A 56481-nucleotide genomic window follows, 5' to 3' on the forward strand; every position below is an offset into this window, starting at 1 on the left:
ATTCGGCGGACTCTCCGTGTTTAGTTTCAGCGGCCTCGGCCTGTTTGACCTGAGGGCGGAGGAGCGGGAAAAGGATGACGTCGCGGATGGACTTAGAGTCGGTGAGGAGCATAGTGAGGCGGTCGATGCCGATGCCTTCGCCCGCGGTGGGGGGCAGGCCGTAGCCGAGGGCGCGGACGTAGTCCTCGTCCATCTGGTGGGCTTCGTCATCGCCGCGAGCCTTTTCGGCCATCTGCTGTTCGAAGCGGGTGCGTTGGTCGTCCGGATCGTTGAGTTCGGAAAAGGCGTTTCCGACCTCAAAGCCGCCGATGTAGAACTCGAAGCGCTCGACCCAGTCGGGCTCGTCGGGCTTGATCTTCGAGAGGGGGCTGACGGCGAGGGGGAAGTCGTAGATGATGGTGGGCTGGATGAGAGGTTCTTCGATGCCCATTTCGCCGCCTCGCAGAGCCTCGGCTCTTAGCTCGAAGAGGTCGGAGATGGCTTTGCCGTACGGTGCGCCTTTGTCGAGGACGAACTCACGAACGAAGTGGCAGTCTGCGCCGAGGCGATTGAGGGCTCGATCGAAGGAGGACTTCTCTGGATCGGCAAACTTCTCGCCTTCGTTGATAAGCGCCCTGAACTTCTCCTCGGAAGAAAAGTCGTCTTCGGTCGGCTGAATTGGCGCGTTTGGCGGCCACCACTTCATGATGGCCTCGCGCATGGAGAGTCGGGTCCAATTGCTGAGGTCGATCTCGTGGCCGTTGAAGTGGGTGATGGTCGTGCCGTTGACCTCCTTGGCGACGCAGATGACGAGTTCTTCGCTGAGGGTCATCAGGTCGTGATAGTTTGCGTAGGCCTGGTAGAACTCGAGCATGGTGAACTCGGGGTTGTGGCGGGTGCTGATGCCTTCGTTGCGGAAGTTTCGATTGATCTCGTAGACGCGGTCCATGCCGCCTACAACGAGGCGCTTGAGATAGAGCTCGGGCGCGATGCGGAGGAAGAGGTCGAGGTCGAGCGCGTTGTGATGCGTGGTGAAGGGCTGGGCCGCTGCGCCTCCGGCTATCTGATGCATCATCGGGGTTTCGACTTCGAGGTAGCCGCGGCGATCGAAGAACTTGCGGATTGCGCGAAGGATGGCGGCGCGCTTGACGAAGACCTCGCGGACGTTGGGAGTTTCGGGCTCGGCAGGTTCGTTCGACGTTTCGCCTGAGGTGGCGGGTTTAGCGGCGCCGGTGTTCATGAAGAGGTCGACGTAGCGCTGACGGTAGCGAAGTTCGGTGTCTTCCAGGCCGTGGTACTTGTCGGGAAGGGCCAGCATGGCCTTGGTGAGGAAGGTCAGGGCGGGTAGATTGTCGAAGCTTCCGACGTGGACGGTGAGCTCACCGGTCCGGGTGCGGAAGAGATGGCCGCGGACGCCGATATGGTCGCCGAGGTCGAGAAGCTTGTAGAGGGCGAAGGTGTTTTCGCCGACGTCATCTTTACGGACGTAGATCTGGAAGCGCTGGCCGCCTTGTTGCAGCTGCGCGAAGCCGGCCTTGCCCTGGACGCGGATGGCCATGATGCGCCCTGCGATGCTGACGAGGATAGGGTCGGCGTCGAGCTGCTCGGCGGTGAGGAGGTCGTAGCCGGCACGGATCTCGGGGATTGTGTGGCTGGCGGCGTAGTGATTGGGGTAGGTCGCCTCGGCGTGGCTGAGGCCTTCGAGCTGGCCGAGGGCGGCGATCAGTTGGAGCTTCTCGCGGCGCTGTTGATAAAGATTCTTTTCGAACTCCGACTCGTACACAGGGATTCCTTTGGCTGGATGTTGCCGACACTCCAGTATAGCGAGGCGTGAGGATCTCGAAGGATACATAGAATGTGTCAGTCGGCGTTGTGCGTGGTGTAATAGTCCTGCTATGGCGGATGATGGAGCAGGGAACGGCGGTAACGGTGCGGGTGGCGGCGGGAAGGGTGCGCTCGGTGAGTTGGTAAAGGCCGAGTCGATGATCCAGCTGGCGATCGCGCTGCCGGCTGGGTGCGTGATCGGATGGCTGGTGGGGAGTTGGCTGGATCGGCACTTTCATCAGGGCTGGATCGCGATTGTGGGGATTTTGCTTGGGGCCGCGGCTGGCTTTGTCCAGATATTTCGAACCGCATCTCGGTATATCAAGCGTGGATAACGGCACAGGCGAGGACGATCTTGTGAAAACGTTGGAGAGTTTCAGCGATGCGGACTTCAAGCGGACTATTTTGAGCGCGTTGCGGTTGCTGGTGGTGATTACCGTGGTTGCGGCACCAGTGGTGTGGTGGAAGATGGGGTGGCAGTCCGCGGTTTTGCTGCTGGTGGGGGCACTGATCTCGGGATCGGGGCTGTTCGAGTGGCTTCGGCTGATGACAGCGGTGATGGTCAGGATGGATGGCGGAGGAAAGGCGAAGCCGATGGGGCTGATTTTGTTCGGTTTCTTCCTGCGGCTCGGGCTGACCGTCGTGCTGCTTTATGTTAGCCTTAAGATTCTGAATGGTTCGGTCTATGCGCTTGCCGCTGGCCTCGCTCTGGGTGTGTTTGCACTGACGGTCGAGGGTTTGAGGCTGATGAAGGCGTGGACGGTTTAGGCCGGACGTTCGCAGATTACGTTTCGCAGAAGCTTTATTTATATGCCTACACAAACAGCCATCACCCTATTTTTGAATCAGCACTTTGGTGCGTTCACGACCTCGTTTCTTGAGGCGCTGCATGTGCATCCGAAGTATCCGGCTTATCCGATCTCGGATTCCTTTGCGATGGAGCTGCTGGTGTTTTTCGTTCTGATTGCTTACTTCATGCTCGTACGGATGACGCTGAGCGTTGAGAAGCCTGCCGCAGCGCAGCATCTGGCAGAGATGACCCATGAGTTCGTCTCGGAGCAGGGCGAACAGATCATCGGACACGGTTCGGAGCGGTTTACCAGCTATCTGACGGCCCTGGGTTTGTTCATTCTGCTGGCCAACCTGATGGGTGTGGTTCCGGGACTGAAGTCGCCTACCGCGTATGCGGTGGTGCCTCTCGGCTTTGCGCTCTGTACCTTCATTTACTACCACTACCACGGCGTTCGGGAGAACGGCTGGGCATACATCAAGCAGTTCCTTGGGCCGGTATGGTGGTTGTATCCGTTGCTGTTGCCGATTGAGATCATCTCGCATTTTGCCCGTGTACTTTCGCTGACGGTTCGTCTCTACGCAAATATGTTTGCGGGAGATCTGGTGACAATCGCGTTCTTTTCATTGGTTCCGGTGGGAATTCCGTTGATCTTCCTCGGGCTGCACGTCGGTGTGGCTGTGGTGCAGGCCTATGTGTTCTTCCTGCTGGCTTCGATCTACTTGTCACTGGCCGTAGCGCACGATCACTAAAGACTTTGAGTTTCGCTGCGTTGGGGCCTCCTCTCGCAGTGTGCAACAACGCCGCATAGCGTGAGGGTGCCAGCACGGTGAGCATCAACCACCCACTGGCGGCGTATCCACGGAGGCAGGAGTAACACCATGAAGAAGCAGCAATATCTGTTTATGTCGTTGGCCGCGCTGCTGTTTGCAACGCCGGCTTTTGCGCAGGGCGCTGCCGCTGTAAGCCCCGGAGCCCAGTGGGTTCCTCTGGCTGCTGGTTTGGGCATGGCGCTGGCTGCTGGGCTTTGCGGTCTGGGTCAGGGCAAGGCGACCGCGTCGGCAACCGAGGCGCTGGCACGCAACCCGGGTGCTCGTCCTGGAATCTTTATCTTCCTGATTCTTGGGCTGGCGTTTATTGAGTCGCTCGCGCTGTTCACGTTCGTCATCATCTTCCTGAAGGTCCAGTAAAGCTTCGGCCTTTGGAGTTTGTGAGCATGAAAAGCCTCCGGAGTTCGCGGAGGCTTTTCTGTTGTCCTGCCGACGGGCCCACTGCGCGTGGGGCGGTCACTTCGTGACGGGTCTACCTTGTTTGAGTAAGAGATCTCTGGTGGTCCTCCCGTTGGTCGGAAGGATGCTCTTGCCGACCAACGGGAGGAGTTAGATCTATCTGTTTGCAAGACCGGTATACGCGCCACGAAGTGGCCGCCCCACGCGCAGTGGGCCCGTCCGGCAGGACGCAATTACTTCTCGTCGAACTGGAGCTGGAGGTGGCAGCTATCAGGAGAGGCAGCACACTCCTGCCGGCCTTGTTCGATCAAGGTGGAGTGGCTGGCGTACTCCGCAAACGAGACCGCACCGCTAGGCAGAATACCGAGTGCGCCTGTTGCTACAGCGGCAAGAGCGATACCGATCGCCGCAGGAACACTGATGCGGCGAAGCTGGTTGAGGCGAGTGCTTTCGCTGCCAGGGCGCGTGTAGATCGCAGCCAGCAGACGGAGGTAATAGAAACAGGCGACGCCGCTGTTGAGAAGACCGATGACGGCGAGCCAGACGTTGCCGCCATGGATCGCTGCGGAGAAGACGTAGAACTTGCCGAAGAAGCCGCCGGTGAAGGGAATTCCAATGAGCGAAAGCAGGAAGAAACTGAGCAGGGCGGCGAGGTAGGGGCGCTTCTGGCCGAGGCCGGTGTAGTCGTCGATGCTGCGGGCGCGCTCGTCGTAGCCGGCGATCTGGGTGACTACAGCGAAGGCTCCGACGTTCATCGCGGCGTAGGTTGCGGTGTAAAAGCAGGCCGCGGCGATACCGTCGAAAGGGAAGGCGGTGAAAGCGACCAGCAGGTAACCCGCGTGGGCGATGCTGGAGTAGGCCAGCATGCGTTTGACGTCGCGCTGGAGCAGGGCGCCAAGGTTGCCAACCGTCATCGATAGTGCGGCGAGAACCCACATCATGATGGCCCAGCGATGTTGATAGGTTGGGAAGCCGGTGAAGGTGATGCGGAGCAGGACGGCGAAGGCGGCTGCTTTCGGTGCAGTCGACATGAGGCCGACGACCGGAGCCGGTGCGCCCTGATAGACATCTGGGGTCCAGACGTGGAATGGGGCGGCGGAGACTTTGAAGCCGAGACCGATCAGGATGAGGGCGAGAGCCGTGAAGGCTAAAGCAGGGGTTGCTGTGGTCTCGAGGCCGTGGGCGATGGCGTAGATGTTGGTCGAACCGGTGGCTCCGAACGCGAGGGCTACGCCGTACAGGAAGAAGGCGGTGGCGAAGGAGCCGAGCAGGAAGTACTTGATGGAGGACTCAGTGCCGGTCGCCTGACCCTTGCGGAAGCCGCACATGATGTAGGTGGAGATCGAAGAGATCTCCAGACCGACGAAGACCATGAGGAGTTCGACCGAGCAGGTCATCAGCATCATGCCGACTGCGCCGAAGAGCGTGAGGGCAAAGTACTCGCCGGCGTGACTGGCGTTGCCCTCGAAGTAATCCAACGATCCCAGGAGCGTGACTAGGACGACCGAGCCAATGACGAAGTGGAAGAGGACCGAGAAAGCGTCGATCTGAATTGTGCCGGAGAAGGCGTGGACGGTCCCAAACTGGATCTGATACCAGCTTGCGGCGAGAGCGGCGACGGTGCCGGCGATTGCTAGCCAGCCGAGAGGTTTGCGGCTGGAGCCTGGCTTCAGGCACGGCTCTGCGAGCATGACCAGAACACCGACAAGGGTGAGGATGAGCTCGGGAAGGAGGGCCAGGACGTTAGGGGACATTACTTCGTGGCCTCCTGCTCGGCGGATATCTGTGTCTGTGGGACGATGGTGCTGACGGAGGCTGCGGGCTCGATAGTCTGAGGTTCCTGCGCGAGATAGGTGCCTGCGGTGTCGATGGCGCGCAACCAATAGGGCGAAGCAATGCCCATGAACAGCATGACGGCGATCAGGGGCCAGAGTGCAAGGTGCTCGCGGGCGGTGACGTCAGGGACTGGCACGTCGGCTGTGTTCTCGTTCAGGTCGCCGTAGAAGACGCGCTGGATCATCCAGAGCATGTAGGAGGCGGTGAGGATGACGCCGGTGGTGGCGAGCACCGTCCAGCGAGTGTGGTGGGTGACTGCGGACTGCATGCCGCCGGTGAGGACGAGGAACTCGCCCACGAAGCCGTTGAGCATTGGCAGACCGATCACCGACAGGGTTGTGATGACGAAGAGGGTCACCATCCAGGGGAGCTTGGCCGCAAGACCGCCGTAGTCGCGCATGTCGTAGGTGCCGTAGCGCTCGTAGAGGATGCCAAGAAGGATGAAGAAGGCGCCAGCGCCGATGCCTTCGTTGAGGGTGGCGTAGATGCCTCCGTCGATGCCGGTGATGGTGAAGGTGAAGATGCCGAGGATGACGACGCTGACGTGTCCGAGTGCGCCGTATGCTGCAAGTTGCTTGAGATCTTTCTGGACGAGAGCTATGAGCGCGCCGTAGACGATGCCGATCGCTCCGAGGGCGATCATAAGCGGGGCGATCTGGCGGGACTGCTCGGGGAAGATGCTGAAGGAGAAACGCAGGATGGAGTAGAGGCCGAGTTTGCCGACCAGAACCATCACGGCAGCGGTGGGTGCTTCGGCGATTGCGTCTGAGAGCCAGCCGTGAAGCGGAAAGACTGGTACCTTGACTGCAAAAGCTACGAGGAAAGCGAGCGAGGCCAGCCAGAGCGCTGCGCTGTTGCTGGAGATATTGTGGGCGGCGGCAAGCTGGGCGAGCTCGGGCAGCTGGAAGGTGCCGGTGCGGGCGTAGACCCAGAGCATGCCGACCAGCAGGATCGCTGACGGAATGAAGGTGTAGAGGAAGTATTTGATGGCGGCGCGGCGGCGGTTGGCGCTGCGGCCGAAGGTGGCGATGAGCAGCGTCATGGGAACGAGTGAGAGCTCCCAGAAGGCGTAGTAGAGGAAGAGGTCGAGCGAGACGAAGATGCCGATCATCGCAACCTGTTGCAGGAGGAAGAGGGTGTAGAAGAGCTTCTTGCGGTCGCCGATGGTGTTCCAAGAGACGAGGACGCCGAGCGGGGCGAGGAAGCCAGTGAGAACGACGAGCCACATGGACAGGCCATCGACGCCGAGGTGATAGCGGATGGCGGGGGAGTTGATCCACTCGTGATTCTGTTCAAACTGGAAGCTGCCAGCGATAGCCGAGTAGTCGTAGCGTGCGGGCAGGTGCAGGGTGCAGATAAAGGTGATGAGGGTGACGGCGAGAGCACCCCATTGCATCAGCCTGCCCTTGTCGGGCAGCAAGGCCAGCAGGACCGCACCCGCGAGCGGGACGAAGATGAGTACGGTCAGGATGGTGTGGTCGATATTCATCGTTTCCTTTGGGTGTTGCTAAAGCAAGATACTGGTAAACGAGCTTCTTTAGTGCATCCAGATGGAGCGGCCGAAGATCATGACGAGCAGAACGGCGGCGGCCCCGAGTGCGAGCCAGCCGGCGTAGGAGCGAATGTTTCCAGACTGAACGCGCCGAACGAGAGAGCTGAGGCCCCGGGTGGTTGCGCCAGCGGCTGCGCCTGCGCCGTTGACGATGCCGCCGTCGATGATGCCGCCGAGGAAGAGACGGCTGAACATGAGCAGGGGGGAGACGATGACCGCCCCGTAGATCTCGTCGATGTAGAACTTGTGGTCAACGAGGTTGTAGAGGGCTGGCATCTTTGCTGCGAGCGCTGCGGCGGTGCCGGGCTTCTTGTAATAGAAGAGGTAGGCAATGCCAAGACCTGCGAGTGCGACGAGGACGGAGACTACGGCAAGGCCCAGCTCGGGGCCGCGGCTGATGGTTGCTGCTTCGACCGCTGCGCCTGAGCTGAAGACGGGATCGAGGAAGTGTTCGATCTCGTTGTGGCCCCCCATAGCGGCGGGAACGCCTACCCACCCGCCAATAATCGACAATAGAGCGAGGATGGCTAGTGGAACGGTCATAATCGCGGGGGACTCGTGGACGCCGTGCGCGTGATTGTCTTCCGGGTCGACGACCATAACTGCGTGGCTGCCGGAGTGAGTGTGGACGGCTGCTCCGTGGGCGTGAAGGTCGGTGCGCTCTTCAAAATGCTCTGGGCCAAAGAAGGTCTTGAACCAGAGGCGGAACATATAGAAGGAGGTCATGCCGGCTGTGATGAGACCGACGAGCCAGAGGAGTTTGCCGAGGGGATTGGTTGAGACAAAGGCCTGGTAGAGGATCTCGTCCTTGGAGAAGAAGCCGGCAAGCGGCGGAATACCTGAGATGGCGAAGACGCCCATCGTCATGGTCCAGAAGGTGACGGGAATGCGCTTGCGGAGTCCACCCATCTTGCGCATGTCCTGTTCGCCGGAGAGTGCGTGGATGACCGAGCCGGCAGAGAGGAAGAGAAGAGCTTTGAAGAAGGCGTGGGTGAGCAGGTGGAAGATGCCTGCGGTGTAGGCTCCAACTCCGCAGGCCAGGAACATGTAGCCGAGCTGGGAGACGGTGGAATAGGCGAGGACGCGCTTGATGTCGTGTTGCACCATACCGATGCAAGCCGCGAAGATGGCCGTAGCCGCGCCGATGATCGCAACGACGCCCAGAGCATAAGGGCTACGGTCGAAGAGCACATGGCAGCGGGCCACCATGTAGATGCCGGCCGTGACCATCGTTGCCGCGTGGATCAGCGCAGAGACAGGCGTGGGGCCTTCCATTGCGTCGGGGAGCCAGACGTAGAGCGGAATCTGGGCGGATTTTCCAACTGCGCCGAGGACAAGCAGAAGGGCGATCACGGTGAGGATGCCGCCATTCCAGCCGGGATTGACGCTGATGGCCTGGAAGATGTGGGTGAAGTCGAGGGAGCCGAACTCGCGGACGAGGAGGAACATCGCAAGGAGAAACCCGAAGTCGCCGATGCGGTTGACGATGAAGGCTTTTTTCCCCGCGTTGGCGGCGGAATCCTTCTGAAAGTAGAAGCCGATCAGCAGATAAGAGGCCAGACCCACACCCTCCCAGCCGACGAAGAGCAGGAGGAAGCTCTCGGCAAGGACGAGGACGAGCATGAAGAACATGAAGAGGTTCAGGTAGGCGAAGAAGCGCCAGTATCCCTCTTCGTGCGCCATATAGCCGACGGAATAAACGTGAATGAGGAAGCCGACGCCGGTGACGACGCCAAGCATGATGAGAGTAAGGTGATCGACGGTGAGGGCGAAGTCGATCTGGAGGCCGGTGATTGCGATCCACGGCTGGCTGACGACCCGGAGGACTTCGGGCGCGCCTTCGGCCTTCATGACGATCCAGAGCCATGCGACGATGGCGGCTGGAATGACGGTGCAGATCAGCGCGACGGCTGACACGAGTGCGCGGGGCAACTTGCGGCCTACGGTTCCGTTGACGAGAAAGCCGGCGAAGGGAAGCAGCGGGATCAGCCAGAGGTAGTCGGAGATCATGGAGGCAGAGGGCATAGAGTTCACGATTTCATCAGGTCGATCTGGTCGACGTTCAGCGTTTCACGCGTGCGGAAGATGGCGATGATGATGGCAAGGCCGACGGCGGCCTCGGCTGCTGCGACGACCATCACGAAGAAGACGAAGATCTGACCGGAGAGCTGATGCCACATGTGCGCGAAGGCGACGAAGGTGAGGTTGACGGCGTTGAGCATAAGCTCAATCGACATGAAGATAGTGATGAGGTTGCGTTTGATGAGGAAGGCCGCGACGCCGACCGAGAAGAGTATGGCAGCGAGGATGAGATAAGCGGCGATGGGCACCTGTGGGAGCATCTCTACTGCTCCTTTCGCGCGAGCACGACGGCTCCGAGGATGGCTACCAGGATGAGGATGGAGGTGACTTCGAAGGGAAGCAGCAGCTTGGTGAAGAGAATGGTGCTGATCTCGGAGATATTGCTGGTGACGTGGTTGAGATAGCCGCCGATGTTGGTGTAGCCGAGAGCCTTGCGCTCCGACAGGAAGACGAAGCTGAGCAGGCAGAAGATGGCTGCGGCGCCGGGAAAGCCGACGAGGTAGGCGGCGCGGCTGCCTGTAGTTCGCTCCTCTTCGCCGGCGTTCAAAAGCATGATGACGAAGACGAAGAAGACCATGATGGCGCCGGAGTAGACGATGACCTGGGATGCGGCGAGGAACTCGGCTCCGAGCGACCAGTAAAGGACGGCCAGCGACATCATGACGACGACCAGCGACAGTGCGCTGTTGATGGGATGGCGCTGCAGGAGGAGGTTGAGCGCTCCCGCTACGGCCAGCCCGCCAAAGATGAGAAAGAGTGCCAGTTGCATGATGTTCCGTCAGGTCCTTTGTGAGTCGCTTGAGACGCTTGAAACAGGGCAGAGGCCGATTTCGAAGAACTGGGCTATCTGCTGATTGTAAAACACCTTGTTGCGTATTCCGTGGAGCTAACTCCGTAAAGCAATGACAAGACTCGTGACGATGATGTTGGCCATGGCGAGCGGCAGGAGAAACTTCCAGCCGAAGCTCATGAGCTGGTCATAACGGAAGCGGGGCAGTGTGCCGCGGACCCAGATAAAGAGAAGCAGGAAGGCCAGAACTTTGACTACGAACCAAAGAATGGGGAAGATGGCCGAAAGGATTGGGCCGCCGAAGTCCGCTGGGAGGAGATGGCCGAGGGGGCTGGAGGCTCCGCCGAAGAAGAGCAGCGAAGCAACGCAGCTTACGGTGATCATGTTGGCGTACTCGGCCATGAAGAACATGGCGAACTTCATGGAGCTGTACTCGGTATGGTAGCCGGCGACAAGTTCGGATTCCGCTTCGGGAAGGTCGAAGGGCGCGCGGTTGGTCTCGGCGTAAGCGGCCATGATGTAGATGAAGAAGGCGACGAGCTGGCCCCCACCAAGGATGTTCCAACTCCAGGCGCCGTGTGCGCCCTGGCTGTTCACGATCTCGCGGAGACTGAGAGATTGTGCGCGGAGAACAACTCCGACGAGCGAGAGGCCAAGGGCGAGCTCGTAGCTAATCATCTGCGAGGTGGCGCGGAGACTGCCAAGCAGGGCGAACTTGTTGTTCGACGACCAGCCGGAGAGCGCGATGCCGTAGACCCCGATTGAGGTGATGCCGAGAATGACGAGGAGGCCGATGTTGAGGTCGGCGATGTTGAACATCTCGACGCCCTTGACGGTCTGCATTCCGCCGAATGGGACGACCGCGATAGAGATAAGCGCACAGGCCAGCGCGATGATAGGTGCAAGGATGAAGAGAGGGCGTTCGGCGGCGATAGGCAGGAGGTCTTCCTTGAGGAAGAGTTTGATTCCGTCGGCGAGCGGCTGCATCAGTCCGAAGGGTCCGACGCGAGAAGGTCCCCAACGGTTCTGGATGCGACCCAGAACCTTGCGCTCGAGTAGCACCGTGTAGGCGACCGACATCAGCGTGATGACGAGGACGACCACGACCTTAAGGATGCTGAGCAGCAGGAACGTCTGAAATGGGCTGAGGTGGCTCACGGCGGTGGGTTGGGCTCCTGTAGTTGTTTCGAGTCTGCTGTTGAGTCTACTTAGTCGGCTGCGGGCTGGATCTGCGTGAGGCCGGTTGGAGGACGTAGGCTCTCGTTGTGCTGCAGATCGGAGAGCATGGCGGAGTAGCGACCCAGGGTGCCCGAGGTAAACAGTGTATCGTTCGCCGGCAGGACGAGGTCGCGGCGGTTGCCGATTTGAACGAGGTCGTGGGTAGCTACGGCAGGCTGCAGATGCTGATCATTGCCGCTGAGCAGCTGAAGTCGCAGCAGGTTGTAGCCGGGGACTAGGCGCTGGATCTCATCGAGAATGGCGAACGGATCGAAGGGGCTGAGTTTCGGCTCCATGTTGTTTGCGGCAAGCCATACGGCATGACGGTCGGCCTCGCCGGACTGTGCGCCGCGGGACTGGCCCATGTCGGCGCGAGTGCCTTTGCCGAAGGGAATGAGGGCTTGCATATTTGCGCCCATCTTGTCGGCGATACGAACGATCATCTCGAAGTCGGTGCGGACTCCGGCACGGTCACCAGCCTTGTTGACGAGCTGGAGGTCGCCATAGCTGTTGGTGACGGAGCCGGATTTTTCGTAGAGATTCGCGGCCGGGAGGATCACGTCCGCGAGGGCTGCCGTCTCGGTGAGGAACATGTCCTGCACGACTACGAATGTGTCTTTGAGAGATAAGGGATCGATTCCGTAACGGGAGACGGGGTTGGAACCGACGACATACAGAGCGGAGAGTTCGCCGCGTTCTGCTGCTTCGAAGATCTCAAGCATGTCGAGACCCGGGGTGGTTGGAGTGTTGTATTCGGCGAAGGTAGTGTTCCCTGCGAGCGGAGTGTAGCCGGGTAGCAGGTCGGGCAGCAGGCCCATGTCGGCGGCTCCGCGAGAGTTGACGTAGTCGGAGATCAGCGCGAACTTGCGGTTGGGCAGAGTCTTGCCGAATGCGAGCAGGCGCTGCAGATCGCCGCCGCGGAACTCCGACCCGATAAGGACTAGGAGACTCTCCTCCGAACGAACGGCCTTACGGAAGTCATGGAAAGAGGACGTGTCTGCGCCGGAGTGGGTGAGGGAATCGACGGCGCTGTCATCTCCGGCCATGAAGCTTGCCAGTGCGCTGTAGCTGAACGGCGCGATGTGCGCGAAGGCTTTTGCCTGGCGGCGAAGCTTGATCTCGGCGGAGTTCGCGATGTAGAGGCGGGCGCGGTTGTTGCGGACGTTTGTGCGGATGTTCCAAGCTGTCGCGGGTGCCTGAATCGTTGGGTCGCCGCCGAGGATCATGATGGCCGGCGCGGTCAGCGTATCGTTCAGACTGGCTGTGCGGTTGGTTCCGGCCAACGCCCGGGCAAAGGCAACATAATCGGCGGTGCGATGGTGATCGATGTTGTTGGTGCCGAGGACAGTGCGAGCAAACTTCTGCAGCAGGTAGGCTTCTTCGTTCGTGGTGCGATTGGAGCCGATGACTCCAATGCTCTTACCGCCACGGGTATCGCGAAGTTCGCGGAACTTCTTGCCGACGTAGTCGAGTGCGACCTCCCAGCTGACTTGCTTCATCTCGCCGCTGGGCTGGCGGACGAGCGGCTGGGTGATGCGGTCTTCATTGTTTGCAAAGTCGAAGGCGTAGCGGCCTTTGTTGCAGAGGAAGTCGACGTTGATGCCGGACTTGTCGCGGTTATCGCCCCGGACGATCTCGGAGCCATCCGTGGTGCTGCGAACGCCGAGGGTGGTCTTGCATCCATCGCCGCAGTGCGTGCAGATGGTCGATACGTGATTCATCTCCCAGGGGCGGGTCTTGTAGCGATACGTGCCGGAGGTCAACGCGCCGACCGGGCAGGCGTCGATGCACATGCCGCACTGCTCGCAGTCTACGTGGGCAAGGTCGTCGGGAGACATCTGCGCGGGGACGTTAGGGGCGATGACCGAGGAGCTGCCCCGGTTTTGAATGCCGAGAGCGAAGACGTCCATGCCTTCGCCGCACATACGAATGCAGCGATAACAGAGGATGCAACGTGGGCGATCAAAATAAACGACGGGGGACCACTTCTGCTCTTCGCGGTGGTTCTTGGGCTCAGCGTAGAAGCTGTCGGCGGCGCCGTACTTGAACGTCATATCCTGCAACTCACACTCGCCCCCGGCGTCGCAGACGGGGCAGTCGAGAGGATGGTTGCCGAGAAGAAGTTGCAGCGTCGCCTTGCGCGCCTGAGCGATCTCCGGAGACTCGCTTGTGACGACCATCCCCTCTGTAACCGGTGTGGTGCAGGCCGTTTGGAGCTTGGGCATCTTTTCAATACGCACGACGCACATGCGGCAGGCTGCCTGCAGAGAGAGGCCGGGATAGTAGCAGAAGGCGGGAATCTCGATACCGGCGGACTTGCAGGCTTCCAGAAGAAGAGTGCCTGCGGGTGCGGTAAGTTTCTTGCCGTCTACGGTAAAGGTTACGTCTGCCATGGCTTAGTGCGCTCCGACCAGCTGTTCAACGGTGATGATGGGGGTTCCGGCTTTGTTGCCTTCGATATAGTCTTCGAACTCTTTGCGAAACTTCTTGACGAAGGCGATGGTGGGCATCGCTGCTGCGTCGCCTAGAGGGCAGAAGGTACGGCCCAGCATGTTCTCGGCGAGATATTGAACGTTGTCGACATCTTTCTTATTGCCGCCGCCGTTATAGACGCGGGTGAGAGTCTTCTTGATCCAGTCGGTGCCCTCGCGGCAGGGAATGCACCAGCCGCAGGATTCATGCTGGTAGAACGCGATGGTGCGAAGCGCAAATTCGACGATCGAGACCGTCTCATCGAGCACGACGATTCCGCCCGAGCCTAGCATGGTGCCGGCCCTCCCCATCTGGTCGAAGTCCAGGCCTACGTCGATCTCGTCAGCAGTCATGACGGGACAGCTTGAGCCACCGGGGACGACAGCTTTGAGTTTCTTGCCGTCCTTAATACCGCCTGCTACCTCATAGATAGCCCGCTTGAGGTTGTAGCCCATCGGAAGTTCGTAGACGCCGGGGCGTTCGACGTGGCCGCTGATGCCAAACAGGCGCGTGCCGCCGTTGCGCTCGCTGCCTAGCTTGGCATAGGCCTCGCCACCCATCAGCAGGATGTGCGGTGCGTTGGCGATCGTCTCAGCATTGTTGATAACCGTAGGACCACCGTAAAGCCCGACGACAGCAGGGAAGGGAGGCTTGATGCGAGGCACTCCGCGTTTGCCCTCGAGCGACTCCATCAGGGCAGACTCTTCGCCGACCTCGTACGCCCCAGCTCCCGTCTGCGTGATGATGTCGAAGTCCACGCCGGTGCCGAAGATGTTTTTCCCTAGGAAGCCCTTCGCGTAAGCGTCCGCGACCGCCTTCTCGACGATCTTGAGCAGGTAGCGGTACTCGCCGCGGAGATAGATGAAGCCCAGCTTGGAGCCGATGGCGAGGCCGGCGATCATAGTGCCTTCGATGACGGCGTGGGGATCGTGCAGGAAGAGGACGTGATCCTTACAGGTGCCGGGCTCGGATTCGTCGCCGTTGACCAGCACGTACTTCGGCTTTTCGGACTGTTTCGGGACGAAAGACCACTTCATGCCGGTCGGGAAGCCAGCGCCGCCACGGCCACGCAGACCGCTGGCCTTCATCTCGCTGATGATCCACTCAGGACCCTTGGCGATGGCCTGCTGAACGGCTTTATAGCCATCGAGTTCGACATACTTGTCGATGTCGGTCGCGCCCAGACCGAAGCGGCGGGAAACAACTTTTACCTCATCGGGGTGCGAGACGAGTGATGGCATCTACTTCACGTCCTTTCCCTGGCCGTCGCGATAAATCTGGAAGAGAACGTCGACTTTCTCTGTGGTGAGGTCGTCGTGGAAATCATAGTTGATCTGAATGGCTGGAGCCCAGCAGCAGGCGCCGATGCACTCGACCTCTTCCAGTGAGAAGACGCCGTCCGGGGTCGTGCCTTTGTGGCCGATGCCTAGCTTGTGCTTGCAGTGGTCGAGGATCTCGTAGCCGCCGCGAAGCATGCAGGAGATATTCGTGCAGACCTGCACGTTGTACTTTCCGGCCGGCTTGGTGCGCAGCATGGAGTAATACGAAAGCACGTTGCGTACGTCCAACTCCAGAAGGTCGATGCGCTCCGCGATCTCGGCGATGACAGCATCAGAGATATAACCGATCTCATCCTGTGCGTAGAGCAGCATGGGCACAAGCGCCGACCGCTTGAGCGGGTAGATGGTGACGAGATGGTCGAAGCGTGCGGCCGTCTCTGGCGAAAAGATCGTATTGGCTATTTCACTCACTCTGCATCATCTCCCGCGCCAGCCTCTCGGCGGCAAGGTCCATCTCTTCGGCGATACCGTTCAGTTTAACCGTTCCATCTTCCTGCATCTTGAAGGTAGAGCGGCTTCCGTCACTTGATTCCAACGCCTCGTGCGTGAAGCGAATCCAACGGCTGGCCACACGAAGTGTAATCTCTTCTGCCCCGACTTCAACTACCGCATGATGCCTGCTGTTCATTCCGTGGGCGGCGGCGTAGGAGCGAAGCAGCGACGCCCACGAGGTCCAAAGTTCAGCTCTGAGGCGCGCTTCGAGCATCAGAGGTTAGCGGTCGATCTCGCCCAGAACGATATCGATCGATCCGATGACGGCGACGACATCGGCGAGGAGACGGCCTTTGCACATGGTTTCGAGTGCCTGCAGTGTTGCGAAACCCGGGTTGCGCATGTGAACACGGTAGGGCTTTGCGGTGCCGTCGGAGACGACGTAGTAGTTCATCATGCCGTGCGGTGCTTCAACGGAGCTGGTCGCCTCACCGGCTGGAACACCAAAGCCTTCGGTCACAATCTTGAAGTGATGGATGAGGGACTCCATCTGGGTCTTCATCTGCTCGCGATTCGGGAGGATAATCTTCGGTGCATCCGCGACGATGTGGCCTTCGGGAAGGCCATCGAGAGCCTGTAGGCAGATCTTGACCGACTCGCGGAACTCCTGCATGCGAACGATGTAGCGCGCCCATACATCGCCGACATCCGAGACCGGCACATTGAACTGAAACTTCTCGTAGCCGGAGTAGGGCATGTCGCGGCGGACGTCAAAATCGACTCCAGAGGCGCGTAGCGGAGGCCCGGTGACGCCCAGCGCAATCGCATCTTCTGCTGAAAGATAACCAACGCCTTTCAGGCGGTTCATCCAGATGGGGTTGGTCTGCAGCAGGCCTTCGTACTCCTCAACGTGTGCAGGGAAGTTTTTGAGGAAGGTGCGGATCTTGTCGTAGATATCCCGCGGCGGTTCGAGGCTCAGGCCGCCGACGCGGACGTAGCTGGTCATCATGCGCTGGCCGGCGACTGCTTCAAAGATACGCAGCAGGTCTTCACGCTCGCGGAAGCAGTAGAGGAAGACGGTCAGCGCGCCGATGTCCATGGCGTGGGTGCCGAGCCAGACCAGGTGCGATTGGATGCGGGTGAGCTCGTTGAAGAGGACACGGAGATACTGCGCGCGCTCGGGAATCTCAAGGCCCAGCAACTTCTCTACCGCAAGGCAGTAGGCGAGGTTGTTGGTCATGGGACAGAGATAGTCGATGCGGTCGGTCATGGGAACGACCTGCTGGTAGAACTTGGCCTCGCAGGTCTTCTCGATACCGGTGTGAAGATAGCCGATATCCGGAGCCAGCCCTACGATGGTTTCACCGTCGACCTCGATGACCAGCCGAAGCACGCCGTGGGTCGAGGGATGCTGCGGACCCATGTTGATGATCATGGTCTGGTCGCCGGACGGAGGGTTCTGTCGATTTCGTGCTGAGTTGGCGATTAAATCATCTATGCCCGGATTGATAGCCGCCACTCCGGTAAGTTCTTCAACAGGGGGAGTCATTAGCGGTAGCCCTCCACGGGGTAGTCCTTGCGTAATGGATGCCCGTTCCAGTCTTCCGGCATCATGATTCGGCGAAGGTTGGGATGGCCGCCGAAGTGGACGCCGAAGAGGTCGAAGACTTCGCGTTCGTAGAAGTTGGCGGAGGGCCAGACCGAAGTAATGCTGTCGAGCGCGGCATCGTCTCCGTCGAGACGAACCGCGAGGCGCAGACGCTCCTTCAACTTGAGCGAGAGGATGTGATAGGTGATCTGGAAGCGTGGCTCAGACGGGTACCAATCCACTGCAGTGACATCTTCAAGGAAGTTGTATCCGGCCTGCTGAGCGGCTTTGGCTGCTGTGATGATGTTCTCTCGAGCCACCGTGATGGTCAGCTCAGCGCGGTCATATTTGGCATCTGTCGCGAGGTCGGCCAAGGCCTTGACCGCGGCGTTTTCAGGATGCGCCTCGAAGACGGCCTGTTTGCCTTTAATCGCAGAGGCTGGATCGTACATTAGAGGTCCCCTTTATCGTTCGCCCAGTTCAGGATGCCCTTTTTCCACACATAAAAGAGGCCGACGGCGACGAAGCCGAGATAGACGAGCATCTCGTAGAATCCGAACATGCGCGAGCCGGTGATGGCTGGGAGACGGCGGAAGATCACGGCCCAGGGAAGCATGAAGACGGCTTCGACATCGAACAGGATAAAGAGCATCGCGACCATGTAGAAACGCACGGTAAAGCGGCCTCGAGCGTCGCCCACCGGGTCCATGCCGCACTCGTACGCTCCAGCCTTGGTGCGTGAGTTTTTGTGCTTTCCGATGAGAAACGAGGCACCGACCATGCCCACAGCAAGCCCGAGCGCGACCAAAATCTGAAGCACGAGTGGAAGGTAGTTCCAAATGTAGGGGTAACTGTGCATGGCCATCTTCGACTCTAAGATTGCGGCTGGCAAGTGTCAAGCGATTGTCGGGCCGGTGTGCGGCTATCGAAGCAACGCTATGTACATATTGATCAGGTAATTACCGAAGAGCGCGCTTACCAGTCCGCCGATTGAAAGAAAGCTGCCGAAGGCAAGTCTGGAGGTCGCTCCTGCCTTGCCACGCGCGAGAAGTGCCGCACCATAGACCGCAGCGGCCAGGGTTCCGAGAAAGAGAGAGAGGATCGCCGGCCAGAAACCAAGAAAGGCCGCGATCATGGCAAGCAGCTTCACGTCACCGAGGCCCATGCCGTCGCGGTGGCGAACTGCCTTGTAGAGCCAGCGGATGAGGAGCAGAAGAAGTGCTGCTCCACAGACCGCCGCGATGCGTCCGAAGATCAGGCTCTCCGGACCGGTAAAGAAGAGATTGCCGCGATCGACCACACCGCCGGGACTGGTGAGCTGGATGTGGTGCTTGGTCAGGACAACTTCATCTTCGTTCGGGCCGAGGAAAAGGGCTTGGGTGCAGACGAGGAAGAGAGCAATGGCAATGCCGCCGAGCGTGAAGGAGTCAGGCAGGATCATCGTCTGCCAGTCCATCACCATGAGGCCGATGAGGAGAAAGCCGACGATTGCTAGACCTATGCCGGTCAGTATATGAACTGCCCACCATTCCGAGGAAAGCTGAACGTATTGGCCGATAGACGAAGAGGACGTCACTTCAAGTGTGACAACTGCGAACCATAAACCGGTGGCAAGTTCTACAAGAAAATAGCGCCAAGAGATAGGTTGACCGCAGTCGCGGCAGCGGCCACGAAGAATAACCCAGCTCAGCAGCGGAATATTGTCGTACCAGCGAATCGGCACTCCACACTGCAGGCACCGTGAGCGCGGATGGACGACCGACTCATGCTGCGGAAGTCGTGAGATACAGACATTGAGGAAGCTGCCAAAGAGAAGTCCAACCAAAAACGCCGCGAAGAGAACTATGCCGAGCTGGTCCACCCGATGAGTATACGGTTTCATGGCCGAGTCTACGGTACCGGCTAAATGCGGAAGTCCGTACCTAAGTCTCTTCCTTCGAATACTTTGCACCAAAAAAGTACAGGTAGGAGTAATACCTAGAAATCGACGTGCATGCGGACTGATTCGACAAGCACAGGACCTCGATCCTGGTTGTAGCCCGGATGCTCGATGAACTGCAGGTCCAACGCATAGTAGATTCCGCGCCAGGTATGGAGGTTGTAGTAGCTCTCCAGAATGTCCTCTCGGGCGTAGTTCAGTTTGCCGTCGCCCAGGAGAAAGCCGAGACCTCCGAGCTTGAGGTACGCCTGGTGATCTTTCTTAATGGCATTGGAGACGAAGACTAGACCCAGCTTGTCATTGGGACGAGACCACCTGCGGCCAGAGTAGTCGCCGCCAAACTCCACTGTCTGGTCGACCTCCGTATAAGCAAAGGACTCGTGCTGACCTTCGTTCCATCCAAGACGGCCAAACACCCTCACATCCTCCGTCAACTCCTGTTCGGCATTGAAGGTGAAGCCGTACTTTACCGCGCCGAATCTCTCAGAGTTCTGGATGACCGGCCGTGTACCTTCGCCGGCGAGGAAAGCTTTGTTGGAGTCGCGATACAAACCCATGTGAGCGTGATTGACGTAGCTCAGGACGCGGATGGTGCCTTTGCGTTCGGGCGGTAGCAGCCTTCCGAGCAGTGGCTTGCGTAGCTCGAACTCCCAGTTCTGCCCGCTGGCACGACGAAGAGCCCAATCCAGATCGATCCCATTGGCTACGGTCGGCATCAGTGCGAGCGCGTATCGTGCGGACCAAACCTTGTCATCGTATTCGCTGACGATGCCATAGGTGTAGCCGCGAGTGTCGGCAGCATAGTCCCAGGCACCGTTGTTGTCGACGGTCCAGTTCATGAACTGCAAATGGCTGTCGCTGCCGATGCTGTTGATGTCGAGAAAGTCGGGCAGGCTCATCTTGCCGACGTGGAACTCCAGACGTCGCTCCGGCACTTCGCGGGCTACGGAAAACTGTGTTTGCGAATTTTCTACGAGCTTGTTGGTGAAGCCGATCGTCTGATGGAGTTGCGCGCGGGCCATGTAGGGTGTCGAACCCAGGTTTGGATTACGGACCACATCAAGATTCGTGAAGCCGGCCAGTCCCAGGGCCTCGCTGTCGCCCCGGCCGCCTGCAGATTCGAGGTCGAAGAGAGCGTCCAGCGCGAACTTCGGATCAGTGATTACTTGCGCACCCAGATAAAGCGTGCCGAGCAGTGAGGTCTTGTATTCGCCGCGGGGCAGCAGGCTGTTGACGCCCTCGTAGGGCGAATGGAAGGGCCCATGCGCCTGGAAGATGATGTTTGCCTGACCGCCGATGAAAAATCGTGAATGCTCCCAGTGCGGAAACATGGTCGGGGAATCAGTTTGAACAGCGGCTGGAGCAGGAGCATCGATCTGTGATGGCTGCGTCGTCTCTGTTGCGAACTGCGTCTGCGCAGCCGAAAAAAAAGAGGCTGATAGCCACATCGCGCATGTGCCAGCAAGCAGGCGACTCCGGTTGAGGTTTCGTGTCATTGAACTGTTATCTTCAGCCCTGAAAGTGAACAGAGTGCAAATTGGCCGACGGATTGAGCCTTTCGAAGGTCGGGCGACTCTGATTACAAGATTGCATCTACTTCGCCCGTCACGGTAGTATACCCCGGTAGGGTACATGGGGTGAAGCAAATGTCACACACAAAGTCGGCTCAGATCAAATTGCTCAACAGGGTCAAGAAGATTCGAGGCCAGATAGATCGTGTGGATCGCACCCTGTCGTCAGAGGATCACGAATGCGCCGAGGTGCTGATGTTACTCGCGGCGGCGCGTGGTGGAATCAACGGGCTGATGGCTGAGGTGCTTGAGGATCATATCCGGCTGCATCTGTTGCGCGACGGACATGCTCCTCTCACTCCAGAGTTAGGGGAAGATTTGATTGATCTCGTGCGCGCCTATCTCAAGTAACAGTTTGCACAGTTTCGGCTCGACTGCCTTATGAAACTCGTGACTTCATCGCCGCACTCAAAGATCGCTCAATTCGACTTTGCTCCAACTACCACCAGACCAATCCCAGCAATGAGCGAGACCGTGCTCAAGATCGGAGAGAGCGGAAGGGTGTCCTGAGTCTTACGCGAGATCTGAACCGGTCCTGCGTCGACCACCTTCTTCTCGTGTGTGAAGGAGAGTCCGCCGGTGGCGTACCCGATGATGCCAAGGACGATGAGGAGAATTCCAACAATAGTTGCTGCCTTCATGGAGTGAGGCCTTTCTTCTTCGAATGAGGATCGCGACTTAATTTCTGATGCCGATTTCGACTTGCGCAGATGCTCCATTACTGTTTACCGGCGAACTTGCATGCAACCGGACCTCGGGAGTACTCTGCTTTTACACGGGAAAGGAGGATGGTCCAGCCTATGAAAATTGACGGTACATGTAGTTCAACGCAACGTGAGGTGACTGAGGCTTAGAGCGTCCATAGCTCTAGTCCTGGCGGTCTTTGTACAAAAGTCCACGCCGAGGCCCAGTCCGAGTATGGACGCCTCAGGTCAATCTCAACAGTTCACCGCCGGACGGCTCGCTGCTCTCCTTAGAGTGCGAGCCGTTTGCGTTTACCCCGCACTCTAACGGTAGGATATTAACCATGAAACCTCTGGTGATTGCAGGACGGGCCTTTCAGTCGCGGCTTATCGTTGGCACGGGCAAATACAAAGATGGCGCTGAGACCCAGGCCGCGATCGAAGCCTCTGGAGCCGAGATGGTGACAGTCGCGGTACGCCGGGTCAACCTTGACCGGACGAGCGAGTCACTGCTGGACTTCATTGATCCAAGGCGTTATTTTCTTCTGCCCAATACGGCTGGGTGCTACACCGCCGATGAGGCGATTCGCGCGGCGCGACTGGGACGCGAGGTGGGCCTGTCGGACTGGGTCAAGATCGAGGTGATCGGCGACAAGCAGACTCTCTATCCCGATGTGCAGGCGACGCTCGAGGCGACCCGCGTATTGGTCAAAGAAGGGTTCACCGTTCTGCCGTATACGTCGGACGATATTGTCTTTGCCAAGCGGCTGATTGACGCTGGTGCGGCGGCCGTTATGCCTCTGGGTGCACCCATTGGCAGCGGGCTTGGGCTGCAAAATACGGCCAACCTGCGCATTCTACGGGAGCTGATCACCGAAGTGCCGTTGATCGTCGATGCAGGCGTTGGCACTGCCTCTGATGCTGCGGTCGCCATGGAGTTAGGCTTCGACGCCGTGCTGATGAACACCGCGATAGCTGCGGCGAAGGACCCCTTGCTGATGGCCGAGGCGATGCAGCACGCCGTGCTGGCGGGGCGGCAGGCCTTTCTGGCAGGCCGAATGCAACGCAAACTCTACGCCACGGCCAGTTCCCCGTTGGAGGGGATCTCCCGCTAGTGCACTTAGTCCCTTGGTGGACTCAACCTCGATAGTCCGAAGCTGGCGCCAGATGCAGTAAACTTCGCCCATGCGAGTCTTCGGCATCGACTGCGGAACGGAGTTCACCGGCTACGGGGTGGTGCAGGTGGATTGCGGCGCCCGCATGCCTCGTCTCGTTCACCTCGCGGCGGGTACGATCCGGCTCAACAAAAAAGAGAAGACACCGCAGCGGCTGGCTCAGGTTTACGCTGAGCTGACTTCCTTGATGACCCTGCACCAGCCGGAGATTGTCGCTATCGAGGAGGTCTTCTTCTCGGCGAATGCAAAATCTGCGTTGAAGCTTGGCCAGGTGCGAGGCGTCGCGATGCTGGCCGCGGCGACTTGCGGAATGCCAGTAGCCGAGTATGCGCCGCTCTCGATAAAAAGTTCGGTGGTGGGCTATGGGTTGGCCGCCAAAGAGCAGGTGCAGTTCATGGTGAGGCGTCTACTCAACAACGAAGACGCCTTCGACTCCGCAGATGCAGCAGACGCGCTGGCGATTGCGATCTGCCATATCCACACCGCGCAGACACTTGAACTCCAGGGCGCTCGCCGATGAAAACGACAGCGAGCGTTGTGTTTTGCACCGCTCTTCTCCTAACCTCGGCTTTTTCATCCGTGGCCCAGACACCCGAAGCACAATCTGCTGTGCCTGCAAATCAACCGGCTGAGGTTAGCTTTCAGTTCGACCACACGGGGCTTCCTGTCCCACGGTTCACACTGCGGATCCATGAGAACGGAACAGGTACCTATCAGGCGGATCAGGCGGAGACTCCAGCCACGCAGACATCGATGCGGGGTCAGGCAGCGCAGCATGTCGATCGGCCGATCAACCTGACTCCAGGCGTCGTCGCAAAGATCTTCAAGGCGGCGCGGGGGCTGAATCATTTCAATGTCGAATGTGCTTCCAAAGCGAAGAACATAGCCGACACGGGCACGAAGACGCTCACTTACAATGGCTCAGATGGGTCGGGATCGTGTGTCTACAACTACTCAGAGAACAAGATGGTTGGTACGCTTACCGATATCTTCCTTGCAATCGCTTCCACGCTGGATGAAGGCCGTAAGCTGGAATTTCTGCATCGTTACGACCGCCTCGGCCTCGATGCCGAAATGAACTCTTTCGCCGACGAAGTGAAGGAGGGACGTGCGCTCGAATTGGGAACGATCTCGTCGACGCTGGCCTCAATCGCCGACGACACTGCGGTGATCCAACGCGTTCGCTTGCGGGCGGCAAAGATGCTCGAGCAGGTTGCAGCGGATCGTCCTTGAAGCTTCTGCTGAGAAGGTGCAGCAATCACGCGTAGACCTTACTCATAAGACATCGGCGGTATAGATAAGGATCGATAGAGCTCTGCCATCGATTCCAGCGCGATTGATTCGGCGCGTGCCTGCACAGGGATACTGCGTGGCCATGCCGCGGAGAGCTGTTCAGCGGAGTGGCCAGCGGCACGGAGGTTATTCTGAAGCGTCTTACGCTTCTGCGCGAAGGAGTGCCTGAGAAAGATGTTGAATCCGTCAGGATCCACTCCAAGCTCAGCAAACCTCGGCGCGAAGTGCAACCGGAGCACGGTGGAGTAAACGTCCGGAGGAGGCGAAAAAGCGGACGGCGGCAATGTAAAGAGGTCGTCGACCTGCGCGTTCATCTGCGCCGTCGCGGAGAGCAAGCCATAGTCGCGAACCCCCGGTGCAGCCGAGACGCGTTCGGCTACCTCTCGCTGCATCATCAGAACGGCGCGGGCGAGCGTGCCGACTTTGCCAGCCGCGAAGAGCTGCAGCAGAATATCCGACGTGATGTAGTACGGAAGATTCCCAATCACGTCTGCCGTCTCCCCCGCGGGCACAAGTGCTCGCAGGTCCGTCTCTAGAACATCGCACTCGAGAATCTGTACCTGCGGGTGATCGCGAAAACGAAAGGTCAATTCGGCTGCCAGAGCACGGTCGAGTTCGAGCGCAATCAGCTTGTGACAACGTCCTGCCAGTATGTCGGTAATCGCCCCGTGCCCAGGGCCAATCTCGATGACGGTACGCTTGCTAAGATCACCAAGGGCATCAACGATGGCGTGACGGGCGGAGTCGTCAACGAGAAAATTCTGCCCCAGCTTCGGCTTACGTTTCATCAGCATCCAATGTGTGCGGTTTGTTCCTGTGCTCTTCTATAGACTAACGGTTTGGTTGGAAAGATAAAGGACTAAGGTATGCATATTGTTTTCGCAGCATCGGAGTGTTCCCCCTGGGCCAAGTTGGGCGGTATGGCAGATGTCGTGAGCGCGCTCCCACGTACACTGGCCAAACTCGGTCATCGCGTCAGTGTCTTTCTGCCCTACTACCGGCAGGTCGCGAAGGCTGTACCGAACCCTCCGGTGGTACTGCCCAGTGTCACGATTCCTTTCCCGTCCTATAACCGCTTCGTGCGTATTCTCGACGGTGGAATCAAGGGCGGAGTCCAGACTTACTTTATCGATTGCGCCGAATTATTCGATCGCGAGAACTTCTATGACACCCCCTCTGGCGATTACCCCGACAACGCAGAACGCTTCGGGCTGCTCTGCCGCGCCGTTATCGAAGCCTCAAAGATGCTCGGCATTCCTGACGTCTTCCACGTTCATGATTGGCAGGCGGCGATGCTCCCGGTCATGCTCGGCTCCATCTACTACTTCGACCCCGTCCTGCGCCACGTTCCATCGGTCTTGACCATCCACAATGCCGGACATCAGGGGGTGTTTCCTCCGCAGACCATCGAAACCCTGCTCCTCCCCTGGGATTTATTCACTGTTGAGAAACTCGCACACTATGACAAAGTCGACTTCCTGAAAGGCGGCGTCTTGTATGCAGATGCCATCACTACGGTCAGCCGTAGGTATGCCGAAGAGCTCCAGACGAGCGAGTTTGGCAACGGGCTTGACGGAGTCTTTCGGCAACGTAGCGGAGATCTCCTCGGAATAACGAACGGCATCGACACCGACGAGTGGAATCCGGCGACCGACTCACACATTGCAGCGCACTACACGGCTGAAAACCTTGCCGGCAAGAAAGAGTGCCGTCGAGATTTGCTTCATGCTTACGGGCTGGAAAATGTCAATGACGACACCGCCATCATCGGAGTCGTCTCCCGCTTCGCCACGCAAAAGGGCTTCGACTTTATCGTCGAGATCATGGATCGTTTGGTGCAGGAGGACATGGTGCTGGTGATCCTGGGCAACGGCGAAGAGTACTACGAACGCCTCCTGGGGGAGATGGCCGACCGCCATCCCGGCAAGGTGCGCGTGCAGGTTAAATTCGACAATGTAATGGCGCACAAGATCGAGGCGGGGGCCGACATCTTCCTGATGCCCTCCCGGTATGAACCCGGCGGTCTAAACCAGCTTTACAGCCTCAAGTACGGTACGATCCCGGTTGTCCGGGCCACTGGCGGTCTTGACGACACGATCGATGAGCAGCCTAACGGCGGCGGTAATGGCTTCAAATTCTGGGGCTACAGTGCGGGGGCACTCTTCGATGCGCTCAAGCGCGCTCTTGAAACCTTCCGGAATAAACAGGAATGGCATCAAATGATGCAGAGAGGTATGGCGCAGGACTTCTCCTGGGATAAGCCGGCGGCCGAATACGTGCGCGTCTATGAGCGGGTTATCGAGAATCGCAGTTAGGCTGTTCGTCTTCGTTGCAGGAGATAGTGCAGCGGAACTCCAAGCAGGATGATCCCGGTTCCAACAAGGGAGTTCCGCGGTTGATCTGCAAACGAAAAGACCAACAGGACCGCGGCCGCGAGGATGAAAAGGGCCGGCAGAACCGGGTATCCCCAGATGCTATACGGACGCGCTATGTGTGGCTCGCGACGGCGAAACACAAAGATCGTACTGGCTGTGAGCATGTAGAACAGCCACTCGCCGAAGATGGCCAGCGAAAAGAGCGCCTGAAACTTTCCAATCGCAAGTAGCAGCAGTGAACTCAGAACGGCCTGAAGGATCAACGCAGTCGACGGCGTTTGAAACCGTGAGTTGACATGCGCAAGCTGCTTGAAAAATAGGCCATCGCGGGCCGCTGCGAACGGAACGCGCGCACCGGAGAGCGAAGATCCCACAAAGGTCGCGCAGATACTGACTGCCATCCCGATCGACACCAGGGTTGCTCCCCACGGTCCGGCGACTAGTCGCATCGCATCGGCTGCAGGTCGATCCGCTGCGGCGATGGTTGCTGCGGGCAATACGTATTGGATGGCAGCGTTGGTCAGCATGTAAAGCGCACCGACGATGGCAACGCCTCCAACCAACGCGAGCGGCATGCTGCGCTGCGGCTTCTGAACCTCGCCCGCCATGGTTACGACATCGCTCCACCCGTCATAGGCCCATAGTGCGGCGACCAACGCAATCATGAACCCAGTAAAACCTCCGCGTGCTCCTGTGAAGTCTGTGCTGAAGTTGTGCCACGAGCCATGTTGGCCTGCGGCTCCAAAGCAGAAACCCGCAATCACGAGAATCAGCAGTCCCTTGAGCCACGTGAGCAGAAGCTGCACGTTGGCAGATCTTCTCGTCCCGATAATGTTGAGTATGGCGATGAGCCACGTCACCATGATGGCAAAGATCTGTCCCCAGAAAAGATGGAGGAAAGCTGGACGCGCAAAGAAGCTGAAGACTGCGAAGGTACCCAACACCCGCGCCAGGCCGGCGGCGATGGTAGCAAGCGAAGCAGGCTTGGCCACCGTAATCTGGGTCCACATGTAGAGGAAGCCGGTCAGATCCCCGTAGGCCTCGCGCAGAAAAGCATATTCGCCGCCGTACCGCGGTCTAGCGGCAGCGATCTCCGCATAGGTCATGGCGCCAAAGAGTGAGAGCAGGCCCCCCACAATCCAGACCACGTAAACCATGCGAGACGAGCCCACCGCAGCCATCATCTCCCGCGGCACCAGAAAAATGCCGCTTCCGATAATGATGCCCACGACGATGGAAGTCGCGTGGGACGCGTTTAGAACGCGAGGTAGTTCGGACTTGCTGTTTGGCATCGGTTTCCGGAGAGTAGCACACCCCATCCGCCTAAACTCGCAAAATCTGTGAGAAAGCCTGACTCAAACAAGACGGAATAAAACATCTTACTTATAAGATGGAGACGCACCTACTGGAGTGAACTATGGACTGGACACCTGGCGGCGGACTCAGCGGCGACATTGAAGACAGACGTGGTTCTTCCGGAGGCGGTGGTGGAGGCTTTGGTGGCGGTGGGATTGGGATCGTCGGCTTTTTGATCCTGCTTGTCGTCAGCCTGGTCACGGGCCGCAACTATATCGGCAGCTATCTCTCCGGCCATAGCGCGTCGCCATCCTACACGCAACAGAGTGCGCCTTCCGCAGCCAACCGCCCGCCGACAACTGAATCGCCTCAGGAGAAGAGAGCGGCGCAGCTCGTCTCCTGGACGTTGGATGATGTGCAGAACACCTGGACGAAGCTTCTCCCCACGCAAACAGGCAAAAACTACCAGCGCTCGACGCTCGTGCTCTTTCGCGGTCGTACTTACTCAGGCTGTGGCACCGCTCAGTCGCAGAGCGGACCTTTCTACTGTCCAGCGGACGAGAAGGTTTACATCGACCTTAGTTTTTGGGATGAGCTGAGACGCCTTGGGGGCAGCAACGCTGACTTTGCCCAGGCCTACGTCGTCGCTCACGAGTTAGGCCACCATGTGCAGGACCTTCTCGGGATCGAAGGGAAGGTGCGGCAGCTATCAGGTCAAAATCCTTCGGAGAGGAATCGCCTCTCTGTCGATCTTGAACTGCAGGCAGACTGTTTCGCAGGCGTGTGGGCCCACAGCACGGCGCAACGCAACATCGTTCACGACTCCGATATCACCGCTGGTCTGCAAGCCGCGGCCGCAGTTGGCGACGACCATATTCAACGCCTGGAGCGAGGCACGGTGAGCCCGGAGAGCTTCACCCACGGATCGTCGGCGCAACGCGTCGGCTGGTTCAAACGAGGATTCCAGCAGGGAACGATCGCAGCCTGCAATACCTTCAAATTCGGTGGTGCAGTACCGCCGACCGACAGCGCCGAATAACGTCACGACGCTTCGTTCAATACGGGCAACACCGCATTGCCAGACGCCTCCGCGGCAAAGTAGTTGCGAATTCGCTCAGCAGTTGCGGTATTCACTACTGCAGTGAGCGCGTCCGGACCAGCCTGCTTGATCCCACGCACGCTGCCGAAGTGTTCGATCAATCGTTGACGAGTTCTCGGCCCAACACCGGGTATCGACAACAACTCACTATCCCGGTCGCGCATCTGGCGCCGCTTGCGATGATAGGTCACGGCGAATCGATGGCTTTCGTCGCGAATCTTCTGCATCAGGTGCAGCACGGGAGACCGGCGATCCAGCACGACCGGTTCATTCTCCTGTCCGTACACGTAAATAATCTCCTCTTTTTTCGCGATTGATGCCAAGGGCTGCAACGTAACCCCGATCTCCTCGAGCGCCGAATAGGCTGCGTTCAACTGCCCTAATCCTCCATCGATCAGGATCAGGGAAGGGAACGGCTTCTTATCTTCCTGTAACCGTTTGTAGCGACGCTGAATGACCTCGCGCATGCTCGCGAAATCGTCGACGCCCGTAACCGTCTTCACCTGAAACTTCCGGTAGTCGGACTTCTTCATCGCGCCATCCTCCCACACCACCATGGAAGCCACCGTCTCGGCGCCTTGAATGTGCGAGATGTCGAAGCACTCGATCCTGCGCGGCAGTTCCTCGAGCGTGAGCGCATCCTGCAGCGCCTCTTGGATCGCCTTCATCCCAGGTTGCAACACGCGGAATCGCTGATCATACGATTGCTTCGCATTCTGACAGACAAGATCGACGAGGGAGCGTTTTTCACCACGCTGCGGTGCAAGAATCTCAATACGTTTGCCTGTCCGCTCCGTCAGAGCCTCAGCCAATAGCGCTCGGTCAGGAAACTCGACGGGCACGAGAATCGATCGCGGTACATAACTCTGATCGAGATAAATCTGTTTCAGAAGCGCAGAGAAAAATACTCCAGGACTGAAAGTGCCTCCCAGCTCCGATACCGCGGCATGCTGCACGATGGCGATACCCTCGCCGATCTCAGGTGCCGGCGCAGCAGGGTCAGGCTCCATGCGAGGCAGCGCCTCCAGTTCCTCGACCTCGGCGACAGCCTCCGTCGCAGCATCCAGCAAGGACTCCGGCAGATCCTCCCAGAAGAAGTCGCGGCGATCCACGATCTTTCCGTTGCGCATGTGAAAAAGATTCACCGCCAACATCTCGTTCTCGTAGTGATAACCGAATACGTCCGCGTCCTCATTATCGGCGCTCGCCATGCGCTGTTTGTCCTGCATCTGGTGTACGGTAACGATCTGATCTCGCAGTCGAGCAGCCATCTCAAACTGCTCTGCCTCCGCCGCCGCTTCCATCCGCTTTGTCAGCGACAGCTCGAGCTCGTTGGGCCTTCCCTCCAGAAAGAGCTGCACGTCACGAATGGTCTGGCGGTAGGCCTCGGGCGTCGTCAGCCCTTCGAGACATGGCCCCAGGCAGCGCTTGATGTAGTACTGCAGGCACGCCCGTGGATGATATCGCGACAGGTCAACCTTGCAGCTGGGAATCAAAAAGCTCCGATGAATCAGATCAACCAGTCGATAAGCCAGATTGCCCGGGAAATAAGGACCGTAGTAGGCCCCTCCATCCTTGCGCAACCTGCGCGTCACAAAGACCTTCGGGTAACGATCGTTCATCGTCAGCTTGATGTAGGGGTAGGTCTTGTCATCGCGCAGCAGAATGTTGAAGCGGGGCTTCTTCTGCTTGATGAGATTGTTTTCCAGCGCCAGCGCCTCGTGCTCGTTGGCAACCGTGATGTACTCCACGTCGACTGCTTCACGCATCAGGGTGCCCGTCTTGGCGTTAGCCTGAGACGCCTCTAGGAAATACGAGCGCACCCGTGCACGAAGGTTTTTCGCCTTACCGACGTAGATGACCTCCCCTTCGGCATTTTTGTAGAGATAGCAGCCTGGCTGAGTGGGGAGAGTGCGAATTTTCTGATGAAGATCCATGCCTGAGTGTCAGAGCCCGCATCTGAAGTGTAGACGCAGTCCATTAGGGCTGCTGTGTGCAGTTGTTTGCTCAGTAGATTTGACGCGGCAGCCGATCAAAAGTTCCCGCCCGACAACAAACACTCCACTCGGCTATTCGCTCTAACTGCTGTAAGTATTTGAGAGGAGTGTAGTTAATTGTGCCAACGCTTTGGCACTCTGATTGCATCTTACCAACTGCTGTGGATGAACTGTTGCAGCACTTACTACCAGGAGAGTGAAAGAGAATGAGCTCCAATACATATAGGGACATGAAAAGAAAATCTGCCTGCACCGCCGCTTTAGCCAGTGCTCTAGCCCTCACGTTTACGGTAGGTTGCTCCACCAAAAACTACGTCCGCTCCCAGACCACCCCCATCATCCAACAAACCAACGACCTGGACACCAAGACCGCCGCTGATCACCGCAATATTGTCGACACGGACGAGCGCGCCAAGACCGGAATCGCCGGCGCACAGTCTGCAGCGAACACAGCCGACCAGCACGCCCTTGCAGCAGGCCAATCTGCAGATGCTGCGAATCAATCCGCGAAGGAAGCGTATAACCGGGTCGACAGTCTCAGTGGCGTCGTAGCCAACCTGGACAACTACAAGCAGATCTCCGACGTGAGCGTTACCTTTGCGTTCGATAAGTACGTTCTCACCGCCGCTGATAAAAAGCAGCTCGATGACCTGGCGGCAAACCTCACCAGTACTCGCGGTTACATCCTTGAGGTGACCGGCGGGACAGACTCAGTCGGCGATGCGGCCTATAACTACCAGCTTAGCCAGCATCGTGCGGATGCCGTCGTCAACTATCTATCGTCGAAGTACAACATCCCGCCTCATAAGTTCTACTTGATTGGCATCGGGAAGGACCAGCAGGTCGCAAGTGACAGCACAGCAGCAGGTCGCGCAAAGAATCGTCGTGTCGACATCAAGCTGATGACAAACATGAACAACGACCAGCCGAGTACTGCTTCCTCCGCGAAACCAAACGGCCAGATGTAGTCAGTTCGCTAAACTCGAAGTCAATGCAACCATCCTGAAACGCGCCGATGTTCCTGTCGGCGCGTTCATCTTTAACCCCGACCCCATGGTGGAAAAGCACCAAGAGTGCCCGACTCCAGAGACTACGTTTTGAGTTTGCGATAGACGATAGCCAAAAGCACAGAGGCCAGGATGACCCACGCAAACTGATACCAATAGAAAAACGGAAAGCCCCAGAGCGCCGGTGTTGAACGCGCATAGACGATCGGGAAACACAGTCCAAGATAAGGCAGTAGGAGCAGTAGCACCCAGCGGCTCCTGCGTTGCCTCGGTTTAGAGTTCGCTTCCTGCTCTGGCACCATATGGTGCAAAGGATAATGCATTTACCTCGAGGCCGGAAACCATGTCGTCGACTAGTTCATCGGGTAAAGTTGAAATATATGTCCGAGTCTAGCCCGGAGAGTCTCCCGCAAGATGTCGCTTCACCTACCGCGGACCCAATCGCTGAGGCCGTAGCGATCATGGCACGTCTGCGCGCACCCGATGGTTGCCCCTGGGATCGCGAGCAGACCTTCGACTCCATCAAGCGACATACGCTTGAGGAGACCTACGAGGTCTTCGATGCTATCGAGCGCCACGCGTGGCCCGACCTTAAGGATGAGCTCGGCGATCTCCTCCTCCAGGTGCTCTTCTACGCTCAGATGGCCTCCGAGGCGGGCTACTTCACGATCCAGGATGTAGCTGAAAATCTGAACACGAAGTTGATTCGCCGCCATCCGCACATCTTTGCCGACGCTGAGGCGACTGATTCCAACGCCGTTCTGCGCAACTGGGAAAAGATCAAACAGACTGAAAAGAAGGGATCTGCATCCACGCAAACCTCCATGCTCGACGATATCCCTCGCTCGATGCCGGCCGTTATGGAAGCGGGCAAACTCGGCTCCCGCGCCGCAAAAGTAGGATTTGACTGGCCCAACCCGGACGGACTCTTCGACAAGCTGCACGAGGAGATCGGCGAACTCAAGGCCGAGTTGGATCCCGCCTTAGCCGCAAGCTCCATGACCGCAATCGAAGCAGAGCTGGGAGACATTCTCTTCACGGTCGTCAACCTCGCCCGACACCTCAGGGTCGACCCCGAATCTGCCCTGCGTGCTACGAATGCAAAGTTTCGCCGCCGCTTCGCCGCAATGGAGTCTGCTGCAGGCAATAGCGCTGCCCTGGCGGCTTCCACCCCCGATCAGCTCGAAATACTATGGAATCAAGCGAAGAACGTCGCCACCGAACCGACAAGGTCATGAACGCCAGCCCTCAGACAGCTATCCACATCCAATCCCTTACCAGCCTCGAACACTTTGAGCGCTGCGTCGTCCTCCAGCTCGAAGTCTGGGGCTACAGTGACGGCGATGTGATCCCCCGGCGGGTCTTCGTAGTTGCACAGCGCATCGGCGGGCAGGTGCTGGGAGCCTTCGATGGCGATAACCTTGTCGGCTTCGCCATGTCCCTGCCTGGCTACCGCGAAGGCAAATCTTACCTCCACTCCCACATGCTCGCCGTCCTCCCGCAGTATCGCAACGCGGGCATCGGCCGCCGGCTCAAGCTCGCCCAGCGCGACGAGGCCATCGCCCGCGGCTTCGATCTGATGGAGTGGACCTTCGATCCTCTCGAGATCAGGAACTCACATCTGAACATCAATCGGCTCGGCGCTATCGTTCGGCGCTACCAGCCCGACTTTTACGGGCCTTCCTCCTCCCCGTTGCAGGGTGGCCTCCCGACCGATAGGCTATACGCGGAGTGGTGGTTGCGCTCCCGTCACGTAACAGATCTGCTACAAGGCGAACCTCAGCCTCAGCAGGTACTTGAACGCATCACGGTCCCGCACACCATCTACCAATGGAAGCAGGACCCTCAGCAACGAGGCCTCGCCAGAACCCTCCAGAGCAACAACCGGACGGCCCTCGAATCGGCGTTTCAACGCGGGCTGGCCGTCGTCGGGTACGAACGGGATACACAGGGCAACGGCAGTTTCCTCCTCGGCCCCTGGAATAACACCTCGGAGATCTGACATATCAGCACCACGATCGCAGTACAATTCCACTGAGCCAGGCCCACCAGACCCGCCACGATCCAGCAATTCGGAAAGACAGGACTGCAAATGCTCAACATCGATGCGATTCACCTCCGAGAGATCAACCTGCCCTTAGCTCATCCCTTCGAGACCAGCTTCGGCATCACCACCAGCCGCCGTATCCTCCTGATCGAACTGGAATCCGAAGGCCTCACCGCGTGGGGAGAGTGCGTCGCCGGTGAACACCCCTACTTCAGCGACGAGACCATCGACACAGCCTGGATCATCACCGAGTCGGAGCTTGCCCCGCGCCTGCTCGAAGCTCATGTGGAACGCGGCGGGGACTGCCCGAACATCTTCCGGCAAGTCCGCGGCCATCGCATGGCCAAGGCTGCGCTCGAAAACGCTGTCTGGGACCTTGAAGCGCAGGTCAGGCGCGTCTCCCTGGCTGAACTCCTTGGCGGGACACGCGACGTCATCCCCTGCGGAGTCTCGATCGGCATTCAACCTTCGCCCGACCATCTGATGGACAAAATCGCCACCGAACTCGCGGCAGGCTACCAGCGCATCAAACTGAAATGCAAGCCAGGCTGGGACGTCAGTATCTTTGAAGCCGTCCGCGACCGGTGGCCCGACATTACCCTCAGCTGCGATGCCAACTCCGCCTACCGCATGAAGGACCTTGAAAATATCGTCGACTGGGACCGCTTCAATCTGCTCATGATCGAGCAGCCCCTCTGGTACGACGACTTCTACTTCCACTCCATGCTGCAGAAGCGCCTCTTAACCTCAATCTGCCTGGATGAATCCATCCGCAACCGACGCGACGCTCTCGCTGCGATCGACATGGAGTCCTGCCGCATCATCAACATCAAAGTCGGCCGTGTCGGTGGTTTCAGCGAGGCCGTCGCCGTTCACAACGCGGCAGAGGAACGCGGGATCCCCGTCTGGTGTGGCGGCATGCTGGAGACTGGTATTGGTCGATCCCACAACATCGCCCTCGCATCCCTGCCCAACTTCTCTCTTCCCGGCGACGTCTCCGCCTCCAGCCGCTATTGGGCACAGGACATCATCGAGCCACAGGTCACCGTCAGTGCCAAGGGCGAGATCGCGGTACCAACCACGATTGGCAGAGGCTTCGAAGTACAGCGCGACCGCGTCGAGTCCCTCACTGTGCGCCGACAAACACTCCACGCCAAGGCTCGTGTAACAGCGTGATTCGCCCTACCGGTCCGGCAAAGGCGTATTCAGCATCATGCGAATGGCGTCCTGGTAGCTCATCGGCCCAAGCTTTTGGAAGTCGCTGGCCGTGGACTCGGTATGCACGTTTACCGTCTTCAACATCAGCGCTCTCACGCTCAGCTTCATCGAAAAGTAAGTGAAGATCCATCTGTTCTCACCAATATTGGTCTGATCCAGCACCAGTTTGCCTCCGGGATAGATATGCGCCAGCATGCCCCAGCCGAAGTTCACCCCACGCGAGATCGTCCCCTCCATGCGAACCAGATAATGCGACTTGGCATCGATCCAGACTCTTCCCTCGAGCCCCGTCAGTGCCTCGGCTTCGGTATTTGGCGGATTGAACTTCGGGTTCGGCTTGTAGTCGATTACGATCTCCCGCGCGCCGCCGTTTTTGCCGGACTGCGGCTGCCCCGGGGTGTAGGTATAAACCGCCGCATCTGGCATCAAAGGCACTAACTTGTCCGCCATCTTCCGCTCCGCGTCGCTATTCCGAATATGCCTGAAGTAGGCTGACGGCGACGCGATCATGTCGTTCAGCCGTTGCCGCTCGCTTTTATCCTGCTCCTCAGTCAGCGGTTTTCCCTCCCTCATAATCAGACGCGCCACAGTCCCGTCTTTACTTTCAACGACGTCGCGAACAACGTCGCCCTTCTCGCTGAGTGTGTGGGTGCGATACCGCAGGTACGAGTCGTTGTGGTGAAGCGCTATTAGTTCATTCTTCGACGCGTCGACTACCCACGAACGGGGTGGCACCGTTAGCAGGGCCGCCTCATCTACATCTTTCGTCGTAGCGACACTCTGTGCGCTTGTTACCCCCCCGGCTATGGTCAACAGCAATAGGACAGATCCAACGACGGTCCGCTTCCGCGACCTCCCGTGCCCTGAAACTGCCATGAATCGGGGCTTGCTGACTGAAGCCCCCCTACATGCGTCCACGGTAGTTCTTCCCAATCCACACCTCTCGTCTCTCCATTCTATGGTTCTCTCCTATGACTCACGAGGCCCGACAAAGGATGCGCGGTTTGCCTCACGGCATCAGCTTGGGTATAGTTCGGGCAAGGTGCATGTGAAGCAGGCAGGACCTCAAGGGAGAACAAATCGATTATGAAACCAGCAGAGGGTTCCACCGTCATCGGTAAGTCGGTCGTCATCCGCGGAGAACTCTCCGGCGATGAAGACCTCTACATCGACGGAGACATTGAAGGGACCATCACTCTCAAAGAGAGCGGTTTGACCATAGGACCCAACGCTCGGGTACGGGCCGACATCAGCGTCCGCGATGTCACCGTCTTCGGTCATCTTACCGGCAACGTTCAAGCGACGGGTCGCGTCGACCTGCGCCAGTCAGCAATCGTAAACGGAGATATCCTTGCCGGCAGGCTCTGCATTGAAGAGAGCGCGATCTTGAAGGGAAGCGTCGAACTCAAAGCAAACTCTGAAGGGAAGCCGAAGTCCTCAACTCCAGTTGCGACGCACTCCGCCCCAGTCGAGTCGGGCGCTCCTCTGTTCTCTCAACCACAGGCCTAGGACCAGAAAGGGAAGCGGGCTCAATGCGCAGCCTTTTCGGCGGTAGCGATAGTACAAGTACTCAACGAAGTGGCGACACCGGTCGTATTCCGCGTCACTCCAGCGGGTGGAAAGAGCTGTTGAAGCATCTCCAGACGCAGGAATCACTGCGCATCCTCGACATCGGACCAACGTCGTCCACCAACATCAACTACATCACCAGCCTCGGCCACAGCATCTATATGGCGAGCGTTGTAGACGAAGCCTCCAAACCGGAGTGGCTTACTCCCGGCGAAGAGGGGCAGGAACCTAAGTTTGATGTGGATCGTTTTCTCGAGAGCAATCTCAATTTTTCCGGTCGCGTGTTCGACGTCGTCATCTTTTGGGACACGGCGGACTATCTGCCCGAACCCCTGATAGGGCCTGTACTATCCCGTATCCACAAGGTGCTGCAACCGGGAGGCCTTATGCTTGCTTTCTTTCACCAGACAAGCAGTCCCGAGACCTTCTTCTGTCGATATCATCTGACCGATACCGATGTAGTTGAGATGCAGCGTGCAGGAAACTATCCATTGCTTAACATCTTCAACAATCGCAAGATCGAAAACCTGCTCAGCGAGTTTAGTAATTTCCGATTTTTCCTCGCAAAAGACAGTCTTCGCGAGGTCATTATCACCCGGTAATAAGATAAGCCTGAATCTTCGCGCGGAATCGCACGCGTCTAAAGAAAATAAGGCGCCTCGACTAGAGGCGCCTTATTTCTTTAGCGGAAATTCCAGAAAAACTCTATCCCTTCGCACTCTGTTTGCGGCGGTCTGCCCAGCGCTTCTTCATCGCATCGGCGATTCGTTTACGGCCCTCAGGGCTCAATTTGCGTTTGCGAGGGGCGGTTGCTGCTGGCGTTGCGGCAGCGGCGTTCTTACTGCCTTTGGGACGGCCAGGGCCCGTTCGCTTTGCTGTTGCCGTCGTCCCCCCCAGTAGCGCGCGCGCCTGCTGAAGCTTCACGATCTGTGCATCAATCTCGGCAATAATACGGCTAACTTCCACGTGTTACCTCCAGTGGCATCACTAGGTCGAGTTACTCGAGGGTGTATCTGCTTCGACTAATTCTTCTTGCCACCTAATGACGATACAGAAGTAACTAACGTGATGCAAACAAGAAGTAACTCATCCGACTATTTCGTTTTAGCCGCAGTCACTTTAAGGTCTTCGGCTCTATGTCCTGTTTTGGGAGCGCGGATCGCATATCCCGGTCCAGCTTCATCCAACTCTTCGTGCCGCGAGCCCCCCAAACCACGACGATGATGCGACTCATCAATGCACCGTTGCAGATCTTCCAGGGTTCCTTGTTTGTCTCGCGCAAACTCAGTCGCCATGCGGGTCAGGGCATATGCGAGTATGTCGCTGTGGTGGAGGTCCTGCATATCGGGCGCGCGACGAATGTTGAGCCACAAACGGTGTACAAGCTGCACTTCGTGCGGTTCGATAGTAGGTGCATGCGGACCGATGTGGAAGCTGAGTGACTCGCCATCCGGTTTCACAACGTAAAAAGTAAATTGCCGCTTCGGCTCAGGGAGAGCCTCCCACGCCTGGCCAACATGGTAAGCCTGCTCCTCTGCAGTAAGCTTGGTCGATAGTCCGGAGACGACAGCCGCTGCATCAAGAGAGTTAGCTGTCTGCACCAACGCTGAAAAGATATCTCCAGCTGGAACTACCAGCAGCGAAATATGCTTTCCGAAGCTCTCAGCGACAGACACTGCCTTCGTAAACAGCATCTGCTCATGTTCGCTGAATAACTGCTCCGACGCGTCGACATACTCCGGTCCGCCTGCGCCCATCATTCGAGCAGCCAGCACCACCAGATCCTGATCGTCCGTATTGGTATGAGTCAAAGCCCACTTCAACGCAAACGGCGCGGCCGAGTCTCGCATCGTCACCACGACTGCGCCCGGACGAATCTCCAATGCTTCACGTCCCACATTATCCTGATGCTCCAGCTGAAAGTGTTCTCTCATCTGGAGTGTAGTTAGATCGTGACGCCTCTTGTTATCTCTCTCCGAGAGCGAAAAAATTACGAAGAAGGCTGCCGCAAAAATAACTCCACTTACCGTAGCTACCGATTTCGTAAATAAATTGACGATTGCAGTCGTAAGCAGTACCAGGAAGACAGAAAGTAGTCCGAGAGGAATTTCTGTCTTCCCGATCCGGATATTCAGCGGCACCTTCCAGCCACGTTCGCCCTTATACTTCCACCGCAGCACCAGCATCGCCAGCGCATTGAAGGTGAAGCTCCAGATCACGCCAAACGCATAAGCCTCACCCAGCATGATGACGTTGCCCCGAGTTACAACAATCGTGAACAACTGCAGCCCAGCAACCAGATTCACGATGCGATAGCTGGTTCCATATTTGCGCTGCGGCTTACGAAACCAGTCGGAGAGTACTCCATCCTCGGCCACCCGCATCAGTACGCCGGTCGAACCGACGATTGCGGTATTAACAGCGCCGCCAAGAATCAAAAACCCTACGATCACCACGAAGACACGGAAACCAATCCGAACCGCTAGCGGCCCCACCATGAACATTGCCATTCCGGCGATCAAATTGTCACGATAAACCGGCACCCGCACCGCATCTGGAATCAGCATCACAGCCAGCAACGTGCCGATGCCCGTAAAGATGAAGCTGTAGATCGCAATCACGATCGCTGCCCGTTTCAGATTCTTCAGCTTCGGATGTTCAATCTCACGATTTACCTGCGCCAGCGATTCTTCGCCGCTCATCGCCAACACCGAGTGTCCAAACGCCATCAACACTCCGAAGAGCCCCAGGGACCGCATGAATCCTGTGTGCTTCAAAAATCCCAGAGCATCTTTGCTGAAGTGGAGATTGTCCGGAGTAGGCCAGGGCGGAAGGTGCGCCCCCACATGGATCGCCGAGAAAACTCCCCAGCTAAGTAGAATCACAACCATCACGGTCGTGATCTTCATCACCTTCAGAGCCTTATCGCTTGACTCCTCGATCCCCTTGGTGTTCTGCCACCAGAAGTAGATGGTGATAAGTCCCGCAATCACAGCCGAAGTCCCATCCACCGGCAACTGTCGAGCCGAGCCGCTCGAATGCAGCACCAAACTGCTAGCCCAATGATGCGCCGCACACAGCCGCAACAACTCATTCAGCAGACCGACAATGTACTGCCCAGCTGAAACGCCCGAGATCGGTCCCGTCAAAATGTAATCGAACATCAACGCGGACACGCTTAGCTTCGCAAACGTTCCCCCCAATGCCTCCTTCACGATCCGGTAGACTCCGCCGCGCGTGAACATGCTGCAGCTCTCGACATACACTGCACGCACCGCAAAGCTGAACAGCATGACGCCAAGAATGAACCACGGCGCAGCCTTGCCCACCGCCTCTTCCGCGATGCCACCCGCATAGAACGCCGAAGACCCCAGGTCGTTCAGCACAATCGCCGCCGCTCGCCAGAAAGAAATAAAGGTGAGCATCACCGACGACGCCACGACCAGGCGGACGCGGTTCGATTGCGGCTTATTGATCGTTTGTTTAGATCCCATTATGGTTTGCTGTTTGATAACGCGAACAGCCAGCGATACTGAATAACTTCAGCATGTTCGACGGCCACTCCCCCAACCTAAGTGGAACACTGCCAACACCCACCGGCAAGAGCAGAGTGTGATCCTGCTTCCGCCGTTGACAGCTATTCTTCATCCCCCAGCAACTCCTTCAAGTCTTCTGCAAAACTCACCACGATCACAACTGCGGAACCCGCCATCCCGATAAAAAAGAGAGGGACAACAATCTTTGCAACGAGATGAATGACGAAATCCATGCGCATCCCATTGTATCTCTCAACCAGCTGGAAACTAACTGGAAATTGCTATGTCAATGTTAGACTTCAGACGCGATGCGACTTATCCCCCCGCGACTTTGGGCCATGGCCGTACTCTCCGGCATTCTCCAGGTTTTACCCTTTCCCATCGCGGGGCCCGTCCCTCTCTGGCGAACCACCTTTTGCTGGGTCGCACTCCTTCCCCTCATCTGGGCGATGCTCGCTAACGACAAGCACGCCAACCCACTTACCTTCCGTCAGGGAGCAGCCCTCGGTTATCTCTGTGGCTTCCTCTGGTATCTGGGCAACTGTTACTGGATCTACCAGACCATGTATCTCTATGGCGGCCTCGCCAAACCCATCGCCGCAGGCATTCTCGTCCTCTTCTGTCTCTACCTCGGTCTCTATCACGCCCTCTTCGGAGCTCTGCTCGCCGCATTCCGAAGTCGCTTCGGCCGTCAATCCGCTCTGATCTTCGTCCCCTTCGCCTGGGTCGCCGTCGAACTCGCTCGTGCCCGCATCACCGGTCTGCCATGGGACCTTCTCGGCATCGCTCAGGTCGACAACCCCATGCTGACCCGCCTCGCTCCCATTACAGGAGCCTACGGTCTCTCCTTCATCATCGCCGCTGTCAACGCTCTCTGGCTCATTCGTATCCGCCTCCGCGAGCGCCGCTACACGCGTCCCGCGCTCACCGTCGCGGGCGTCATCATCGTTGTCGTCCATATCCTCGGCCTTCGTCTCATCGCCAACCCAAAGCCGTCGCCCACCACCGCAACCGCAACGCTCGTCCAGGAGAATCTCGAGGTTGGAGCCGCGAACACCGGTCCGCAACCTACAACCCAGCAGTTCCTCGACTCCTTCTCCTACCTCAGCCGCCATCCCTCAAGAACGTTTCTCCTCGGCACCCCCGAGCTCCGCGACACCCAGACTCTCTACCTCGTCCGACCTCGCGACGAAGAAGAATCCGAAGCCAACCCTCCCATCGCGACCAATCTCATCGTCTGGCCCGAATCCCCAGCACCTTTTGAAGACATAGACCCACAGTTCCGCAACGCGATGTCCGCCCTGGCCCTCTCCGCACAAGCGCCCGTTATCGTCGGCAACACCGGCTTCGAGCCCAGCCCCACCAATCGATCCGGCTACACCCCATACAACCGCGCCTCTTTCATCAATCCCGACGGCACCTTCGACGGCCACTACGACAAGATGCATCTGGTCCCCTTCGGCGAATACGTCCCGTTCAAAGACCTCTTCTTCTTCGCAAAAAATCTTCTCAACGAAGTAGGCACCTTCTCCCCCGGCGCGCAGCGCACCGTGTTCTCCACCGGAGGCCACACCTATGGCGTCTTCATCTGTTACGAGTCCATCTTCGGCGACGAGATCCGCCAGCTCTCCCAGCAGGGCGCCGACGTCCTCATCAACATCTCCAACGACGGCTGGTACGGCGACACCAGCGCCGCATGGCAGCACCTCAACATGGTCCGCATGCGCGCCATAGAAAACCACCGCTGGATCCTCCGCGCCACCAATACCGGCGTCACCGCAGCCATCAACCCCCTCGGTCACGTCACCGCCGCTCTCCCACGCCACCAGCGCTCCAGCCTGCGCGTCCACTTCGGCTACGAGCACGACCTCACCTTCTACGCAGCCCACGGCGATCTCTTCGCCTACGCCTGCGCCTTCCTCACCACGCTCGGCCTCGTCTTTAGCCTGAAGTCGAAATTCACGTAAACTAGAACTCATGCTTAGCGATCTCGAATACTCCTACTCCCCGGTCCGCGACAAAGTGCGCGATCTGCGGGAGTATCTTTGACTCGGCCCGACTCCGCCGCGAACTCTCCGTTATTGAAGAAAAGATAGCCGACCCCACGGTCTGGGCCGACGCCTCCCGCTCGCAGCCCCTCATGCGCGAACGCAAACGCCTCGAAACCCTCCTCGCCGACGACGCCGAACTCGCTCGCCGCTCCGACGACATCGAGGCCTACTTCGAACTCGCTAAAGAAGGCGAGAACACCGAGCCCGACCTCGTCCGCGAGATTCCGTCTTTAGTCGAATTCTCCGAAAAGCTCGAATCCAAGACCATGCTCTCCGGCGAGACCGATCCGCTCAACGCCATCGTCACCGTGCATCCCGGCGCTGGTGGTACCGAGAGCCAGGATTGGGCCGAGATGCTCATGCGCATGTACATCCGCTGGGGCGAGCGCCAGAACTTCAAAGTCGAGATCAACGAGATCCAGGACGGCGACGAGGCCGGCATCAAATCCGCCACCTTCACCATCACCGGCGACTTCGCGTTCGGCCTCCTCTCCGGCGAAACCGGCGTCCATCGCCTCGTCCGCATCTCTCCCTTTGACTCCGCCAAGCGCCGCCACACCAGCTTCGCCAGCGTCTTCGTCTCGCCCGAAATCGACGACACCATCGTCATCGACATCAAGACCGAAGACCTCCGCATCGACACCTACCGCTCTGGCGGAAAGGGCGGTCAACACGTCAATACCACCGACTCTGCGGTCCGCATCACCCACATCCCCACCGGCCTCGTCACCGGCTGCCAGAACGAGCGCTCCCAGCACAAGAACAAGGAGCGGGCCATGAAGATGATGCGCTCCAAGCTCTACGAGTACGAGCTCGACAAGAAGAAGGCTACCGCCCGCAAGCTGGAAGACTCCAAACTCGACATCAAGTTCGGATCACAGATTCGCAGCTACGTCCTACAGCCCTACCGCATGGCAAAAGACCTCCGCACCCGAGTGGAAGTCGGCGACGTAGACAAGGTCCTCGATGGCGACCTCGAGCCCTTCATCCGCGGCTACCTCCGCATGCGCCGCGAGGGCAACTTCCCAGCGGAGGTCGCTGAGGACGACGACGTTGCATGACATCTGTCATCCTCCGGTGTGACAAGCTGCACTACTGGCAGAAGCTGAGTACAAGGAATACTGATTCCAGCTGACGTCCAGCATCGAGAAGACGTCGCTTTGGAGAAGGCGTTGTCCAACTCACCAGCAACGAAACCTGACTACGGTGTAGACGCACCCGCCGTCATGCGCAACTTCTTCCTCATCGGCGGAGCCTGCCTGCTCCTTGCAATCTTCTCTCCTCACATCCTTCACCTCGGTCCCGTCGATCTGAACGCTCGCAGCTTTTACTGGCCTGCAGGGTTCCTCATCGCAGAGGGTTTTCTCTTCCTTCTCTACGTCAAGGTCGGAAAATTTCGTCACCGCGACTTCATGCTCAGCCTGCATCCGTGGCGTGGCGACGAGCAAGTCCTTGATGTAGGCTGCGGACGAGGCCTCCTTCTTGCCGGGGCAGCCAAACGGATCTCCGCGCTCTCAGGCACTGGCCACGCCACCGGCATCGATGTCTGGTCCAATATAGACATGGGCGGCAACTCCTCCGCAGCCACGCAACATAATCTCGACCTCGAAGATATCTCTCGATACTGCACACTCCTCAGCCAACCAGCACAGACGATGTCTTTCCCAGACGCCACCTTTGACGTCGTCCTCTCCAACCTCTGCATCCACAACATCTACGACCAGCCAACCCGCCGCCAGGCGCTTCAACAAATCGTCCGCGTCTTGAAACCCGGCGGCATTGCGCTCCTCTCCGACTACAAACTCACCGGCGAATACGCTTCGGAATTAGCTAACGCTGGCCTTATCGTCGAAAAGAAACGGGGCAGTCTGATCACCACCTTCCCGCCGCTCACCGTGGTGATGGCCCGCAAACCGATGTAACTCTGCCGCCTCCGCCGCATCCAACAATGGGACATCGGAGGTAAGACTCAGTGAGCATATCCAAACCGAGCACAGCTAAGACCAGCGACAAGAAGAAAACACCAGACGAACAAGTGCCTCTGCGCAAACAGTTGATATCTCTTCTCCACGGCGGTCAGGCGCACGCTACCTTCGACGAAGTCATCAACGATTTTCCCGCCAACCTCCGCGGCACCGTTCCCGCCAACCTTCCCTACTCCGCGTGGCAGATCCTCGAGCATCTCCGCATCACTCAGCGCGACATACTCAACTTCTCCGCTCCTCCAACCGGCGGCTATCACGGCATGAAGTGGCCAGAAGAGTACTGGCCCAAGTCCCCGCAGCCACCCGCCACCAACTCTTGGGACCAGTGCATCGCAGCAATCCGCTCCGACGCTGAACACTTCCACTCGCTGATCGAAAACCCCAACTCCGACCTCTACAAGCCCTTCCGCTGGGGCGATGGCCAGAATCTACTCCGCGAGGCTCTCCTCGTCGCCGACCACAACGCCTATCACCTCGGCGAACTGCTCGTCATCCGCCGCCTTTTAGGCGCATGGCCCAAATAGACTCTGACGCAGAGGCCCTCAAAACAAAATGAACGAACCAGAGATCATCCGCAGCATGCTCGGCGTGACCGCCAAAGAAAATCCGCGCACCATCGCAGTCATCGGCCTCTCAGAAGACTCCGCCAAACCCAGCCACTACGTCTCCGCCTACATGCAGCAGCACGGCTACAAGCTCTACCCGATCAATCCTTCCATCCCCAAGGTCCTCGGCGAGAAGTCCTACGCCTCACTCTCCGACCTTCCCATCAAACCCGACATAGTCGATGTCTTCCGCCTGCCAAAGTTCATCCCCGCCATCGTCGACGAGATGATTCAGCTCGGTCTTCCCAACCTCTGGGTCCAGCAGGGAATCATCAACCTTGAAGCCGCCAACCGCGCCGAAGCTGCAGGAATTCAAGTCGTCATGGATCGCTGCATCATGGTCGAACACCGCTACCTGGCACCCAGATGACAACACCCCACGTCGATACCCCTACAATTGGAACTGAATGACTAACGTACGCAAACTATCCGCACTTCTGGCCCTCGCCTGCGCCCTCCTCCTCCAGACACCCGCGCACGCCCAGCTCCAGGTCGTCGGCGACGGCGGCCCCGGCCCCGTCAAAGCCCAGCATCTCACAGCGGAACTCGTCTCTCTCTCCCCCAGCATCGCCCCCGGCGGCACCGTCCAGGTTGGCCTCGTCCTCACCCTCGAAGAGCACTGGCACGTCTACTGGATCAACGCCGGCGACTCCGGCGAGCCACCCAAAATCACCTGGACCCTCCCCGAAGGCATCACCGTCGGCCCCATGCTCTTTCCCATCCCCAGCCGCCTTCCGCTCGGTCCGCTCATGGACTTCGGCTACGAAGACGAGGTCGCCTTCCCCGTCCAACTCACCGCCGCCGACTCCCTCAAGCCCGGCCCCGTCCACCTCGACGCCAAGGTCAGCTGGCTCGTCTGCCGCGAGGTCTGCATCCCCGGAAAAGCCCACCTCGGCCTCAACCTCAACGTCGTCCCCGGAGCCCCTCCAGCACAGCCTGTCGGCCCTGTAGGCGAAGCCCTCAGCCTCATCCCCAAGCCCCTCCCCGCTGACGCTAAACTCACCATCACCGGCGGCAAGACCGACTTTGTCTTCAACCTCGTCACCGGCGGCCGCGAGACCAACGCCGAGTTCTACCCCGCCGATCAGGATCAGATCGCAAACGCCGCCCCGCAGGAGATCGAGCCCACCTCAGACGGTGTTCGCCTCCGTATCCGCCGCTCCGAAGACCTCAAAACCCTGCCCGCCCAGCTCCACGGCGTCATCAAGCTCTCCGACACCGAAGCCTACGAGATCACCGCCCCCGTCACCCCCGGCGAAGTCGCTCCCTCACCCGGCAGCAAAATCCCCGGAGCCCCGGCCACCAGCAGCGTTACCACACTCAGCGCCATCGGCCTGGCATTTATAGGCGGCATCATCCTCAACCTGATGCCCTGTGTCTTCCCGGTTCTCTTTCTCAAGGGTCTTGCCCTGGTGCAGTCCTCTGGCGAAGAGCGCAGCCGTCTCCGCAGCCACGGCATCGTTTACACACTCGGCATCCTGGTCTCCTTCTGGATCATCGTCGCCGTTCTGCTCATCCTCCGAGCCACCGGCAGCCAGGCCGGATGGGGCTTCCAGCTTCAATCCCCAACCTTCATCGCCGTCCTCGCCGCGGGCCTCTTCTTCTTCGCGCTCTCTCTCGCCGGCCAGTTCGACCTCGGCCTCTCCCTCACAAGCGTAGGCGGCGGCCTCGCACAGAAGCAGGGATACACCGGCAGCTTCTTCACCGGTGTTCTCGCCACCATCGTCGCCACCCCCTGCACCGCGCCGCTCATGGGAGCCGCCATCGGCTTCGCCCTCGCCCAACCCGCCGGAGTCACCTTCGCCGTCTTTACCGCCCTCGGCCTCGGCCTCGCCACACCTTACCTCCTCCTCAGCTTCCAACCCGCATGGACACGCATCCTCCCTCGTCCCGGCGCATGGATGGAGATTCTCAAACAGCTCACCGCCGTCCCTCTCTTCGTCACCGCAATCTGGCTCGCCTGGGTCTACGGAAACCTCCACAGCGGCAATAGCCAGGGCGTCGACCATCTCACCCGGCTCCTCTGGTGCTTCCTCGCCTTGGCCATAGCAGGCTGGGCGCTCGGCAAATGGCCCGCAAGCTGGAAGAGCGCCATCGCGGCCCTCCTCATCGCCGCCCTCGGCCTGGCCATCCCTCTCTATCAACCGAAGGACACCACCCTTGTCTGGGCCCCCTACTCGCAACAAGCACTCGATCAAGCCCGCGCAGCCGGCCATCCCGTCTTCATCGACTTCACCGCCGCCTGGTGTCTCAGCTGTCAGGTCAACGAGCGCGCCGTACTCAAATCCGCCGACGTCCAGCGCCAGTTCAGCAAAAATAACGTCACCCTCCTCAAAGCCGACTGGACCCAGTACGACCCCGAGATCACCAAGCAACTCGCCTCGGTCAATCGCAGCGGCGTTCCCACCTACGTTATCTATCCCGCGATGAAGAACTCCTCCGCCGACGTACTCCCCGAACTACTCACGAAAGACATCGTCCTCACCGCCCTCGAAAAGGACGTGAAACCATGACCTCGCAACCCGCCGATTACAAATCATCCGACGAGCAAAAGATCCGCGCCCTCATCGATGCCTGGGGTGAAGCCTCCGAAGCCGGAGACCTCACCGCCCAGATGCAGCTCATGACCGAAGATGTAGTCTTCCTCACCTCCGGCAGCGCGCCCATGCGCCGCAAGCAGTTCGCTGAAGCCTTCTCTGCCATGATCGCGATAGTTCATCTCACCTGCCGCTCCAACGTGCAGGAGATCACCATCAGCGGCGACCTCGCTCTCTGCTGGAACCTCCTCGAGGTCTCCTTCATTCCCGTCGAAGGCGGCGAAACTCGTAAGCACGCGGGCAACGTCCTCACCGCCCTCCGCCGCGGCTCCGACGGCCAGTGGCGCATCTGGCGCGACGCCAACCTCCTAACCCTCGCCTGATCACCGCATCCGCTCAGTCGAGCGAATCCAACACATCTTCAATACTTCAGCGTCTAAACACCCAAGGTCTGGCGAATCTCGTATCACTGTTTGCTGGCCTCGTTTGCTAGCCTCGATATGGCCATCCGCAGTCGTGGAGGTGTCCCTTGAACATCAAGCCACAACGCAATCTCATCTTCGCCTTGGCCTTCCTCATCGGCGTTCCTGCATTCGCGGTCGTCCCCGGCACTCCCGCGCCCGACTTCAAAGGCACCGACTCCAACGGCATCCAGCACACACTCTCCGAATACCGCGGCAAGTTCGTTGTGCTCGAATGGGCCAACCAGGGCTGTCCCTTCGATCGCAAACACTACCTCAGCGGCAGCATGGAGTCGCAGCAGCGCGATTGGACCGCCAAGGGTGTTGTCTGGCTCTCCGTCATCTCCTCTGCGCCCGGCCAGCAGGGCTACGTCACCCCCGCGCAAGAGAACACCTATCTCAAGACCATGCACGCCGCACCCACCGCCGCCCTTCTCGATCCCGACGGCGCCATCGGCCGCCTCTACGGAGCCAAAACCACCCCGCACATCTTCGTCATCGACCCCACCGGCAAGCTCATCTACCAAGGAGCCATCGACGACAAGCCAACCACAGACCAGGAAGACCTCAAAGGCGCGCGCAACTACCTCAACGAAACCCTAACCGCCGCCATGTCCGGCAAACCCTTGCAGATCGAGAGCACCCGCCCCTACGGCTGCTCCGTCAAATACGCCCACTAACGAAATGGGTCAGCCAATGAAATCGATGAATCTTCCGTCGGGAGTTCGGACCATATATTTCGAGCCGGGATTCTCATCTCTGAGGTTAGCTATGACCTCATCTATTCGGCGAAAGCTTCCAAGTAGGCTTGCTTCATCGAAATTTGGCCAGTAGTCAGATTCATCCACAAGGATGAATTCGACGAAATGCGGCTTTAGCTCTTCAATAAGATCGATCAACGCGATGTGTATATCGGGCCCAGCAAACTGCGTTTTGGTGTAGTCCTGACAATAAAGCGATGCGTCGAATTCGAGCGTAAACGGTTCGCAATAGGGATGCGGATTGAGCTTTATCCCGTAGACAGGACCGTCATACAAGATGGACTCCTCTTCAATGACCCTCTCAAGATGCTTTTTTGATTCGGATATAGTTTCTAGCGGCCATGCGTGTTTTTTCGCAAAGACAGTTGCGATGTCACGGACCGTACCGTAAGCCATCTCATCCTTCAGGCGGCCTTGATAATGAATTGTTACACCCATTAATTCTGTCTCCGAGAACCGTTAGATCTTGAACCAAACCCGCGCAGCCTCTTTCAACTGGTCTTCGCTCAGCGAAATCTTCGTGTGCCCCACCGACCACTTATGCCCGAACGGGTCCTGAAACTGCCCGTAACGGTCGCCCCAGAACTGGTCGGCCAACGGCATCGTCACGATCACGCCATTCTCTACCGCACGCTCCCAGAACCGGTCCACATCGGCCATCTGCAAATGGATCGTAACCGGCGACCCGCCCAGGGCCTGTGGTGTCGAAGGCTTGCCGCCCATCGTCTCCGAGAAGTCATCCGAAAGCATGACGCTTCCGTCATTGATCACGAGATGCGCATGAGTAATCTTGGTCGACTCCGGCGCGTGGTGCCGCACAATCTCCAACGCCCCCAGTGCGGCCTTGTAAAAGTCGATAGCAGCAGCGGCATCGGGCACAACGAGATAGGGAATAACCGGCGGATACGATTCCAAGCAGCACCTCGGAAGAGTCGTTGATGAGTCCAGCTAAACTACCACGTCAGGGCTTCCGCTTTCGTCCCTTGATCTGTGAAATCTCATCCATCCGCTGCGCCAGCAGCTTCTCCCGCCCCTCATTGGTCGGATGATAGTAGCGCCGCCCCGCCAACCCCGCCGGCAGACACTCCATATCCGCCACACGCCCCTCCACATCATGCGCGTACTGATAGTCCTTGCCGTAGTCGAGCGACTTCATCAACTTCGTCGGAGCATTCCGCAGATGCAGCGGCACCGGCTCCGCAGCCGTCGCTTCAATATCCGCCTTCACCGCACCATAAGCCGTATAAACCGCATTCGACTTCGGAGCCAGCGCCAGATACACCACCGCCTGAGCCAACGCCAGCTCTCCCTCCGGATGCCCCAGAAAGTGCATCGCATCCCGCGCGCTCAAACAAAGATTCAAAGCCTCCGGAGCCGCCAGCCCAATATCCTCCACCGCCATCCGCACTATCCGTCGCGCACAGTACATTGGATCTTCGCCAGCCTCCAACATCCGTCCCAGCCAGTACATCGCCGCATCCGGGTCCGAGTTCCTCACGCTCTTATGCAGCGCCGAGATGATGTCGTAGTGCTGCTCCCCCTTCTTGTCATAGAGCAACACCCTTCGCTGCAAAGCCTCCGCCGCCAGCGCCTTCGTAATCAGCTTCTCTCTGCGCCCCCCTGGTTCCAGGGAGACAGCAAGCTTCGCCGCCACATCCAGCGCATTCAGTGCATTCCGAGCATCGCCACTCGAGTAAGAAGCAATCGTAGCCAGCGCGTCATCATCCGCTTCAACCCCACTCGCAAGCCCATGCGCAACATCCACCAGCGCGCGACGAAGCAGCCCCACAATCTGCTCCTCCGTCAGCGCCACCAGCGTATAAACCCTGCACCGCGACAGCAGCGCCGCATTAATCTCAAACGAAGGATTCTCCGTCGTAGCTCCGATCAACCGAATCGTTCCCCGCTCCACATAAGGCAGAAATGCATCCTGCTGCGCCTTGTTGAAACGATGAATCTCATCCACAAACAGAATCGTCCGCGAGCCGAAGCTCGCCGCCTTCTCCGCCTCCACCATCACGTTCTTAATCTCTTTGATCCCACTCAACACCGCAGAGAACTCAATAAAGCTGGCCTGCGTCATCTGCGCAATAATCTTCGCCAGCGTAGTCTTCCCCGTGCCCGGAGGCCCCCAGAAGATCATCGACGTAGGATCATCCCCTTCAATCGCCAACCGCAGCGGCTTGCCTGGCCCCAACAGATGCTCCTGCCCGACATACTCCGCAAGCGTCCGCGGCCGCATCCTCTCCGCCAACGGCGCTTGCCGCCCACGCGCAGCCGGAGCGGCCATCGGACTAGCATCAAACAAACTCATTCCTCTCCCTCACTCCCTGCCGCTACGATCTTTTCCCAAATCTCAACAACTAGTCGTCATCTCAACCTCAGCAAAATCATCGTCATCTCGACCGGAGGCGGCGTACTTTGCCGCCGCAGTGGAGAGACCCCCGTATTTGGTCTTTGTTGTCGTCTGCTCCGCGATATCGGACATATCAAACATCCCTCTGTCGACTTGCCTCATACAACAACAGGCTACCCGCCACCGCAGCATTCAAGCTCTCCACCGGCCCGGGGCAGGGAATCGTTACCCGCCCATCGCACATCTCCAACCACTCCGCCGCCAACCCACTCCCTTCATTCCCGATCATCACCGCGCAATCCACCGCAAAATCCATCTCCCGCGCCGCAACCACGCCAAAATCCTCCACCCCCACAGCAGCAATCAGCCGAACCCCACGCCCCTTCAACTCCGCAACCTCAGCAGCCGTCACCCCAACCACCGGCACACGAAACACACTCCCCACGCTGGCCCGCAGCGCCTTCTGATTCCACGCACTCACTGTCCCCGGCGTCGTCAACACCCCACTCGCCCCAAACGCCTCCGCCGACCGCACCAGAGTCCCCAGATTCCCCGGATCCTGCACTCCCGCCGCAATCAAAATCAAAGCGGCCCCCGAGCCTTCAAACAAATCCGCCAAAGTCCTCACAGGCGGCACCATCAAAGCCGCCACCCCCTGCGGCGACTGAGTCTCCACCACGCTCCCGAACACCTCCTCCGTCAGCCGCAGCACCTCAACCCCACGCGGTACAACCCCCGGCACCGTCCGCCGCTCACTCACAAACACCGTCTTCAGCACCATCCCGCTCCGCAGAGCCTCTTCAAGCAGATGATCACCTTCAATCGCGACCATCCCGCCACTCAACCGCGCATGGCCCTGAAACGCCGCCCGCAGCTGCTTCACCCGCGCATTCGCCCTGCTCGAAACCACCAACTCCGGAGTCTGCATCTCCCCAAATCTTACGCCGACCCTCTTCTCCGTCCGCTCCACTGTCATTGAGCCCACAGAGGCGGTATGCTAAGGTGCGAGACTGCGGCATCGCAGCAGAACCCGGCCCCAGCGGACGGACTTACCGGCACAGGAGCAAGATTTGACGGCCGAAACACTCCGTATCCATCCCGACGAGCCCGAACCAGCGCTCATCGAATACGTCGTCGCCAGCCTCAACAACGGCAACGTCGTCGCCCTCCCCACCGACACCTTCTACGGTCTCGCCGTCGATCCCGTCAATCTCCAGGCCGTCGATCGCATCTACGACCTCAAAGCCCGCGCTCGCCACAAACCACTCTCCCTTCTCATCGCCGAGGTAGCCCAGGCCTACGAGCTCGCCCGCCAGCTCGACTCCGCCTTCGACCGCCTCGCCGAAAAGTTCTGGCCCGGCCCCCTGACCATCGTCGTCAAAGCAGGCTCCAGGCTTCCCCTCCGCGTCACCGCCAACACCGGCAACCTTGCCCTCCGCGTCCCCGAAGCCGCCATCCCTCGCGCCGTCGTCAGCCGCCTGGGCCTGCCCATCACCGCTACCTCCGCCAACCTCGCCGGCTTTCCCGAGTGCGCCTACGCCAGCGGCGTCCTCGAGCAGCTCGGCGACAAGATCCCCCTCATCGTCGACGGCGGCCCCACCGCCCGCACCACCGCCACCACCATCGTCGATCTCTCCGGCGGCGGCAACTCCTGGATGATCCTCCGCGAAGGAGCCATCCCCACCCACGAGATCGCCCTCGCCCTCCAGCACTAGCGATTTATCTCCTCCCCCACCCTCTACAACTTTTGCATCGAGCCTCACGGGTCCGACCCTGTAGACTAGCTCGATGCAAAAGTTGAACTCTCTGGCATAGCCTTGGGCCTTCGCACGCTCTCTGGACAAACATGATCGCGCCTCAATCCAATCTGCGCAGCAGAAGCACAACCCGCGGTCTCCTCCTGCGCCGCCTCTTCGCGCTTTTGCTCATCATCGCCACAGCCTGGTGCATCTGGGTCTACGTGCAGATCGACACCGTCGCCCATCAGGACAACGCGCAGCCCGCCGACGCCATCGCCGTCTTCGGAGCGGCGGAGTATCTCGGCCATCCATCCCCCGTCCTTCACGCTCGTCTCGACCACGCCGTCGAGCTCTACCGCAAACAGATCGCCCCGCTCGTCATCACCCTCGGCGGCGGCACCGACAAAGACTCCGGCAACACCGAAGGCGGCGTCGGCCGCGACTACCTCCTCGCCAACGGCATACCCTTCGCCAACATCATCGCCGAAACCCGCTCCATCGACACCGAGCAGCAGGTCCACCGCCTCGCCGCCATCGCCCGCGAAAATAATCTCCACCACATCGTCGTCGTCTCCGACGGCACCCATCTCTTCCGCATCCGCCAACTCTGCGAAGACGCCGGTCTCGACGTCTACACCTCACCGCGCCCCCTGCTCGGCCACATCAGCAACTACGACCTCACCATGCGTTATGTGCACGAGATCATCAGCTACACGGCCCTCCGGCTGAATGTGAACGTAAGCTTCCTGCACAGCTGGCTCGAAGGCAAACCCGACGTCTAGTTTGCTGCTGCCTTTGTCGTCGCCGTTGCCGCTGTTGTTGCTTGTCCCTTTGTTGTCATCCCGTGGGGATCTGCTTCTGCTGCTGCTGCCTTTGTCGTTGCTTGTCCCTTTGTTGTCATCCCACAGGGATCTGCTTCTGCTGTTACCTTTTCTTCCTAACTCACAGACTCCGTCATCTCGACCGAAGCAATCGACAGCTTCACCGTCGGTTGCGCAGTGGAGAGACCCCCGTATTCCTCTTCAAGTTTGTAGAAGCCAAATAGAAGCCCAACATGAGCACTCTCAAAGCCACAACCAAGCCAAGCCCGCAGCAAACAAAGTCGATAAAAAGTTAACCAGATCATTCCCCACCCACCCCCACTCCTCCACCGTAGCCCCCAGCACACTATCAAACACCAACCCCGCACAAGCAGACGCGAACACAACACCCGCATCCGTCCAGCTCGCAAACCCACGCGATCCCACCAAGACCACCAGCCCCGCACCCACCACCCCACTCAAACTCCCCGCAAGACTCACGCCCCCATCTCTTCCCGCCTGCACCCGTCTAAGCTTCGTGATCAACCAGGTCGGTCCACCCAGCGCCTGCCCAACCTCCGACGAAACAGTATCCGCCGTAGCCTCGGCCAGCGCCGCCAGACACCCGCCATACCATCCCACGCTATATCGTCCCATAGCCGCGCACAACGCCGCGACTCCAAGATTCGCCACCACCTGCGAGGCGCGCCTGCCGCTCCGAGCCTCCGCCAGACCACGTGCCTCTTTTCTCCGCCTGCCGAATCGAGTCGCGGCGAAAGTCAGCACAAACAACGTAATCAAGGCAGACAAGGCAGGTCTCGCAAAAACTCCAGAGCCGATCGGCACTCTCACCACCACCAGCGCTGAAATGAGACATACCAGCAGTCCCACCCCGGCCGCCGGCAGCGTAGCCGACCGCAGCATCCACACCAACCCCGCAAACCCTACGCTGAATACAACAGGGAAGAGAAGCGACCGTACCGAACCCGCCTCCGCCGTCGAAAGACCGCTCCACGCCGCTCCCACCAGCAAAGGGACCATCGCCCAAACCAGCCACCCGGACTGCCTCCGGTCTCGCGCCCTCGGAATGGCCTTTGTCCAGTGCGCATCTCTCAGAGATCCTTGTATTTCCTCGCCCATCCCAACCTCATGCCATTCCGTGATTTACAATCGAACCTTGAGCATAGCCAACACCAGCACCAACGCGGGAGCAGTTTTGCACTTAGCAAGTATCGAAGCAAAAGGATCCACTCAGTCGCGGTCGCACCTGCGCCACGTTCGGTCTGCAACTCAGACCCTCCGGTCTACACTCAGCTTCGCAGCCGTCGTCGCCGTCCTGGCCCTGAGCCTGGGATTGCTCAGTGGTTGCGGCAACAACTACCGCCCCGTCGTCAGCGCCATCAATCCCGTCGGCCCTGCCGCCCAGCCGCAAAAGTTCGCCGTAGCCATCTCCAGCACCGGCACCGCGACCAATCCACAACCCGGTCTGCTGACCTTCGTCGACTTCTCGGGAGACACCATCCTCATCACGGCCAATGTAGGCGTGGATCCCTACTACCTCATCCTGAACGGTGGAACCACCACGAACTCGAACGCGAGCACCGGATTCACGCTCAATAGCGACCACACCTTCACCAGCTTCGACATCGACACCCAGCTGCTCACCAGCCAGATCCTCCAGACCACACTGCTCCCCGGCGCCAGCCCGGTCGCAATCCTTCCCGAAGGCATCAACACCTACGTTACCGACCCCACCATTAATCCCGGACAAGGTGTCATCTCGCAGTTCACCGGCTCCCCCCTTGCACTCCGCCAGCAGCTCAATCCTGCTCCTCCTCTCGCCCCTTGTCCAACCTCGACCCCTTTCACCCCCGTCTATACCGTCGGAGTCGCGAGTGCACCGCGCGTCTACGCCATCAGCAAGCCTGTTAGCGGCGGCTGCGTAGGTCAGGTCTCCACTATCGAAACGGCCAGCAATACCATCGACCCCGCGGCGATCGCCGTCGGTCTGGACCCCGTCTACGGTGTGATGACCGCTGACGCCAAGCGCGCCTTCATCCTCAACCAGGGCGACGGCACCGTCTCGGTTATCAACGCGCAGACCAACGCGCTCGACACTGTCCCGCCAGGCGCAACCAATCCCATCGCACTCTGCATCGCCCCCCTATGCACCAATCCCGCGACGGCCAACCCGCTCTGGGCAGACTTCGCACCCGTTCGCAACGAAGTCGTTGTGGCCAACGCAGGCGATGGCGTCAACCCGGGCTCGCTCAGCGTCATCAGCATCCCTCTCTGCTCGGCGACTGCTCAGGTCGGCAACCCAAACTGCGACCTGAATAATCCCGTCGACGCCATCGGCTTCGGCACCGTCGTCGCGACCGTTCCAGTCGGCGTCAACCCGGTCATGGTCGGCGTCCTGCAGGACACCACCAACAGCCGCGCCTACGTCGTAAACAAGGGAAACACGAGCCTGCCCTGCGCAGCTCCTGGCGTTGCCGTCACAGCCGTCACCACCACCTGCACGGTCTCGGTGATTAACCTCAACACCAACACCGTCATCGCGACCATCCCACTTCCTCTTAGCCTCAGCCCAAACGCATCTACCCCGGCCAACAACGGCCATCCGAACTACATCGCTGTCACCAGCGGCACCCCCACTGGCAAGGTCTACGTCGTATCGCCGGACTCCAACTTCATGACCGTCATCCGCACCGATACGGACGTCATAGACACCACCGTCCCGTTGCAGGGTGGAGGAGTCGCGGTTCGCGTCACCCAACCTTAGAGCAAAGCAAACGACGGCTGTAGCAGCACGATAATCCCAATAAGCAACCGACACCCCCTGCAAGTCGTCATCTCGACCGAAGTCGCGCAGCCTCATCGCGCGACGCAGTGGATTGCGGCCACAGCTCTCAGTTGCAGCGAACCGATTCATGCTGCGGTACCCGTCAAGACCCCGGTATTTCGTCTTTGCCTCTAGCAGCCAGTTCGAAGCCCTGAAACACCGCAGCGGATTCATCGGACACAAAAAGAAGCCATCCCGCAGAGGATGGCTTCTTTCGTTCTATTCGATCCAACGATGAGGCTTACTCGCCGGCAGCCGCGCCGACCAGGATAATCGGCAGAGTCGGTGTCGCCGCTCCGCCCTCATCCTCCACGGTCACACCGAACGCCTTCGCCTCGACGCCCTTAGGCAGCGGCGGCATAATCACACTGGCGTTTCCGCGCGCATCCGGACGGAACGTACCC

General features: G+C 58.9%; 59 protein-coding genes (2 of these 59 running past the window's edge). 27 read left to right on the top strand and 32 right to left on the bottom strand.

Annotated elements, in window-relative coordinates:
• Nucleotides 1-1762, bottom strand: partial view of a lysine--tRNA ligase gene (locus tag HDF12_RS08815; RefSeq protein ID WP_179582162.1) — the 5' portion only. Its footprint begins 2 nt before the window's first position; the window shows 1762 of its 1764 coding nt (coding positions 1-1762); its start codon is at nt 1760-1762; only part of the stop codon is in view: it crosses the left edge, with 1 base visible at nt 1.
• 112 nt (nt 1763-1874) lie between these two features.
• Here HDF12_RS08815 and HDF12_RS08820 point away from each other — a divergent pair, with 112 nt between their 5' ends.
• From HDF12_RS08820 to HDF12_RS08835, 4 genes are all read left to right on the top strand, one after another.
• On the top strand, nt 1875-2138 hold the full coding sequence (locus HDF12_RS08820) for an AtpZ/AtpI family protein (protein ID WP_179582163.1): 264 nt from the start codon (nt 1875-1877) through the stop codon (nt 2136-2138).
• A gap of 22 nt (nt 2139-2160) precedes the next feature.
• Nucleotides 2161-2571: an ATP synthase subunit I gene (locus HDF12_RS08825; RefSeq protein WP_353073864.1), complete on the top strand. Its 411-nt coding sequence runs from the start codon at nt 2161-2163 to the stop codon at nt 2569-2571.
• Nucleotides 2572-2613: 42 nt separating this feature from the next.
• Complete coding sequence (gene atpB / locus HDF12_RS08830) at nt 2614-3345, top strand: F0F1 ATP synthase subunit A (RefSeq protein ID WP_179582164.1); 732 nt, start codon at nt 2614-2616, stop codon at nt 3343-3345.
• Nucleotides 3346-3474: 129 nt separating this feature from the next.
• Complete coding sequence (locus HDF12_RS08835; RefSeq protein WP_179582165.1) at nt 3475-3783, top strand: ATP synthase F0 subunit C; 309 nt, start codon at nt 3475-3477, stop codon at nt 3781-3783.
• A 272-nt stretch (nt 3784-4055) separates the two neighbouring features.
• Here the strand turns inward: HDF12_RS08835 and HDF12_RS08840 are convergent, their stop codons facing one another.
• The 15 genes from HDF12_RS08840 to HDF12_RS08910 form a co-directional block, all read right to left on the bottom strand.
• Nucleotides 4056-5576, bottom strand: a complete 1521-nt coding sequence (locus HDF12_RS08840; protein ID WP_179582167.1) for an NADH-quinone oxidoreductase subunit N — start codon at nt 5574-5576, stop codon at nt 4056-4058.
• On the bottom strand, nt 5576-7147 hold the full coding sequence (locus HDF12_RS08845; protein WP_179582169.1) for a complex I subunit 4 family protein: 1572 nt from the start codon (nt 7145-7147) through the stop codon (nt 5576-5578). The genes HDF12_RS08840 and HDF12_RS08845 overlap by 1 nt, the downstream gene beginning before the upstream one ends.
• 48 nt (nt 7148-7195) lie before the next feature.
• Complete coding sequence (nuoL, locus tag HDF12_RS08850; protein WP_257025433.1) at nt 7196-9235, bottom strand: NADH-quinone oxidoreductase subunit L; 2040 nt, start codon at nt 9233-9235, stop codon at nt 7196-7198.
• A 5-nt stretch (nt 9236-9240) separates the two neighbouring features.
• Nucleotides 9241-9552 (bottom strand): NADH-quinone oxidoreductase subunit NuoK, encoded by a 312-nt coding sequence (gene nuoK, locus HDF12_RS08855; RefSeq protein WP_179582171.1) that lies wholly within the window; start codon nt 9550-9552, stop codon nt 9241-9243.
• Nucleotides 9553-9554: 2 nt separating this feature from the next.
• Complete coding sequence (locus HDF12_RS08860) at nt 9555-10061, bottom strand: NADH-quinone oxidoreductase subunit J family protein (protein ID WP_179582173.1); 507 nt, start codon at nt 10059-10061, stop codon at nt 9555-9557.
• A 117-nt stretch (nt 10062-10178) separates the two neighbouring features.
• The gene (gene nuoH / locus HDF12_RS08865; RefSeq protein WP_179582175.1) at nt 10179-11240 is read right to left on the bottom strand and encodes an NADH-quinone oxidoreductase subunit NuoH; all 1062 of its coding nucleotides are present in this window, start codon (nt 11238-11240) and stop codon (nt 10179-10181) included.
• A 50-nt stretch (nt 11241-11290) separates the two neighbouring features.
• Nucleotides 11291-13693: a molybdopterin-dependent oxidoreductase gene (locus tag HDF12_RS08870; RefSeq protein ID WP_179582177.1), complete on the bottom strand. Its 2403-nt coding sequence runs from the start codon at nt 13691-13693 to the stop codon at nt 11291-11293.
• Nucleotides 13694-13696: 3 nt separating this feature from the next.
• Nucleotides 13697-15013, bottom strand: coding sequence for an NADH-quinone oxidoreductase subunit NuoF (gene nuoF / locus HDF12_RS08875; RefSeq protein WP_179582179.1), 1317 nt, complete (start codon nt 15011-15013; stop codon nt 13697-13699).
• The gene (locus HDF12_RS08880) at nt 15014-15523 is read right to left on the bottom strand and encodes an NADH-quinone oxidoreductase subunit NuoE family protein (RefSeq protein WP_179582181.1); all 510 of its coding nucleotides are present in this window, start codon (nt 15521-15523) and stop codon (nt 15014-15016) included. It lies immediately after the preceding gene.
• Nucleotides 15516-15818 carry a transcriptional regulator gene (locus tag HDF12_RS08885; protein ID WP_179582183.1) on the bottom strand — a complete coding sequence of 101 codons (303 nt, stop codon included), beginning with the start codon at nt 15816-15818 and terminating at the stop codon, nt 15516-15518. Before HDF12_RS08885 ends, HDF12_RS08880 begins: the two co-directional genes overlap by 8 nt.
• Before the next feature lie 6 nt (nt 15819-15824).
• The gene (gene nuoD / locus HDF12_RS08890) at nt 15825-17093 is read right to left on the bottom strand and encodes an NADH dehydrogenase (quinone) subunit D (RefSeq protein WP_179582185.1); all 1269 of its coding nucleotides are present in this window, start codon (nt 17091-17093) and stop codon (nt 15825-15827) included.
• Nucleotides 17093-17584, bottom strand: a complete 492-nt coding sequence (locus HDF12_RS08895; RefSeq protein ID WP_179582187.1) for an NADH-quinone oxidoreductase subunit C — start codon at nt 17582-17584, stop codon at nt 17093-17095. The genes nuoD and HDF12_RS08895 overlap by 1 nt, the downstream gene beginning before the upstream one ends.
• On the bottom strand, nt 17584-17991 hold the full coding sequence (locus tag HDF12_RS08900) for an NADH-quinone oxidoreductase subunit A (protein WP_179583558.1): 408 nt from the start codon (nt 17989-17991) through the stop codon (nt 17584-17586). The genes HDF12_RS08895 and HDF12_RS08900 overlap by 1 nt, the downstream gene beginning before the upstream one ends.
• Nucleotides 17992-18054: 63 nt before the next feature.
• Nucleotides 18055-19014 (bottom strand): prepilin peptidase, encoded by a 960-nt coding sequence (locus HDF12_RS08905; RefSeq protein ID WP_179582189.1) that lies wholly within the window; start codon nt 19012-19014, stop codon nt 18055-18057.
• Between the two features lie 95 nt (nt 19015-19109).
• A complete protein-coding gene (locus HDF12_RS08910) occupies nt 19110-20567 on the bottom strand; it encodes a carbohydrate porin (RefSeq protein WP_257025434.1) in 1458 nt (485 codons plus the stop codon).
• A 150-nt stretch (nt 20568-20717) separates the two neighbouring features.
• Between HDF12_RS08910 and HDF12_RS08915 the strand changes: the two genes are divergently transcribed.
• Nucleotides 20718-20993 (top strand): metal/formaldehyde-sensitive transcriptional repressor, encoded by a 276-nt coding sequence (locus HDF12_RS08915; RefSeq protein WP_179582191.1) that lies wholly within the window; start codon nt 20718-20720, stop codon nt 20991-20993.
• Between the two features lie 68 nt (nt 20994-21061).
• Here the strand turns inward: HDF12_RS08915 and HDF12_RS08920 are convergent, their stop codons facing one another.
• The gene (locus tag HDF12_RS08920) at nt 21062-21283 is read right to left on the bottom strand and encodes a DUF3185 domain-containing protein (protein ID WP_179582193.1); all 222 of its coding nucleotides are present in this window, start codon (nt 21281-21283) and stop codon (nt 21062-21064) included.
• Between the two features lie 386 nt (nt 21284-21669).
• Here HDF12_RS08920 and HDF12_RS08925 point away from each other — a divergent pair, with 386 nt between their 5' ends.
• The 3 genes from HDF12_RS08925 (at nt 21670) to HDF12_RS08935 (ending at nt 23733) form a co-directional block, all read left to right on the top strand.
• On the top strand, nt 21670-22440 hold the full coding sequence (locus HDF12_RS08925; RefSeq protein ID WP_179582195.1) for a thiazole synthase: 771 nt from the start codon (nt 21670-21672) through the stop codon (nt 22438-22440).
• A gap of 70 nt (nt 22441-22510) precedes the next feature.
• Entirely contained in the window at nt 22511-23020 is a 510-nt protein-coding gene (ruvC, locus tag HDF12_RS08930) for a crossover junction endodeoxyribonuclease RuvC (protein WP_179582197.1), read from the top strand.
• Nucleotides 23017-23733: a hypothetical protein gene (locus HDF12_RS08935; RefSeq protein WP_179582199.1), complete on the top strand. Its 717-nt coding sequence runs from the start codon at nt 23017-23019 to the stop codon at nt 23731-23733. The genes ruvC and HDF12_RS08935 overlap by 4 nt, the downstream gene beginning before the upstream one ends.
• A 38-nt stretch (nt 23734-23771) precedes the next feature.
• Here HDF12_RS08935 and rsmA read toward each other — a convergent pair whose 3' ends face one another.
• Nucleotides 23772-24587: a 16S rRNA (adenine(1518)-N(6)/adenine(1519)-N(6))-dimethyltransferase RsmA gene (rsmA, locus tag HDF12_RS08940; RefSeq protein ID WP_179582201.1), complete on the bottom strand. Its 816-nt coding sequence runs from the start codon at nt 24585-24587 to the stop codon at nt 23772-23774.
• 72 nt (nt 24588-24659) lie between these two features.
• Between rsmA and glgA the strand changes: the two genes are divergently transcribed.
• Nucleotides 24660-26108: a glycogen synthase GlgA gene (gene glgA / locus HDF12_RS08945; RefSeq protein ID WP_179582203.1), complete on the top strand. Its 1449-nt coding sequence runs from the start codon at nt 24660-24662 to the stop codon at nt 26106-26108.
• On the opposite strand, the gene HDF12_RS08950 is transcribed toward glgA, so the two are convergent.
• Nucleotides 26105-27460 carry an APC family permease gene (locus tag HDF12_RS08950; protein ID WP_179582205.1) on the bottom strand — a complete coding sequence of 452 codons (1356 nt, stop codon included), beginning with the start codon at nt 27458-27460 and terminating at the stop codon, nt 26105-26107. The two genes, glgA and HDF12_RS08950, sit on opposite strands and share 4 nt — an antisense overlap.
• A 125-nt stretch (nt 27461-27585) precedes the next feature.
• Between HDF12_RS08950 and ypfJ the strand changes: the two genes are divergently transcribed.
• On the top strand, nt 27586-28503 hold the full coding sequence (gene ypfJ, locus HDF12_RS08955; protein WP_179582207.1) for a KPN_02809 family neutral zinc metallopeptidase: 918 nt from the start codon (nt 27586-27588) through the stop codon (nt 28501-28503).
• Nucleotides 28504-28505: 2 nt separating this feature from the next.
• Here the strand turns inward: ypfJ and uvrC are convergent, their stop codons facing one another.
• Nucleotides 28506-30500 carry an excinuclease ABC subunit UvrC gene (gene uvrC / locus HDF12_RS08960; RefSeq protein WP_179582209.1) on the bottom strand — a complete coding sequence of 665 codons (1995 nt, stop codon included), beginning with the start codon at nt 30498-30500 and terminating at the stop codon, nt 28506-28508.
• 266 nt (nt 30501-30766) lie between these two features.
• Here uvrC and HDF12_RS08965 point away from each other — a divergent pair, with 266 nt between their 5' ends.
• Nucleotides 30767-31528: an OmpA family protein gene (locus HDF12_RS08965; RefSeq protein WP_246373498.1), complete on the top strand. Its 762-nt coding sequence runs from the start codon at nt 30767-30769 to the stop codon at nt 31526-31528.
• A gap of 122 nt (nt 31529-31650) precedes the next feature.
• On the opposite strand, the gene HDF12_RS08970 is transcribed toward HDF12_RS08965, so the two are convergent.
• Nucleotides 31651-31890 carry a DUF3311 domain-containing protein gene (locus HDF12_RS08970; protein WP_306458001.1) on the bottom strand — a complete coding sequence of 80 codons (240 nt, stop codon included), beginning with the start codon at nt 31888-31890 and terminating at the stop codon, nt 31651-31653.
• A 138-nt stretch (nt 31891-32028) separates the two neighbouring features.
• Between HDF12_RS08970 and mazG the strand changes: the two genes are divergently transcribed.
• The 3 genes from mazG (at nt 32029) to menC (ending at nt 34790) form a co-directional block, all read left to right on the top strand.
• Nucleotides 32029-32805 carry a nucleoside triphosphate pyrophosphohydrolase gene (mazG, locus tag HDF12_RS08975; protein WP_257025437.1) on the top strand — a complete coding sequence of 259 codons (777 nt, stop codon included), beginning with the start codon at nt 32029-32031 and terminating at the stop codon, nt 32803-32805.
• Nucleotides 32760-33569, top strand: coding sequence for a GNAT family N-acetyltransferase (locus HDF12_RS08980; protein ID WP_306458002.1), 810 nt, complete (start codon nt 32760-32762; stop codon nt 33567-33569). Before mazG ends, HDF12_RS08980 begins: the two co-directional genes overlap by 46 nt.
• Nucleotides 33570-33659: 90 nt before the next feature.
• Nucleotides 33660-34790, top strand: coding sequence for an o-succinylbenzoate synthase (menC, locus tag HDF12_RS08985; protein WP_179582215.1), 1131 nt, complete (start codon nt 33660-33662; stop codon nt 34788-34790).
• Between the two features lie 6 nt (nt 34791-34796).
• Here menC and HDF12_RS08990 read toward each other — a convergent pair whose 3' ends face one another.
• Nucleotides 34797-35567, bottom strand: coding sequence for a hypothetical protein (locus HDF12_RS08990; RefSeq protein ID WP_179582217.1), 771 nt, complete (start codon nt 35565-35567; stop codon nt 34797-34799).
• A 351-nt stretch (nt 35568-35918) separates the two neighbouring features.
• Between HDF12_RS08990 and HDF12_RS08995 the strand changes: the two genes are divergently transcribed.
• Entirely contained in the window at nt 35919-36341 is a 423-nt protein-coding gene (locus tag HDF12_RS08995; RefSeq protein WP_179582219.1) for a bactofilin family protein, read from the top strand.
• A gap of 23 nt (nt 36342-36364) precedes the next feature.
• Entirely contained in the window at nt 36365-37003 is a 639-nt protein-coding gene (locus tag HDF12_RS09000) for a class I SAM-dependent methyltransferase (protein ID WP_246373497.1), read from the top strand.
• A gap of 103 nt (nt 37004-37106) precedes the next feature.
• Here HDF12_RS09000 and HDF12_RS09005 read toward each other — a convergent pair whose 3' ends face one another.
• From HDF12_RS09005 to HDF12_RS22295, 3 genes are all read right to left on the bottom strand, one after another.
• Nucleotides 37107-37367, bottom strand: coding sequence for a hypothetical protein (locus HDF12_RS09005; RefSeq protein WP_179582221.1), 261 nt, complete (start codon nt 37365-37367; stop codon nt 37107-37109).
• 128 nt (nt 37368-37495) lie between these two features.
• Complete coding sequence (locus tag HDF12_RS09010) at nt 37496-39895, bottom strand: APC family permease (RefSeq protein WP_179582223.1); 2400 nt, start codon at nt 39893-39895, stop codon at nt 37496-37498.
• A gap of 143 nt (nt 39896-40038) precedes the next feature.
• The gene (locus HDF12_RS22295; RefSeq protein WP_257025438.1) at nt 40039-40170 is read right to left on the bottom strand and encodes a hypothetical protein; all 132 of its coding nucleotides are present in this window, start codon (nt 40168-40170) and stop codon (nt 40039-40041) included.
• A 75-nt stretch (nt 40171-40245) separates the two neighbouring features.
• On the opposite strand from HDF12_RS22295, the gene lnt reads away from it, so the two are divergent.
• The 8 genes from lnt (at nt 40246) to HDF12_RS09050 (ending at nt 48256) form a co-directional block, all read left to right on the top strand.
• Nucleotides 40246-41904: an apolipoprotein N-acyltransferase gene (gene lnt / locus HDF12_RS09015; protein WP_257025439.1), complete on the top strand. Its 1659-nt coding sequence runs from the start codon at nt 40246-40248 to the stop codon at nt 41902-41904.
• A 10-nt stretch (nt 41905-41914) separates the two neighbouring features.
• A protein-coding gene (gene prfB / locus HDF12_RS09020; protein WP_179582225.1) for a peptide chain release factor 2 occupies nt 41915-43049 on the top strand; the annotation gives its coding sequence in 2 pieces (ribosomal slippage) (nt 41915-41983 and nt 41985-43049; 1134 coding nt in all).
• 111 nt (nt 43050-43160) lie between these two features.
• The gene (locus HDF12_RS09025) at nt 43161-43910 is read left to right on the top strand and encodes a class I SAM-dependent methyltransferase (protein ID WP_179582227.1); all 750 of its coding nucleotides are present in this window, start codon (nt 43161-43163) and stop codon (nt 43908-43910) included.
• Between the two features lie 50 nt (nt 43911-43960).
• Complete coding sequence (locus HDF12_RS09030) at nt 43961-44497, top strand: DinB family protein (protein ID WP_353070808.1); 537 nt, start codon at nt 43961-43963, stop codon at nt 44495-44497.
• A 28-nt stretch (nt 44498-44525) separates the two neighbouring features.
• Nucleotides 44526-44948 (top strand): CoA-binding protein, encoded by a 423-nt coding sequence (locus HDF12_RS09035; protein WP_179582229.1) that lies wholly within the window; start codon nt 44526-44528, stop codon nt 44946-44948.
• A 37-nt stretch (nt 44949-44985) separates the two neighbouring features.
• Nucleotides 44986-47091 carry a protein-disulfide reductase DsbD family protein gene (locus HDF12_RS09040; protein ID WP_179582231.1) on the top strand — a complete coding sequence of 702 codons (2106 nt, stop codon included), beginning with the start codon at nt 44986-44988 and terminating at the stop codon, nt 47089-47091.
• Nucleotides 47088-47498, top strand: a complete 411-nt coding sequence (locus tag HDF12_RS09045; protein WP_179582233.1) for a YybH family protein — start codon at nt 47088-47090, stop codon at nt 47496-47498. The genes HDF12_RS09040 and HDF12_RS09045 overlap by 4 nt, the downstream gene beginning before the upstream one ends.
• Before the next feature lie 146 nt (nt 47499-47644).
• Nucleotides 47645-48256, top strand: coding sequence for a redoxin domain-containing protein (locus HDF12_RS09050; protein ID WP_179582235.1), 612 nt, complete (start codon nt 47645-47647; stop codon nt 48254-48256).
• A 9-nt stretch (nt 48257-48265) separates the two neighbouring features.
• Here the strand turns inward: HDF12_RS09050 and HDF12_RS09055 are convergent, their stop codons facing one another.
• Genes HDF12_RS09055 through HDF12_RS09070 form a run of 5 tightly spaced genes read right to left on the bottom strand, consistent with a single transcriptional unit; the run spans nt 48266 to nt 51669 of the window.
• Nucleotides 48266-48775 carry a hypothetical protein gene (locus tag HDF12_RS09055; protein ID WP_179582237.1) on the bottom strand — a complete coding sequence of 170 codons (510 nt, stop codon included), beginning with the start codon at nt 48773-48775 and terminating at the stop codon, nt 48266-48268.
• A 21-nt stretch (nt 48776-48796) separates the two neighbouring features.
• Nucleotides 48797-49252, bottom strand: coding sequence for a VOC family protein (locus tag HDF12_RS09060; RefSeq protein ID WP_179582239.1), 456 nt, complete (start codon nt 49250-49252; stop codon nt 48797-48799).
• Between the two features lie 46 nt (nt 49253-49298).
• A complete protein-coding gene (locus HDF12_RS09065) occupies nt 49299-50651 on the bottom strand; it encodes a replication-associated recombination protein A (protein WP_179582241.1) in 1353 nt (450 codons plus the stop codon).
• Between the two features lie 42 nt (nt 50652-50693).
• Complete coding sequence (locus tag HDF12_RS22300) at nt 50694-50825, bottom strand: hypothetical protein (protein ID WP_257025441.1); 132 nt, start codon at nt 50823-50825, stop codon at nt 50694-50696.
• A gap of 1 nt (nt 50826) precedes the next feature.
• Nucleotides 50827-51669, bottom strand: a complete 843-nt coding sequence (locus HDF12_RS09070) for a TrmH family RNA methyltransferase (protein WP_257025608.1) — start codon at nt 51667-51669, stop codon at nt 50827-50829.
• 94 nt (nt 51670-51763) lie between these two features.
• Between HDF12_RS09070 and HDF12_RS09075 the strand changes: the two genes are divergently transcribed.
• Entirely contained in the window at nt 51764-52408 is a 645-nt protein-coding gene (locus HDF12_RS09075; RefSeq protein WP_179582243.1) for an L-threonylcarbamoyladenylate synthase, read from the top strand.
• Nucleotides 52409-52539: 131 nt separating this feature from the next.
• Nucleotides 52540-53214, top strand: coding sequence for a YdcF family protein (locus HDF12_RS09080; protein WP_179582245.1), 675 nt, complete (start codon nt 52540-52542; stop codon nt 53212-53214).
• A 282-nt stretch (nt 53215-53496) separates the two neighbouring features.
• Here HDF12_RS09080 and HDF12_RS09085 read toward each other — a convergent pair whose 3' ends face one another.
• The gene (locus HDF12_RS09085; protein WP_179582247.1) at nt 53497-54372 is read right to left on the bottom strand and encodes a DUF92 domain-containing protein; all 876 of its coding nucleotides are present in this window, start codon (nt 54370-54372) and stop codon (nt 53497-53499) included.
• 76 nt (nt 54373-54448) lie between these two features.
• Between HDF12_RS09085 and HDF12_RS09090 the strand changes: the two genes are divergently transcribed.
• A complete protein-coding gene (locus tag HDF12_RS09090) occupies nt 54449-56017 on the top strand; it encodes a YncE family protein (protein ID WP_257025442.1) in 1569 nt (522 codons plus the stop codon).
• A 301-nt stretch (nt 56018-56318) separates the two neighbouring features.
• Here HDF12_RS09090 and HDF12_RS09095 read toward each other — a convergent pair whose 3' ends face one another.
• Nucleotides 56319-56481 carry the end of an anti-sigma factor gene (locus HDF12_RS09095; protein WP_179582249.1) on the bottom strand. It continues 737 nt past the right edge of the window, so the window shows 163 of its 900 coding nt (coding positions 738-900); its start codon lies off the right edge, out of view — the gene reads right to left on this strand; its stop codon occupies nt 56319-56321.

Source organism: Tunturiibacter gelidiferens (genome assembly GCF_013410115.1).
Taxonomy (GTDB): domain Bacteria; phylum Acidobacteriota; class Terriglobia; order Terriglobales; family Acidobacteriaceae; genus Edaphobacter; species Edaphobacter gelidiferens.

Bases quoted from the DNA above. Each gene is read 5' to 3' on its own strand.
- HDF12_RS08820 (WP_179582163.1), top strand. From the start codon at position 1,875: ATGGCGGATGATGGAGCAGGGAACGGCGGTAACGGTGCGGGTGGCGGC.
- atpB (WP_179582164.1), top strand. From the start codon at position 2,614: ATGCCTACACAAACAGCCATCACCCTATTTTTGAATCAGCACTTTGGT.
- HDF12_RS08835 (WP_179582165.1), top strand. From the start codon at position 3,475: ATGAAGAAGCAGCAATATCTGTTTATGTCGTTGGCCGCGCTGCTGTTT.
- HDF12_RS08840 (WP_179582167.1), bottom strand. From the start codon at position 5,576: ATGTCCCCTAACGTCCTGGCCCTCCTTCCCGAGCTCATCCTCACCCTT.
- HDF12_RS08845 (WP_179582169.1), bottom strand. From the start codon at position 7,147: ATGAATATCGACCACACCATCCTGACCGTACTCATCTTCGTCCCGCTC.
- nuoL (WP_257025433.1), bottom strand. From the start codon at position 9,235: ATGCCCTCTGCCTCCATGATCTCCGACTACCTCTGGCTGATCCCGCTG.
- nuoK (WP_179582171.1), bottom strand. From the start codon at position 9,552: ATGCTCCCACAGGTGCCCATCGCCGCTTATCTCATCCTCGCTGCCATA.
- HDF12_RS08860 (WP_179582173.1), bottom strand. From the start codon at position 10,061: ATGCAACTGGCACTCTTTCTCATCTTTGGCGGGCTGGCCGTAGCGGGA.
- HDF12_RS08870 (WP_179582177.1), bottom strand. From the start codon at position 13,693: ATGGCAGACGTAACCTTTACCGTAGACGGCAAGAAACTTACCGCACCC.
- nuoF (WP_179582179.1), bottom strand. From the start codon at position 15,013: ATGCCATCACTCGTCTCGCACCCCGATGAGGTAAAAGTTGTTTCCCGC.
- HDF12_RS08885 (WP_179582183.1), bottom strand. From the start codon at position 15,818: ATGCTCGAAGCGCGCCTCAGAGCTGAACTTTGGACCTCGTGGGCGTCG.
- nuoD (WP_179582185.1), bottom strand. From the start codon at position 17,093: ATGACTCCCCCTGTTGAAGAACTTACCGGAGTGGCGGCTATCAATCCG.
- HDF12_RS08895 (WP_179582187.1), bottom strand. From the start codon at position 17,584: ATGTACGATCCAGCCTCTGCGATTAAAGGCAAACAGGCCGTCTTCGAG.
- HDF12_RS08900 (WP_179583558.1), bottom strand. From the start codon at position 17,991: ATGCACAGTTACCCCTACATTTGGAACTACCTTCCACTCGTGCTTCAG.
- HDF12_RS08905 (WP_179582189.1), bottom strand. From the start codon at position 19,014: ATGAAACCGTATACTCATCGGGTGGACCAGCTCGGCATAGTTCTCTTC.
- HDF12_RS08910 (WP_257025434.1), bottom strand. From the start codon at position 20,567: ATGACACGAAACCTCAACCGGAGTCGCCTGCTTGCTGGCACATGCGCG.
- HDF12_RS08915 (WP_179582191.1), top strand. From the start codon at position 20,718: ATGTCACACACAAAGTCGGCTCAGATCAAATTGCTCAACAGGGTCAAG.
- HDF12_RS08920 (WP_179582193.1), bottom strand. From the start codon at position 21,283: ATGAAGGCAGCAACTATTGTTGGAATTCTCCTCATCGTCCTTGGCATC.
- HDF12_RS08925 (WP_179582195.1), top strand. From the start codon at position 21,670: ATGAAACCTCTGGTGATTGCAGGACGGGCCTTTCAGTCGCGGCTTATC.
- ruvC (WP_179582197.1), top strand. From the start codon at position 22,511: ATGCGAGTCTTCGGCATCGACTGCGGAACGGAGTTCACCGGCTACGGG.
- HDF12_RS08935 (WP_179582199.1), top strand. From the start codon at position 23,017: ATGAAAACGACAGCGAGCGTTGTGTTTTGCACCGCTCTTCTCCTAACC.
- rsmA (WP_179582201.1), bottom strand. From the start codon at position 24,587: ATGCTGATGAAACGTAAGCCGAAGCTGGGGCAGAATTTTCTCGTTGAC.
- glgA (WP_179582203.1), top strand. From the start codon at position 24,660: ATGCATATTGTTTTCGCAGCATCGGAGTGTTCCCCCTGGGCCAAGTTG.
- HDF12_RS08950 (WP_179582205.1), bottom strand. From the start codon at position 27,460: ATGCCAAACAGCAAGTCCGAACTACCTCGCGTTCTAAACGCGTCCCAC.
- ypfJ (WP_179582207.1), top strand. From the start codon at position 27,586: ATGGACTGGACACCTGGCGGCGGACTCAGCGGCGACATTGAAGACAGA.
- uvrC (WP_179582209.1), bottom strand. From the start codon at position 30,500: ATGGATCTTCATCAGAAAATTCGCACTCTCCCCACTCAGCCAGGCTGC.
- HDF12_RS08965 (WP_246373498.1), top strand. From the start codon at position 30,767: ATGAGCTCCAATACATATAGGGACATGAAAAGAAAATCTGCCTGCACC.
- HDF12_RS08970 (WP_306458001.1), bottom strand. From the start codon at position 31,890: ATGCATTATCCTTTGCACCATATGGTGCCAGAGCAGGAAGCGAACTCT.
- mazG (WP_257025437.1), top strand. From the start codon at position 32,029: ATGGCACGTCTGCGCGCACCCGATGGTTGCCCCTGGGATCGCGAGCAG.
- HDF12_RS08980 (WP_306458002.1), top strand. From the start codon at position 32,760: ATGGAATCAAGCGAAGAACGTCGCCACCGAACCGACAAGGTCATGAAC.
- menC (WP_179582215.1), top strand. From the start codon at position 33,660: ATGCTCAACATCGATGCGATTCACCTCCGAGAGATCAACCTGCCCTTA.
- HDF12_RS08995 (WP_179582219.1), top strand. From the start codon at position 35,919: ATGAAACCAGCAGAGGGTTCCACCGTCATCGGTAAGTCGGTCGTCATC.
- HDF12_RS09000 (WP_246373497.1), top strand. From the start codon at position 36,365: ATGCGCAGCCTTTTCGGCGGTAGCGATAGTACAAGTACTCAACGAAGT.
- HDF12_RS09010 (WP_179582223.1), bottom strand. From the start codon at position 39,895: ATGGGATCTAAACAAACGATCAATAAGCCGCAATCGAACCGCGTCCGC.
- HDF12_RS22295 (WP_257025438.1), bottom strand. From the start codon at position 40,170: ATGGATTTCGTCATTCATCTCGTTGCAAAGATTGTTGTCCCTCTCTTT.
- lnt (WP_257025439.1), top strand. From the start codon at position 40,246: ATGCGACTTATCCCCCCGCGACTTTGGGCCATGGCCGTACTCTCCGGC.
- HDF12_RS09035 (WP_179582229.1), top strand. From the start codon at position 44,526: ATGAACGAACCAGAGATCATCCGCAGCATGCTCGGCGTGACCGCCAAA.
- HDF12_RS09040 (WP_179582231.1), top strand. From the start codon at position 44,986: ATGACTAACGTACGCAAACTATCCGCACTTCTGGCCCTCGCCTGCGCC.
- HDF12_RS09045 (WP_179582233.1), top strand. From the start codon at position 47,088: ATGACCTCGCAACCCGCCGATTACAAATCATCCGACGAGCAAAAGATC.
- HDF12_RS09055 (WP_179582237.1), bottom strand. From the start codon at position 48,775: ATGGGTGTAACAATTCATTATCAAGGCCGCCTGAAGGATGAGATGGCT.
- HDF12_RS09065 (WP_179582241.1), bottom strand. From the start codon at position 50,651: ATGAGTTTGTTTGATGCTAGTCCGATGGCCGCTCCGGCTGCGCGTGGG.
- HDF12_RS22300 (WP_257025441.1), bottom strand. From the start codon at position 50,825: ATGTCCGATATCGCGGAGCAGACGACAACAAAGACCAAATACGGGGGT.
- HDF12_RS09070 (WP_257025608.1), bottom strand. From the start codon at position 51,669: ATGACAGTGGAGCGGACGGAGAAGAGGGTCGGCGTAAGATTTGGGGAG.
- HDF12_RS09080 (WP_179582245.1), top strand. From the start codon at position 52,540: ATGATCGCGCCTCAATCCAATCTGCGCAGCAGAAGCACAACCCGCGGT.
- HDF12_RS09085 (WP_179582247.1), bottom strand. From the start codon at position 54,372: ATGGGCGAGGAAATACAAGGATCTCTGAGAGATGCGCACTGGACAAAG.